At 65.6% G+C, this 54,477-nt stretch carries 62 protein-coding genes and 1 tRNA gene (1 of these 63 only partly in view); 6 read left to right on the forward strand and 57 right to left on the reverse strand.

Features of this window, described 5'->3' with window-relative positions:
* Positions 1–372, forward strand: a 372-nt coding sequence (locus AC3A6J_RS21950; protein WP_487862114.1) for an ATP-binding protein, incomplete at its 5' end; no start/stop codon positions are given.
* A 316-nt stretch (positions 373–688) separates the two neighbouring features.
* Here AC3A6J_RS21950 and AC3A6J_RS21955 read toward each other — a convergent pair.
* The 17 genes from AC3A6J_RS21955 to petA all read right to left on the reverse strand — a co-directional run bounded on the left by AC3A6J_RS21955 (position 689) and on the right by petA (position 15,002).
* Complete coding sequence (locus tag AC3A6J_RS21955; RefSeq protein WP_487862115.1) at positions 689–994, reverse strand: hypothetical protein; 306 nt, start codon at positions 992–994, stop codon at positions 689–691.
* A 13-nt stretch (positions 995–1,007) separates the two neighbouring features.
* Positions 1,008–1,241, reverse strand: a complete 234-nt coding sequence (locus tag AC3A6J_RS21960) for a hypothetical protein (RefSeq protein WP_487862116.1) — start codon at positions 1,239–1,241, stop codon at positions 1,008–1,010.
* An 18-nt stretch (positions 1,242–1,259) separates the two neighbouring features.
* Positions 1,260–1,511 (reverse strand): hypothetical protein, encoded by a 252-nt coding sequence (locus AC3A6J_RS21965; RefSeq protein ID WP_487862117.1) that lies wholly within the window; start codon positions 1,509–1,511, stop codon positions 1,260–1,262.
* Between the two features lie 20 nt (positions 1,512–1,531).
* Positions 1,532–1,783, reverse strand: a complete 252-nt coding sequence (locus AC3A6J_RS21970) for a hypothetical protein (RefSeq protein WP_487862118.1) — start codon at positions 1,781–1,783, stop codon at positions 1,532–1,534.
* A gap of 16 nt (positions 1,784–1,799) precedes the next feature.
* Positions 1,800–2,063, reverse strand: a complete 264-nt coding sequence (locus tag AC3A6J_RS21975; RefSeq protein ID WP_487862119.1) for a hypothetical protein — start codon at positions 2,061–2,063, stop codon at positions 1,800–1,802.
* Between the two features lie 987 nt (positions 2,064–3,050).
* Positions 3,051–5,393 (reverse strand): DotA/TraY family protein, encoded by a 2,343-nt coding sequence (locus AC3A6J_RS21980; RefSeq protein ID WP_487862120.1) that lies wholly within the window; start codon positions 5,391–5,393, stop codon positions 3,051–3,053.
* Entirely contained in the window at positions 5,390–6,397 is a 1,008-nt protein-coding gene (locus AC3A6J_RS21985) for a hypothetical protein (protein WP_487862121.1), read from the reverse strand. Before AC3A6J_RS21985 ends, AC3A6J_RS21980 begins: the two co-directional genes overlap by 4 nt.
* Before the next feature lie 92 nt (positions 6,398–6,489).
* Entirely contained in the window at positions 6,490–7,155 is a 666-nt protein-coding gene (locus tag AC3A6J_RS21990) for a hypothetical protein (protein ID WP_487862122.1), read from the reverse strand.
* A gap of 767 nt (positions 7,156–7,922) precedes the next feature.
* Positions 7,923–8,183 carry a hypothetical protein gene (locus tag AC3A6J_RS21995; protein WP_487862123.1) on the reverse strand — a complete coding sequence of 87 codons (261 nt, stop codon included), beginning with the start codon at positions 8,181–8,183 and terminating at the stop codon, positions 7,923–7,925.
* A gap of 981 nt (positions 8,184–9,164) precedes the next feature.
* Complete coding sequence (locus AC3A6J_RS22000; protein ID WP_487862124.1) at positions 9,165–9,491, reverse strand: hypothetical protein; 327 nt, start codon at positions 9,489–9,491, stop codon at positions 9,165–9,167.
* Positions 9,475–9,885, reverse strand: coding sequence for a hypothetical protein (locus AC3A6J_RS22005; protein WP_487862125.1), 411 nt, complete (start codon positions 9,883–9,885; stop codon positions 9,475–9,477). The genes AC3A6J_RS22000 and AC3A6J_RS22005 overlap by 17 nt, the downstream gene beginning before the upstream one ends.
* A 790-nt stretch (positions 9,886–10,675) precedes the next feature.
* Positions 10,676–10,751, reverse strand: a tRNA-Thr gene (locus AC3A6J_RS22010).
* A 72-nt stretch (positions 10,752–10,823) separates the two neighbouring features.
* Positions 10,824–11,390 carry a ClpXP protease specificity-enhancing factor gene (locus AC3A6J_RS22015; RefSeq protein WP_487862126.1) on the reverse strand — a complete coding sequence of 189 codons (567 nt, stop codon included), beginning with the start codon at positions 11,388–11,390 and terminating at the stop codon, positions 10,824–10,826.
* Positions 11,391–11,423: 33 nt separating this feature from the next.
* Positions 11,424–12,035 (reverse strand): glutathione S-transferase N-terminal domain-containing protein, encoded by a 612-nt coding sequence (locus AC3A6J_RS22020; protein WP_487862127.1) that lies wholly within the window; start codon positions 12,033–12,035, stop codon positions 11,424–11,426.
* Between the two features lie 95 nt (positions 12,036–12,130).
* On the reverse strand, positions 12,131–12,904 hold the full coding sequence (locus AC3A6J_RS22025) for a cytochrome c1 (protein ID WP_487862128.1): 774 nt from the start codon (positions 12,902–12,904) through the stop codon (positions 12,131–12,133).
* Between the two features lie 29 nt (positions 12,905–12,933).
* The gene (locus tag AC3A6J_RS22030; RefSeq protein ID WP_487862129.1) at positions 12,934–14,370 is read right to left on the reverse strand and encodes a cytochrome b; all 1,437 of its coding nucleotides are present in this window, start codon (positions 14,368–14,370) and stop codon (positions 12,934–12,936) included.
* A gap of 14 nt (positions 14,371–14,384) precedes the next feature.
* Positions 14,385–15,002 (reverse strand): ubiquinol-cytochrome c reductase iron-sulfur subunit, encoded by a 618-nt coding sequence (gene petA / locus AC3A6J_RS22035; protein WP_487862130.1) that lies wholly within the window; start codon positions 15,000–15,002, stop codon positions 14,385–14,387.
* A gap of 281 nt (positions 15,003–15,283) precedes the next feature.
* On the opposite strand from petA, the gene AC3A6J_RS22040 reads away from it, so the two are divergent.
* From AC3A6J_RS22040 to AC3A6J_RS22050, 3 genes are all read left to right on the forward strand, one after another.
* Positions 15,284–15,589: a hypothetical protein gene (locus tag AC3A6J_RS22040; protein ID WP_487862131.1), complete on the forward strand. Its 306-nt coding sequence runs from the start codon at positions 15,284–15,286 to the stop codon at positions 15,587–15,589.
* 134 nt (positions 15,590–15,723) lie between these two features.
* Positions 15,724–16,338 (forward strand): YjbF family lipoprotein, encoded by a 615-nt coding sequence (locus AC3A6J_RS22045; RefSeq protein WP_487862132.1) that lies wholly within the window; start codon positions 15,724–15,726, stop codon positions 16,336–16,338.
* Positions 16,335–19,379: a YjbH domain-containing protein gene (locus AC3A6J_RS22050; RefSeq protein ID WP_487862133.1), complete on the forward strand. Its 3,045-nt coding sequence runs from the start codon at positions 16,335–16,337 to the stop codon at positions 19,377–19,379. The genes AC3A6J_RS22045 and AC3A6J_RS22050 overlap by 4 nt, the downstream gene beginning before the upstream one ends.
* Before the next feature lies 1 nt (position 19,380).
* Here AC3A6J_RS22050 and AC3A6J_RS22055 read toward each other — a convergent pair whose 3' ends face one another.
* The 9 genes from AC3A6J_RS22055 to AC3A6J_RS22095 all read right to left on the reverse strand — a co-directional run bounded on the left by AC3A6J_RS22055 (position 19,381) and on the right by AC3A6J_RS22095 (position 30,154).
* Complete coding sequence (locus AC3A6J_RS22055; protein ID WP_487862134.1) at positions 19,381–20,604, reverse strand: lipopolysaccharide biosynthesis protein; 1,224 nt, start codon at positions 20,602–20,604, stop codon at positions 19,381–19,383.
* Complete coding sequence (locus AC3A6J_RS22060; protein ID WP_487862135.1) at positions 20,601–21,842, reverse strand: hypothetical protein; 1,242 nt, start codon at positions 21,840–21,842, stop codon at positions 20,601–20,603. The genes AC3A6J_RS22055 and AC3A6J_RS22060 overlap by 4 nt, the downstream gene beginning before the upstream one ends.
* The gene (locus AC3A6J_RS22065) at positions 21,839–22,906 is read right to left on the reverse strand and encodes a glycosyltransferase family 4 protein (protein WP_487862136.1); all 1,068 of its coding nucleotides are present in this window, start codon (positions 22,904–22,906) and stop codon (positions 21,839–21,841) included. The genes AC3A6J_RS22060 and AC3A6J_RS22065 overlap by 4 nt, the downstream gene beginning before the upstream one ends.
* A gap of 14 nt (positions 22,907–22,920) precedes the next feature.
* Positions 22,921–24,069, reverse strand: a complete 1,149-nt coding sequence (locus AC3A6J_RS22070; RefSeq protein ID WP_487862137.1) for a polysaccharide pyruvyl transferase family protein — start codon at positions 24,067–24,069, stop codon at positions 22,921–22,923.
* Between the two features lie 21 nt (positions 24,070–24,090).
* On the reverse strand, positions 24,091–24,804 hold the full coding sequence (locus AC3A6J_RS22075; RefSeq protein ID WP_487862138.1) for a sugar transferase: 714 nt from the start codon (positions 24,802–24,804) through the stop codon (positions 24,091–24,093).
* A 340-nt stretch (positions 24,805–25,144) separates the two neighbouring features.
* Positions 25,145–27,400, reverse strand: a complete 2,256-nt coding sequence (locus tag AC3A6J_RS22080; RefSeq protein ID WP_487862139.1) for a polysaccharide biosynthesis tyrosine autokinase — start codon at positions 27,398–27,400, stop codon at positions 25,145–25,147.
* The gene (locus AC3A6J_RS22085; protein ID WP_487862140.1) at positions 27,397–27,852 is read right to left on the reverse strand and encodes a low molecular weight protein-tyrosine-phosphatase; all 456 of its coding nucleotides are present in this window, start codon (positions 27,850–27,852) and stop codon (positions 27,397–27,399) included. Before AC3A6J_RS22085 ends, AC3A6J_RS22080 begins: the two co-directional genes overlap by 4 nt.
* On the reverse strand, positions 27,849–29,012 hold the full coding sequence (locus AC3A6J_RS22090) for a polysaccharide biosynthesis/export family protein (RefSeq protein ID WP_487862141.1): 1,164 nt from the start codon (positions 29,010–29,012) through the stop codon (positions 27,849–27,851). Before AC3A6J_RS22090 ends, AC3A6J_RS22085 begins: the two co-directional genes overlap by 4 nt.
* Positions 29,013–29,431: 419 nt before the next feature.
* Positions 29,432–30,154: a phosphatase PAP2 family protein gene (locus AC3A6J_RS22095; protein ID WP_487862142.1), complete on the reverse strand. Its 723-nt coding sequence runs from the start codon at positions 30,152–30,154 to the stop codon at positions 29,432–29,434.
* Positions 30,155–30,273: 119 nt separating this feature from the next.
* On the opposite strand from AC3A6J_RS22095, the gene mscL reads away from it, so the two are divergent.
* Positions 30,274–30,705 carry a large conductance mechanosensitive channel protein MscL gene (gene mscL / locus AC3A6J_RS22100; protein WP_487862143.1) on the forward strand — a complete coding sequence of 144 codons (432 nt, stop codon included), beginning with the start codon at positions 30,274–30,276 and terminating at the stop codon, positions 30,703–30,705.
* A gap of 9 nt (positions 30,706–30,714) precedes the next feature.
* Here the strand turns inward: mscL and pdxA are convergent, their stop codons facing one another.
* The 3 genes from pdxA to AC3A6J_RS22115 all read right to left on the reverse strand — a co-directional run bounded on the left by pdxA (position 30,715) and on the right by AC3A6J_RS22115 (position 33,114).
* Positions 30,715–31,776 (reverse strand): 4-hydroxythreonine-4-phosphate dehydrogenase PdxA, encoded by a 1,062-nt coding sequence (gene pdxA / locus AC3A6J_RS22105; protein ID WP_487862144.1) that lies wholly within the window; start codon positions 31,774–31,776, stop codon positions 30,715–30,717.
* Positions 31,773–32,546: a Nif3-like dinuclear metal center hexameric protein gene (locus AC3A6J_RS22110; RefSeq protein ID WP_487862145.1), complete on the reverse strand. Its 774-nt coding sequence runs from the start codon at positions 32,544–32,546 to the stop codon at positions 31,773–31,775. The genes pdxA and AC3A6J_RS22110 overlap by 4 nt, the downstream gene beginning before the upstream one ends.
* A 61-nt stretch (positions 32,547–32,607) precedes the next feature.
* Entirely contained in the window at positions 32,608–33,114 is a 507-nt protein-coding gene (locus tag AC3A6J_RS22115) for a hypothetical protein (RefSeq protein WP_487862146.1), read from the reverse strand.
* Positions 33,115–33,140: 26 nt separating this feature from the next.
* Between AC3A6J_RS22115 and AC3A6J_RS22120 the strand changes: the two genes are divergently transcribed.
* Entirely contained in the window at positions 33,141–34,301 is a 1,161-nt protein-coding gene (locus tag AC3A6J_RS22120; protein WP_487862147.1) for a S1C family serine protease, read from the forward strand.
* A gap of 32 nt (positions 34,302–34,333) precedes the next feature.
* Here AC3A6J_RS22120 and tatC read toward each other — a convergent pair whose 3' ends face one another.
* The 28 genes from tatC to AC3A6J_RS22260 all read right to left on the reverse strand — a co-directional run.
* Positions 34,334–35,137 carry a twin-arginine translocase subunit TatC gene (tatC, locus tag AC3A6J_RS22125; protein ID WP_487862148.1) on the reverse strand — a complete coding sequence of 268 codons (804 nt, stop codon included), beginning with the start codon at positions 35,135–35,137 and terminating at the stop codon, positions 34,334–34,336.
* Between the two features lie 72 nt (positions 35,138–35,209).
* Positions 35,210–35,671 carry a Sec-independent protein translocase protein TatB gene (gene tatB / locus AC3A6J_RS22130; RefSeq protein ID WP_487862149.1) on the reverse strand — a complete coding sequence of 154 codons (462 nt, stop codon included), beginning with the start codon at positions 35,669–35,671 and terminating at the stop codon, positions 35,210–35,212.
* 13 nt (positions 35,672–35,684) lie between these two features.
* Complete coding sequence (gene tatA, locus AC3A6J_RS22135) at positions 35,685–35,936, reverse strand: Sec-independent protein translocase subunit TatA (RefSeq protein WP_487862150.1); 252 nt, start codon at positions 35,934–35,936, stop codon at positions 35,685–35,687.
* Positions 35,937–35,998: 62 nt separating this feature from the next.
* The gene (locus tag AC3A6J_RS22140) at positions 35,999–36,358 is read right to left on the reverse strand and encodes a histidine triad nucleotide-binding protein (protein WP_487862151.1); all 360 of its coding nucleotides are present in this window, start codon (positions 36,356–36,358) and stop codon (positions 35,999–36,001) included.
* Complete coding sequence (locus tag AC3A6J_RS22145; RefSeq protein ID WP_487862152.1) at positions 36,348–36,737, reverse strand: DUF4870 family protein; 390 nt, start codon at positions 36,735–36,737, stop codon at positions 36,348–36,350. The genes AC3A6J_RS22140 and AC3A6J_RS22145 overlap by 11 nt, the downstream gene beginning before the upstream one ends.
* A 10-nt stretch (positions 36,738–36,747) precedes the next feature.
* Entirely contained in the window at positions 36,748–37,134 is a 387-nt protein-coding gene (locus AC3A6J_RS22150; protein WP_487862153.1) for a phosphoribosyl-ATP diphosphatase, read from the reverse strand.
* On the reverse strand, positions 37,131–37,529 hold the full coding sequence (hisI, locus tag AC3A6J_RS22155) for a phosphoribosyl-AMP cyclohydrolase (RefSeq protein WP_487862303.1): 399 nt from the start codon (positions 37,527–37,529) through the stop codon (positions 37,131–37,133). The genes AC3A6J_RS22150 and hisI overlap by 4 nt, the downstream gene beginning before the upstream one ends.
* A gap of 21 nt (positions 37,530–37,550) precedes the next feature.
* Positions 37,551–38,330, reverse strand: a complete 780-nt coding sequence (gene hisF, locus AC3A6J_RS22160) for an imidazole glycerol phosphate synthase subunit HisF (protein WP_487862154.1) — start codon at positions 38,328–38,330, stop codon at positions 37,551–37,553.
* 20 nt (positions 38,331–38,350) lie between these two features.
* Positions 38,351–39,187: a D-hexose-6-phosphate mutarotase gene (locus tag AC3A6J_RS22165; RefSeq protein WP_487862155.1), complete on the reverse strand. Its 837-nt coding sequence runs from the start codon at positions 39,185–39,187 to the stop codon at positions 38,351–38,353.
* Between the two features lie 30 nt (positions 39,188–39,217).
* A complete protein-coding gene (locus tag AC3A6J_RS22170; RefSeq protein WP_487862156.1) occupies positions 39,218–40,408 on the reverse strand; it encodes an AAA family ATPase in 1,191 nt (396 codons plus the stop codon).
* 51 nt (positions 40,409–40,459) lie between these two features.
* The gene (hisA, locus tag AC3A6J_RS22175) at positions 40,460–41,212 is read right to left on the reverse strand and encodes a 1-(5-phosphoribosyl)-5-[(5-phosphoribosylamino)methylideneamino]imidazole-4-carboxamide isomerase (protein WP_487862157.1); all 753 of its coding nucleotides are present in this window, start codon (positions 41,210–41,212) and stop codon (positions 40,460–40,462) included.
* 65 nt (positions 41,213–41,277) lie between these two features.
* Positions 41,278–41,937 (reverse strand): imidazole glycerol phosphate synthase subunit HisH, encoded by a 660-nt coding sequence (gene hisH / locus AC3A6J_RS22180; RefSeq protein ID WP_487862158.1) that lies wholly within the window; start codon positions 41,935–41,937, stop codon positions 41,278–41,280.
* A gap of 21 nt (positions 41,938–41,958) precedes the next feature.
* Positions 41,959–42,582 (reverse strand): imidazoleglycerol-phosphate dehydratase HisB, encoded by a 624-nt coding sequence (gene hisB / locus AC3A6J_RS22185; protein WP_487862159.1) that lies wholly within the window; start codon positions 42,580–42,582, stop codon positions 41,959–41,961.
* Positions 42,579–43,667 carry a histidinol-phosphate transaminase gene (gene hisC / locus AC3A6J_RS22190; protein WP_487862160.1) on the reverse strand — a complete coding sequence of 363 codons (1,089 nt, stop codon included), beginning with the start codon at positions 43,665–43,667 and terminating at the stop codon, positions 42,579–42,581. Before hisC ends, hisB begins: the two co-directional genes overlap by 4 nt.
* Positions 43,664–44,035 (reverse strand): hypothetical protein, encoded by a 372-nt coding sequence (locus AC3A6J_RS22195; protein WP_487862161.1) that lies wholly within the window; start codon positions 44,033–44,035, stop codon positions 43,664–43,666. Before AC3A6J_RS22195 ends, hisC begins: the two co-directional genes overlap by 4 nt.
* A 38-nt stretch (positions 44,036–44,073) precedes the next feature.
* The gene (gene hisD, locus AC3A6J_RS22200) at positions 44,074–45,396 is read right to left on the reverse strand and encodes a histidinol dehydrogenase (protein ID WP_487862162.1); all 1,323 of its coding nucleotides are present in this window, start codon (positions 45,394–45,396) and stop codon (positions 44,074–44,076) included.
* Between the two features lie 15 nt (positions 45,397–45,411).
* Positions 45,412–46,053: an ATP phosphoribosyltransferase gene (gene hisG, locus AC3A6J_RS22205; RefSeq protein ID WP_487862163.1), complete on the reverse strand. Its 642-nt coding sequence runs from the start codon at positions 46,051–46,053 to the stop codon at positions 45,412–45,414.
* A 28-nt stretch (positions 46,054–46,081) separates the two neighbouring features.
* Complete coding sequence (gene murA, locus AC3A6J_RS22210) at positions 46,082–47,374, reverse strand: UDP-N-acetylglucosamine 1-carboxyvinyltransferase (protein ID WP_487862164.1); 1,293 nt, start codon at positions 47,372–47,374, stop codon at positions 46,082–46,084.
* 47 nt (positions 47,375–47,421) lie between these two features.
* The gene (locus tag AC3A6J_RS22215) at positions 47,422–47,664 is read right to left on the reverse strand and encodes a BolA family protein (protein ID WP_487862165.1); all 243 of its coding nucleotides are present in this window, start codon (positions 47,662–47,664) and stop codon (positions 47,422–47,424) included.
* Positions 47,665–47,671: 7 nt separating this feature from the next.
* Entirely contained in the window at positions 47,672–48,436 is a 765-nt protein-coding gene (locus AC3A6J_RS22220; RefSeq protein ID WP_487862166.1) for an ABC transporter permease, read from the reverse strand.
* Positions 48,433–49,380, reverse strand: a complete 948-nt coding sequence (locus AC3A6J_RS22225) for an ABC transporter ATP-binding protein (protein WP_487862167.1) — start codon at positions 49,378–49,380, stop codon at positions 48,433–48,435. Before AC3A6J_RS22225 ends, AC3A6J_RS22220 begins: the two co-directional genes overlap by 4 nt.
* A 97-nt stretch (positions 49,381–49,477) precedes the next feature.
* Positions 49,478–49,750, reverse strand: coding sequence for an STAS domain-containing protein (locus AC3A6J_RS22230; protein WP_487862168.1), 273 nt, complete (start codon positions 49,748–49,750; stop codon positions 49,478–49,480).
* 4 nt (positions 49,751–49,754) lie between these two features.
* The gene (locus tag AC3A6J_RS22235) at positions 49,755–50,414 is read right to left on the reverse strand and encodes an MlaC/ttg2D family ABC transporter substrate-binding protein (protein WP_487862169.1); all 660 of its coding nucleotides are present in this window, start codon (positions 50,412–50,414) and stop codon (positions 49,755–49,757) included.
* A 190-nt stretch (positions 50,415–50,604) separates the two neighbouring features.
* Complete coding sequence (locus AC3A6J_RS22240) at positions 50,605–51,360, reverse strand: MlaA family lipoprotein (RefSeq protein ID WP_487862170.1); 756 nt, start codon at positions 51,358–51,360, stop codon at positions 50,605–50,607.
* A complete protein-coding gene (mlaD, locus tag AC3A6J_RS22245) occupies positions 51,357–51,848 on the reverse strand; it encodes an outer membrane lipid asymmetry maintenance protein MlaD (protein WP_487862171.1) in 492 nt (163 codons plus the stop codon). The genes AC3A6J_RS22240 and mlaD overlap by 4 nt, the downstream gene beginning before the upstream one ends.
* A 37-nt stretch (positions 51,849–51,885) precedes the next feature.
* Positions 51,886–52,668, reverse strand: a complete 783-nt coding sequence (gene mlaE, locus AC3A6J_RS22250; protein ID WP_487862172.1) for a lipid asymmetry maintenance ABC transporter permease subunit MlaE — start codon at positions 52,666–52,668, stop codon at positions 51,886–51,888.
* The gene (locus AC3A6J_RS22255; protein WP_487862173.1) at positions 52,665–53,525 is read right to left on the reverse strand and encodes an ABC transporter ATP-binding protein; all 861 of its coding nucleotides are present in this window, start codon (positions 53,523–53,525) and stop codon (positions 52,665–52,667) included. Before AC3A6J_RS22255 ends, mlaE begins: the two co-directional genes overlap by 4 nt.
* Positions 53,526–53,592: 67 nt before the next feature.
* Positions 53,593–54,477: the 3' portion of a glutamate synthase subunit beta gene (locus AC3A6J_RS22260; RefSeq protein WP_487862174.1), read on the reverse strand. Its footprint extends 594 nt past the window's final position; only the last 885 of its 1,479 coding nucleotides appear in the window; its start codon lies beyond the right edge, outside the window — the gene reads right to left on this strand; its stop codon occupies positions 53,593–53,595.

A 54,477-nucleotide genomic window follows, 5' to 3' on the forward strand; every position in this document is an offset into this window, starting at 1 on the left:
CTCGAGCAGGAGAAGGCCAGCGGCAACCCGGGGCACATCGCGCATCGGCTGATGTACGCCGACATGGTGATCCTCGACGAGCTCGGCTACCTGCCGTTCAGCGCATCAGGCGGGGCGCTGTTGTTCCATCTGCTCTCGAAGCTCTACGAACGCACGAGCGTGGTGATCACGACGAACCTGAGCTTCAGCGAGTGGGCCAGCGTGTTCGGCGATGCGAAGATGACGACGGCGCTGCTGGACCGGCTCACGCACCACTGCCACATCCTGGAGACCGGCAACGACAGCTTCCGGTTCAAGCACAGCTCGGCTCAACCCGCTCAGGCAGACCAACCTAGAAAGAAGGAGAAAACCAAGAACTTATCCACACCGTGAGCCGCCAGGCTCGCAAAGAGGGTGGGTCAATATTGGATGGAAATGCCGGGTCAGGATTGCATGGAACTCAACACCGAGCATTCCGCACGAACGTGACCGGTGATTCCGGGCCCAACGTGACCGATTTCCGGATGGTCCGGAATCACCGGTCACGATGGCGGAATCACCGGTTAACCCCACCGCCGCCGCCGCCGCACGCGGTAAGTGCAAGGGCTGCGACGGCAGATGCGATCGCGCCAGGAATCGTCTTTTTGTTTTTCATGAAAAGAGCTGTCCTAAAAATGTTGTGATCAGGGTTGGTTTGGGGTGAAGCGGCTCAGCGCTTCCCGGGAAGCTCTGGCAATCCCAAGCGCGGCCGCGATGACTGCGCCGCACTGAAGAGAGCGTTGGCCCCGCCGAAAAGCGCCACTGCAACGCTCTCCGCCAGGCGGGACTGCCGCAGCGCCCGCCTCTGCATCTCCGCCTCCTGCGCGCGCCGTCGGCGTGACGCCGACTGCACTTGGGCCTGTTGAAGCTTGAAATCGAGGGCAGCGCATCGGGCATCCATCGCAGCCAGTTCGGCTTCAAACTCAGCAACAGCGGCCAGGTGGGCCAGGTGGGCGGCATTCGGTAGAGGCTTCATGTCTGTGTTCCGTTCAGCGAACGATGGTTGGGCTGTACCCAAGACTCTTGAGGCGGTCAGCCAGGGCCTCCGCAGTGACTGCACCGAAAAGCAGCGTGCCGCCACCCGTGGTGATAAGGCGCATACCTTGAGCGTCCGCGCACAGGAATGCATGCACCGGCCCGCACTGAATGAAGGGGTAACGCGCCTCTGGAAAGATCTCGATTTCGGTCCCCATCGGCAATTGATGAAGGTCGATCTGGTTCATCTCTGTCCTCCAAGGCCTTCAAGTAAAGGCAAGGCCTGTCTGGTTGGCCACGTCTTGGCGGGCGGCCAACCAGCTGTAGATGAGTCCACGGGAGAATCCGTTGGGCGCTGTCCTAACGAGCTCCACCAGTTCGGGCCTCGTCGCCGCCCAGGGACAGGCCGATTGATATGCGCCATACCACTCAAGGTGGTTTTCTTCGAGCCAGGCCCACTCCTCGGTGGTGCCACAGAGTTCATCGATCCCAATCCAGCTCTCTCCGTTGTTGTTCATGTGTTCTCTCCTTCGTGAGTTCAGATATCGCCCGCGTCCCGCAACTCGCGACACACGGCCGGCATGAGCGCGCCCCAGGTGCTGCCGGCGCGTTCGATTGCCTCGGCCATCGAGTAGTCCATCTGGGCCAGCCAGTCGGCTTTGTTGAGGACCAGTGCCACCGCCACCTTCTCGCCTGTGCTCATACAGGCCCATGCACTGCATCCGCCTCGAGCTGCGTCCCTCGCCTTGCCAAGGAAGTGGCGAAATTCGACTTCGTGAGTCGTGTTCATGCCCTCTCCTTCGCAATCAGGCGCGCAGCACCCGCGCGACCCGACCAGTCGGGCCGGTGACGGCGAGGTCGCCGGGCTCAAGGCCGAAGGCCGCCTCGACCGCTGCCTGGTTCCCCCGATCTAGGGAAAAAACAAGCCACCTGAAAACCTCGATGCGTTGTTCACCGGCGAGCTCGAAGCGCTTGTTCGCAGCCCAGTTGGCCAGGCTCGGCTTGTTGGCCACCACCGCGTCCAGCGCGCGCTCGACGAGCGGGTCCAGCTGTTGTTTCGCCTTTGTCATGTCCATTCCTTTCGTGTGCCGCGAATGCGGCGTTGGTCTTCAAGAACACCGGAACCTTGAGCTGAGCCCCTCGTGAATCCGGTCCCGGCTGGGAAAACGATCCGTGCGGTCTCAATCACCGTCTACCTCTCGCCTTCGCCCGGAGTCCGTGGGACCGGCGCGATGGATGCCCGCAAGGGCCCGCCCGGAGGCCGCATGCGCAAGCGAGCGCAGCGAGTGCGAACGGGCGAGGACGGGAGCGAAGCGAACCCTTGCGGGCAGCCATCGAGCGCGCGAAGCGCGCGGCGCCGGTCACACTGACGAAGGAATGGCGAAGGCGTGAGGTAGACGGTGAAGGCCGCGGAGAACAATTCCCAGACGGGACGCCGCGCGGCGAGCGCCCCATGCCGCGCAGCGGCACTGGCTGGCCGGAGGCCTTCGAGCGCAGCGAGCTGCTGCGCAAGCAGCGTGCGTCAGCGATCGAAACCGAAGGCCAAGACGCGAGGCGGCTTGGGGGCGTAGCCCTGAAGAGCGCGGTCGGCCAAGGGCCGAGACGCCCAATGCCATCTCCGCGAATAGCCGTCAGTTGGTAGAAGTCTCGGCTAAAGCTAGCCGTATGCATGCTCCAGCCGCCCCACCGGACGCTGGCCCCGCATGAGATAGCCGACGATTGGTAGAAGTCTCGGCTATCTCTACGCCATCTTTCCCTTACCAAGAAAGTGCGGCGGCCGAAGGCCGCCGCACTGTCGGACTTGGTCGAGACTTCTACCAATCGTCGGCTATCTCCGGTCCATCTTTCCGACATCGAACGAGCAAGCCAATCGGAGGCTGGCGCTCTGCCGAACTTGGTAGAGACTTCTACCAATGGTCGGCTTTCTTTATCCCAACTGCTCGACACCAACCCAGCAAGTCCCGCGAGGGCAAACCCATCGCAGGACTTAGCCGACGGCTGGTAGAAGTCTCGGCTGAACTCAGCCGCCAATTCGACCAAGCGTGAACGTGCCGCCATCACTCCACCGGAGAGAGCGATCCGCCGGCAGTGCCGGCGGGCTTGCTACCGGCCTTCGGCTTCGGTGCGGCCGAAGCCACTGTGAGGCTGTCCTTGCCAAGCCGACCGAACGCCATGAACTGCCCTCGCGTTCCATGCTCTGCGTCACGGCCGAGCTGCGCCCCGATTGCTTTGCCGGCCCAGGCCAAGGCCTGATCGGGCAACAGCACCGAGAGGTTGCTCAGGCTGGTCACCAGCGTGTGCATCAGCATCCAAAAGATCAACAGGAACCCGATCACGGAGAAGATTCCCGTGATCGAGTTACCCTGCACGTTCGACATGACTGAGGGATAGAGCCAGAACAGAAAGCTCCCCATCACCATCATCAGCGCGGCAGCGGCGACGAACCCGAGCAGCATCAGAATCGGCCGAAACAGCATATTGATGATGAAGAGATAGCCCGTTTCTGTCCGCTGCCCCATCCCGTCGCCGTTTGCGTCCAAGTGGACGAACGCCCAGATCGGCCCAGCGGCAATGCCCTCAAAGAAGATCGTGAGGTACTGGACCAGCCCTCCCCACCAGTTCACGAAGGGCACCATCGGCAGCCAGAGGCTCATGACCGCGCCGACGATGAACAACCCGCCGATCAGCATCGGCAGCAACGGTGCGAGCGCCTTGAGCGGCGCCAGCAGCTTGCTCATCGAGCCGCCCGTGGCATTGTCAGCCACCCAGCCGGCACCTCCAGCCAGAGTGGTCGGGTTCTCGATCTCGTTCGCCGCTTCCCCGACATAGGAAGCCACGGTGAACAGCGATTCAGCCGTCAACATGAGGTAGTCGCCCATGTTCTTCATCGCGATGATCGGGTCGATCATGCGCAGCGCGCCGCCCGCAGTCGACGTCGCACCGCCTGCGCCGGCAGTCGACATATCGATCAGGGTCATCGCGAAGCTCTGCCCCAGGGAACAGTTTCCGGTCGGAGAGCTACCGCTCGGTGAAAGTGTCTTGGCGATCATCAGGCACAAGGCCTGCCACGAAGATGCCGATGCCGTCGAGTTCGCGTTCGCCGCGTCGGTGGGCGCCCTGGCCGTCGCGATTTCCAGCGACTGCATGAGCTCGCGAAGCTCCGAGTTCATGGAGCCCTCGGGGGCCTGAATCGGAATGGACGCAAAGCTGACCGACTGCGCCGCCTGGGCCACCGCCGCGTTGACTTCGGCGAGCGTGGCGTACCAAGCGCCCGCCCCGAACCATCCGTACTTCTTCATCGACTCGATGGCCGACGACGAGAGCGCTTGGGCCCCGGCCGTCGCAGCGCCCTCGGTCGGCTGTAGCGCCTGGTAGTAAGTGGTCGCGAGCCCTGCGAGTTTGAGCACAGGCACCGAGGGCCGCTGCCCACCTGTCGTCTGGTAGACCTTGTAGCTCAGAAACCAGTCGTCCGCGAGCTGCGCGAGGCCGTTGACGTACTGCGCGAAATTGCCGGTCGCGCGGGATTGCACGCCTTCCGCGATCGCCCTGTAGTTCACCGAGGCAACGCGATAGCCGCCGACCGAGCTGCTCTCCCGCCCGCCCTGCACTGCGTTCGCAGTGACCTTCAGGCCCCCGCAGTAGGCGGGCGCGTCCGGCTTGCCGTATTGCACACCAGTGATGCCCGTCGGCGAGGTCGCCGTGATCGTCTCCGCGGTCATGTCCACACCCAGGGCTTCCCGCTGCTGTCGTGCGTAGTTGTTCTGCGCGTTCATGCAGACACGCGCACGGAACAGCGTGAATGCGGCCTCCTCCAGTGACGCCGCGCCCTGCGCCTTGGGTGACACGAACGATGGCGCCACGAGCGTCGTCATGTTGTTCGTGCCGTTCACCATCGCGTCGAAGCCTAAATTGGCCACACCAATTCCCAGCGTCGTCGCGAACACCAGGACTGCTTGGGAGAGCGAGAACCCGCCGAACGCCGGGATCAAGCTGGCCACGCCAGTGACCATCCGAATCGGCAGCCAAACTTGCGAGAGCTTCTTGCCCATCAGTTGCCCTTCGTGGGCGGTTTGGACGATCGCCACTCCGATGCCGTACGTCGCCCAGATGGTGCCGGCCACCAGGATGAACGTGTTGAAGACCAGGAACATCGATCCCAGGAGCGTCGATGCTGACCCGAGCGCCGCGAACGGGTTCGTGAAGAATGTGCCCAGCAACGCCGTGAACGCCTGCGTGGACATATCTGTAGATTTCGTTGCGTCGAGGTACGGCTGGGTCAGCTGGGCCGTCCCGCCGGTCTGGGCCTCGGCAAGCCCGGCGCCCAGCAGCAACAACAGCCAAACGGCGACGCGCTGCGCAATGGCGATTGCCCAGAGCACAACTCCTGCGAGACCGGTCACCGCAGCTGCTCCAGCAGCCCGTCATCGTCCAGATCGAGATCTTGCTCCGGCCACATCTCACGTTCGATGGCTCGGCGCTCGTCAGCCCAAGACGCGAGCTGGTCCTCGCGATCGAGCCGCGCTTGTTTCAGAGCAGCCCGGTGTTCTTGGATCAGCTTGGCTCGAGCGTCCGGATCTGTCGGCTGTGGACCTTCGGGCTCGTCCGATGGGGGATGCCGAAGTTCATCGACGATTTGGGCATGTGCTGCGCGAATCTTGCGATCCAAAATCAGCCAGGTTTGACGCAATTCCTCGGCTCGCGCGGGATCCTTGATGTCAAGTTCGCTCGCTTCTCGCGCGGCCTCGGCGGCACTGGCTTCTTCGCTATCCAGCTGTGCCTGGTCAGCTGCGGCGCGATCGACACCGGCTGCGGCGTTGCTTACCTCCGCAATCGCCGCACTGGAACCCTGCTGTGCGGCGGCCATGGCAGCGAATTCGCGACGCTGCCGGGCGCGGTCGCGGGCTCTATCGAGCTCCAGCGCACGAACTCCGGCGTCGATTGCGCGGCCAGCTGCGTCGTCAGCTTGGTCGAGGCTCGTCAGATCAAATCCACGCGCCGCGGCCACAGCACGAAGCTTTGCAAGTTCTGCTCGCGTGGCAGCGAGCTCCGCGCGCAACTCGGCAATCATTTTGTCTCTCGGATCGACCTGCTCGAGGTCCGCGGGCGACGGCTGTGCGACAGAGACAACGTTGAAAATGCGCTTAATCAGATTGCGGAGCCACTCGATCACACGCCCGAAGAAGCCGTGATCGACGGCGGGCGCCGATGTTGTGCCAGCGGTCCGTTCTTGGTGGCGCTCTAGTTCAATGCCGGCGCTTTCACCTGCGGCGACGCCTGCCGCGGCTGCGGCCGTCGCGGTCTTTTTCGAGTGGAGCGCCGACAGCTCGCGCAACGACGGCCGCGTCAGGGGCGGTGAGGCGGTGAGCGGTGACAGAGGTGCCGAGTTGAAGGGCGTGATGGCCACGGTGTTTTCCTTCGGTAGTTGAGGGGGGGATGAGGCTTGGGCTTGCCTGGCGCGTCGAATCGCTTGGGCCAGGTATTCGTCAAGTTCGGTCGTCATCTGGCCGCGCTGTTGGGCGCCGCCGCGTCGCTGACGGGGCGACAAATCCTCCGCCCCGCTGCGCTCGCGCAGAACTCTGCTGTCAGCCGGCGCGTCTGGGCCGTCACCTGATCGCGTTCGGCGCGCGCCGCGGCGACTTCGCTGCTTGCCCACCACCATGTCGCCCCAGCTGCGGCAAAGGTCAGCAGCAGCAGCGCCAGGAACGGCAGCGCCAATGCGATCAGAAGCACGCGGCGAGCTGCCCGAAGATCGGCCGTCCAAGAGGCCTGGGCCGACGAGATCGCGATCCCCAAGCAGCGCTGGTGAGTCGCCATGTCGGTCGTCATTCGAATCGAGACCGCTTCGAGGTCCGCCAAGAGCTGGCGCGCCCGGTTGCGTGCGCTGTGCAGGTCTGCCTTCATGCGGTCCAGGTCGGCGTGAGACAGGTCGACGCCCTCGATCGCTGGCGCCATGGCCGTCGACTGCAATGACGGCAGCGGAGCCACCGTATCTCGCTCGGTTGTATGCCGCGCGTTTTTCAACGAGCTCCCTGAGCTCTTCAGCGCAACGCTCGGCTGCTGCGGGATCGCGTTTGCCGCCTCGCCAGCCGGGGCCGCGCTCGGCCAGTCCATTTGGTCCAGATAGTCGAGCGAGAATTCGCTCGGGAGCAAGTTCGCGCTCATACACGAGCCCTCTCAACCGCAAAGCGCGCTCTCGCTCGGGCAGCTTCACGGACACGTAGTCCGCGCCTTCTCGAGTCACCGTGCCCAATCCGGCCAACGATGTCACCACGTCGGCTCTGGTTTTGACTTGGCCAGCTTGGATCCCGCGCACCAACCAGTCGGTAATCTGAGTTTCGGGACGTCGGCCGAGTTGCAGGCCTGCGCGGATCAGGGCGGCATCTTCGAATACTGCTGGCCTTGTTGGACGTACCAGCCGTGCACGAGAGGGATCTGAAGGTGAGGCCCATCCTCTGGTCGCATTGGCGATATCCTGGGCAAGCGTATACGCTCGTTCTGCGGTCTTCGAGGGTGGTGAAATATTGAGGCTGCGACCGGATCGCAGCTCGACGCGAGGTGTGAGCACATGCAAATCCTGCCCCCGTGTGGACGATTCGTGGAGCACCGCAAAATACGTGTACTGGTCGCGTTCCAATCCGGAAAAGGCCACGTGCTCCCAGCGCTGAATTTCGGCTCTGATCTCGGAAATCGTTGGTGCCTCTTCGTCCGCCCAACTCATGACGAAGCTCTTGTACTTGTGCTTGTGAGGAGAATTGATCGCTATCGCGATGAACTCCTCCGCACTGCCTGCAAGGACCCGCACGCCATGCCGTAGTTGGCCATTGCGTTCCCGCTTGCTGAGCAGATAGGCGACGGCTTTCCGTGGATCTCCGGTCGAGTGTTTTAGAAATTTCCAAAGCACGGTTCATTCCGTTTACTTTCGCTCTCGTTCAATTGGGAAGCAGTTGATGAGCAGCGGCTTGAATCTGCCGCAGTTGCTCAAGCACTTGGACCAAGTGAATCGGCTCGCCCCGCGCCAAGGACGAATTGCAGGCACGAGCGAGTTGATTGAGATTCGAGGTGAGATTGCTGACCAACCACAAAAGCCGCATATCCGCGGCCTGTGCTGGCCGGCGGCGTGCGCCACGCCCGGTGCTGGCACCAGGAACGCCCGCCGCGCTGGCGACCGCTTCGCGGAGCCAGTCGCTCACGCCCAAGCCCGCGCTGGCTGCGGCTCCCCGCCACGCGTGTGCGTCGTCTGCGGGCAGCCGCACAGTGAGGCGTGCCTCGAAGGGACCGCCGGGCTTCGGGGGGCGGCCTCTCACAAGCGAGCTCCGAAACAGGACGTGAGTACCGGCGCCAGCGTGCACAGCGTACGGGAAGGGGGTTTCAGGGGGGTCCCCCTGACCAGCCCCGAGACAGGCGAAAAGACCCGCGCAGCGGGTTCTTTTTGTCTGACTCGGGTGGGCTGGCTGATTGCTTGAAACATGCTTTCATCGTGCCGATCGACCCGAAAACATGTGCCACAACTTCCAGCAGCTGCCACGCAAAACCGGCGCCAAAGCCTGGACGCCATCTGCTGGAAACAGCAGGTCGCGACCCGTAGAAAACAACTCTGCTGAAAACAGCGGGTCGCGCTCAGGTGATGTGCTGTTCACCTCCCCCCACGACCCGCAGGAAAGAACAGTGCTGATATTTGCAAGTCGCGCGCGCGTGGCGCGCCAGTCGATTTCTCCCAGCAAACTGCCGAGGCATCAGTTCACAACCCGCTGAAAACAACAGCGCTGAAAACAGCAGATCGCACGCGTGTTACGGTTTATTAAACCCGGGTATTAATGAAGGCAACTGCAGCGCCAGTATTCCGCCCGCCGGGGACATGCCGCTGGCCTCCAGCCAGCTTGGACAACCCCTTGGGTTGCCCACATGCCCCCCGCTCCCCGCACGCTTGCCTCCGGCCTGACGCGCTGCCCACCGGCCGCAGGCCCGTGGACAGCTTGCCCGGGGCGGTGGCCCGCCCCGCCCCTGCGGGCTGAAGCCCGGGGGCCCCACCCTCGGACCGAAAAAATAAAACACCAAACCCCGCCCTTTGCAAAGCGGTTTTTTGGTGTTTTCTTCCGGAGCGCCTTACGGCGCCTTCGTTTGGGGCATCTCAAAATCGAAATTGCTCCAAATGCAACGGTTCTTGCAAAAATTTAATTTTGCAATTTGTTCAATTTGAAATCAAGATAATGAATTCGCCTCCCTTCAACAAACTGAAATCCCGCATCCAAGAGATTAAGGTTTTGTAGCTCATCTTTGATGTTTTCCCACGTCTGCCTCTTTATTCCCACTTCGTCAAATATTTTCCCAACCGTGATTGACTCATGATGAGTTTGTGCGGCCCAAATCAACAATAACCTTGCGGGAATACTCAACTCTTCTCTAAAAACAAGCGCGACAATTTGATCCAGTCCGCCCGAGGGGAGTCGCACAGATGATTTATTTCGCGGGCGGGCTGCTGGTTCATGTGGCGCTTCCATGAGCACCATTCGATAGAGTAGACGCCGGCGCGCCGTCCAAAGCAGCCAGCTTGATAAGGACGTCCCGGGCTGGTATCCAGCCCGGGTTCCGTCTCTTTTTTTCCTTGAGCAAATGCTCACTCAGCAATGCTCGACCACGCGCGTCCAAGAAATTGTCGGCGGCCTTCACATCGACCCATAGCCCAGCGTTGATACCTCCGTCCTCGCTTGATCGCCGGCTCATGAACGAGGCGTAACGTGTGCGCCAATTTGCCGTGACCGTTCTGTCGCTGAACGGAAGCCACTCGTGGCAAGCTGAGTAAAGGACGAACGGTGGCAGATCTCCAAGATCCACCGGGTGAAAACGCAGAACTGCCGATGGAATGGTGATGGCAAGCGCGAGGCGGTCCGTCATGCCGCACCGCCTTCCTGCTCCCTTTTGGCTTCCTGGGCGGCAGCACGCTCTCGGCGCGCCTGCTCAACCTTCGTTGGCCTGCCCCGGCGCTTGGCAGAAGTCAGTGCGGTCCTTGTCATTGGCTCCTGGCGCGAATGCAGCCACTCGATGACACTGGACTCGAGCCAGAAAGCTCGCTTGCTGCCCAGGTGAAGGCGCGGCGGAAGCCTCCCCGGTGCCCGAGAGAGGTCGTTTCGAATGCTTGCCGGATGCTTTCTCAGGATGACCGCAAGATCATCGACGGTTAGGAGGCGGGGAATGCCGGCAGCGGCACCGTCCCCCCAGACTTGCGTTTGGGACATGTGAGTAATCTCAAAACAGGGAACCGTCATCGCCATGCGATGCGGCTCGATCCAGCTGTTTCTCGATCAGCTCGTACCCGACACGCCTTCTGTAGTCCCGTCCTTTGTCTAGACGGGTGGCCCATACGCGCATCTCACTCGATGCTGCGTGCGCCGTGTTCGGCGCTGCGTGTGTGACGTTGCCTCCAAGGATGCCGTATGCCTTGGGATGCTCACGAGACGGACCAGCTACGCCAGCCCAACTTGAAACTCTACATCACTCCAACGTCATCCGCTCAAACCGTCATCCACTTACTGTCCCAGCGTGTCTGCAAAAAGACACGCTCCTGCCCTCGGCAGAGTCTAATTCTGGGACATCCTTGGGACATCGAATGTCCCAGACTTGAGTTGACGGTACGTTATGCACAGGTGTGCAATGTGACGTAACGTGTTGATTTCATTAAAAATTTTGGTGCCGCTTGTCGGAATCGAACTGACGACCTTCCGCTTACAAGGCGGGTGCTCTACCAATTGAGCTAAAGCGGCATGATTGCTGAGTGGCTGAATTCTACCGAAGGCTTGCGGAGCGTTGCATTCGCCCCCGGCCTGGCTTCTTTTCTATTTGATTCGCTTGAGCGAAGGGCGGTTGCCGCCGCCGGTCGGAGGGCGCGGCGGCTCGTCGGGGGCGTTCTCGTCGACGCCCGATGCGTCACTCGAGTCTTCGCCGGACACCAAGTGGACGATATTGTTGGCATCGCCCTCGGTGCCCCGGGACGCATCTCGCAGCGGCATGCGCGCTGGCGCCGAGGCCGTTGGCAATACCGGCTCTGCGCCCGCTTGGCCGTCTTGCGTGCCGAGGGGCACGGCGGGCGGGAAAGCCATGCCCTGCCCGTTCTCGCGTGCATAGATGGCGATCACGCGGCCCACCGGCACGACGATCTCGCGTGCCGAGCCCGCGAAACGCGCCTTGAACTCGATGAACTCGTTGCCCAGCTTGAGAGAGCTGGTCGCGTCGAAGCTCACATTGAGCACGATCTCGCCGTTCTTCACGTACTCGCGCGGCACCTGCACGGTGTCATCCACCTGCACAGCGACATAGGGCGTGAACCCGTTGTCGGTGCACCATTCATAGAGCGCCCGAATCAGGTACGGGCGGGTGGAGGACGACTCGAGCGCGTTGATCATGAAATTTCTACTACCGTGCCCCGTGGGAGAACCTTACTTCCGCATGACCTTTTCGGACGGCGTGAGCGCCTCGATGTAGGCCGGACGCGAGAAGATCCGCTCGGCATACTTCAAGAGCGGCGCCGCATTCTTGCTCAGGTCGATGCCGTAGTAGTCGAGGCGCCAGAGCAGCGGCGCGATCGCGACGTCGAGCATCGAGAAGTTGTCGCCCAGCATGTACTTGTTCTTGAGGAACACGGGCGCGAGCTGCGTGAGGCGGTCGCGGATGTGCGCGCGCGCCTTCTCGAGGGCTTTCTCGTTGCCCTTGGCGGTGCGGTTCTCGAGCGCGGCCACATGCACGAACAGTTCCTTCTCGAAATTGAGCAGAAACAGCCGCACGCGGGCGCGGTCCACCGGGTCGCCGGGCATCAGCTGCGGATGCGGGAAGCGCTCGTCGATGTACTCGTTGATGATGTTCGACTCATACAGGATCAGGTCGCGCTCGACCAGGATCGGCACCTGGCCGTACGGGTTCATCACGCCGATGTCTTCGGGCTTGTTGTAGAGGTCGACGTCGCGGATCTCGAAGTCCATGCCCTTTTCGAACAACACGAACCGGCAGCGGTGGGAAAAGGGGCAGGTCGTTCCTGAATACAAGACCATCATGGCGAGAGACTCCTAAAAATCAAAAAGAGTGGGTCGCGTTCGCAACCCACTCTGTGGGACCGGACGCGCGCGGCGCCCGGTCGGCGTGGACGGAACTACTTGACGTCTTTCCAGTACGAGGCGTTCAGTCGCCACACGAAGACCAACGACATGACGAGGAACAGCAGGACCCACACGCCGATGCGGATGCGGGTGTTCTGCGCCGGCTCGGCCATCCATTGGAGGTAGCCCACGAGGTCGCCCACCGCATTGTCGAACTGCAGCGGGGTCATGGTGCCGGGCGTGACCTGCTCCCAGCCCTTGAAGACTTCGGTCTCGTGGCCGTGCGACACCACCTTGGTGTAGACCGGACGGCGCTCGCCCTGCAGTTCCCACAGCGGGTTGGGCATTGCGACGCTCGGGAACGCCAGGTTGTTCCAGCCCGTGGCCTTGGTGTCGTCGCGGTAGTAGGTGCGCAGGTAGGTGTACAGGTAGTCGGCGCCGGTGCCGCCATGGCCGGCCCGCGAGCGGGCCACGAGCGTCAGGTCGGGCGGCGTGGTGCCGAACCAATCCTTGGCCTGGCGCGGATCGAAGTTGGCCTTCATCGTCTCGCCGACCTTCTCGGTCGTGAACAGAAGGTTGTCCTTGATCTGCTGCTCGCTGATGCCGATGTCCTGCAGGCGGTTGTAGCGCATGAAGGCGGCCGAGTGGCAATTGAGGCAGTAGTTGACGAACAGCTTGGCGCCGTTCTGCAGCGAAGCGACGTCGGTGGTCTTGTTGGGCGCCTTGTCCCAGGCGATGCCGCCTTCGGCAGCCGACGCGGTCGCGGAAAAGGTCAGGCCCAATGCCAGACCCATAACCGCGATCCAGCCAGAAATGCATTTCTTCATCGTGTTTCTCTCGAGCTCTCTTGGGCTTCTCAATGGGCGGCGAAGGTCACGCGGTCGGGCACGGGCTTGAACTCGCCCTTGCTGCTCCACCAGGGCATGAGCAGGAAGAAACCGAAGTAGAACAGCGTGCCGATCTGCGAGATGGTCTGCGCGATATCGAGCGCGAACGAACCGATGACCAGGTTGCCCCAGACGCCTGGTGCCTGGATGCCCAGGTAGCCCAGGATCAGGAAGAAGAACACGAAGACGGCGTACACGTACTTGTGCCAGCTCGGACGGTAGCGGATCGACTTGACCTCGCTCTTGTCGAGCCAGGGCAGGAAGAACAGGATGATGACCGAGCCGCCCATCACGACCACGCCCCAGAACTTGGCGTCGAAGGCCTTGAGCAGGAAGATCACCACGGCTGCCACGACGGCAACCGCGATCTTCAGGGCCATGCCCGACCTGCCCTTGACGAAATTCAGGATCGCGGCCGCGCCGATGATCAGCGCGAACACGTTGACCATGTCGTCGGTGGTCGCACGCAGCATCGAATAGAACGGCGTGAAGTACCAGACCGGCGCGATGTGGTTCGGCGTCTTGAGCGAATCGGCCGGGATGAAGTTGTTGTACTCGAGGAAGTACCCACCGGCTTCCGGCGCGAAGAAAACCACGGCCGAGAAGATCGTGAGGAACACCACCACGCCGAAGATGTCGTGCACCGTGTAATACGGGTGCGACGGGATGCCGTCGAGCGGATGACCATCAGGTCCGCGCGTGGCCTTGATCTCGATGCCGTCGGGGTTGTTGGAACCCACTTCGTGCAGCGCGATCAGGTGGGCCACAACGAGGCCGAGCAGCACCAGCGGCACCGCGATCACGTGGAAGCTGAAGAAGCGGTTCAGCGTGGCATCGCTCACCACGTAGTCGCCGCGGATCAGGAGCGCCAGGTCAGGGCCGATGAACGGAATGGCCGCGAACAGGTTCACGATCACCTGGGCGCCCCAGTACGACATCTGGCCCCAGGGCAACAGGTAGCCCATGAAGGCTTCGGCCATGAGGCACAGGAAGATCGCACAGCCGAACACCCAGATCAGCTCGCGCGGCTTGCGGTAGCTGCCGTACATGAGGCCGCGGAACATGTGCAGGTACACCACGACGAAGAACGCCGAGGCGCCCGTGGAGTGGATGTAGCGGATCAGCCAGCCCCAGGGGACGTCGCGCATGATGTACTCGACCGAGGCGAAGGCGAGGTTCGCGTCGGGCTTGTAGTGCATCACGAGGAAGATGCCGGTCACGATCTGAATGACGAGCACCAGCATCGCGAGCGAGCCGAAGATGTACCAGAAGTTGAAGTTCTTCGGTGCGTAGTACTTGCCCCACTGGTCGTTCCAGAGCTTGGTCAGCGGGAACCGGTTGTCGACCCAGTTGAGGAGCTTCTCGCCCGCGGGCGCGTTGGGGGAGATTTCGCGGAATTCAGCCATGTTCTTCTTCTGCCTCAGGCCTTCTTGGAGTCTTCACCGATCAGGAGCTTGGTGTCCGACAGGTACATGTGCGGCGGCACAGGCAGGTTGTCGGGTGCGGGCTTGTTCTTGAAGACACGGCCGGCGAGATCGAAGGTCGAACCATGGCAGGGGCACAGGAAGCCACCCTCCCAATCGTTCGGCAGCGATGGCTGCGGACCGGCCTGAAGGCGGTCGACGGGCGAGCATCCGAGGTGGGTGCAGATGCCCACCACCACCAGCACATCGGGCTTGATCGAACGGTGTTCGTTCTGCGCGTAAGCCGGGGTGAACTCGTCGGGGTAGCGCTTGGACTGCGGGTCCGCCAGCTGGCCATCGAGCTTGGGCAGCTCGGCCAATTGCTCAGGCGAACGCTTGAGGATCCAGACGGGCTTGCCGCGCCACTCGACGGTGATCTTCTCGCCGACCTGGAGGCCGCCGATGTCGACCTCGATGGCGGCGCCCGCGGCCTTGGCCTTCTCGGAGGGCTGGAATGTGCTTACAAAGGGAATCGCGGTTGCCACGCCTCCCGCTACGCCGGCACAGCTGGATGCGATCAACCACGTCCGCTTGCTTGTGTCGATCCGGGGGGAGCCGGAGGTCATGTCACTCATGGGGATCCTCTAAGTCTTCTTCGCTGGAGCAGGGTCAACCCGCGATTGTAGCGGGCTGTGGAGCGCATATTCAACGGTCACGGGCGCGCAGGCCCCAACCCATGCATGCAGGTCATGCAGAAGGCTCAATTAAGAACAATGAATTAGCCATTTATTTCAAAGACATTTCGACACAGCCATTTGCACCCGCAAACGCCATAAAAGGTAAATTAGTTGCGGCACACTTCGCCAGCTGATAGTCTTCTCTCAACTGTTAATTGCTATAGAGAGGATATATCGCCATGAGAATTAAGCCATTGGTTTCCGCGGCCGCTGTCGCCGTTCTGGGCCTCTCCTCGGCGTTTGCCCAGACGCAGACCCCGCCGCCGGCACCCGCTTCGGTCGCGACGCCGGCACCTCAGCCGGGGGGCGGCTCGGGCGCCTCCAGCTCGGCCTTCGGCCAGCTCACAGCGGCCCAAGCCGGCGGCGTGGCCGCCAGCGTCGGCCTCGCAGCGGCCGTTGCCAGCGGCAATGGTGGCAACAGCGGTGGCGGCAGCGGTACGGGTGGTACCGGCGGCACCGGCACGGGCACGACCGGCACCAACTGAACGTGCCGGCCCTCCCTGCGGGAGGGCGCTCGCCAAAGGTCCCGTCCGCCGGCTTCGCCGTGCGGTCGGTCGAATGCTGTCTTCTGGCAGCATTTCTTTTGGGCATTGGCGGCTGCTCTTCCGGTTCCTCGGCCATGCTGGCCACGGCGCGGCATCTCTATGGCGGCCAGTCCGCTGCCGCTTCCGAACCCACCTTCAATCCGAATTACCGCTATCTGCGCGTGACGACCGGCGCGCAGACGGTCTTCATGGCGCTGGGCTATATCGACCAGCGCTCCGAAGGCGCGGTCGAGGTCTGGTACAGCGGCAGCGGCGAAGTGCTGCGGCTGCTCGACGGACGGCTGGTGGGTACGAGCGGGCTGTCGACCGACTGGCGCGAGGTGCGCTTCTCGAAGCTGCCCGCCTGGTCCGGCGACGCGGCCGCGAAAACCTACGTGCGTGAGCGCGACATGATGCCCGGCTACCGCTTCGGCATCCGCGACGAGGTGGCACTGGCGCCGATCGCCGCTCCCAGCCAGTCGGCGCTGGCCGGCAGGCCCGCCGCATCGCTGCGCTGGTACGAGGAGCGCAGCACGACGCGACCGGCAAGCGCATCGCTCCCGGCCGCCCGCTTCGGTGTCCTGCAAGCGGGAGGCGCGCCGCGCGTCGTCTATTCCGAGCAATGTATTTCCAATGACCTGTGTATGAGCTTCGAGCAGTGGACGCCTTCTTCTCCAGCACCCGTCGCAGCGGCGAGCGCTGGTTCATGAGCCGTCCGCTTCTGCTGCGTGGCCTTGCCAGGGATCCCCGGCCCCTTCGCGCTGCGATGGCCGCCTGTGCATTGGCGGCAAGCTGCGCCGCAAACGCCCAGGTGCCTGCCAATGCGCCGGCCGACAGTGCCTCCTCGCCCACGAGCGACGCAGACATCCGGCCCGGCGAGCGGCTGAGCGCCTGGCTGCTGCGGCAGCCGCCCGCCGCGGCATCGCCCGGACTCGCCTGGCGTGTTCCGCAAGAGCGGCTGGCCCAGCAATTTCTCAAGAACACGCTGCTGGTGCGGCTCGAAGCGTCGCGCCGCCGCGCACCGAAGGCCGAACAGGCGCAGCACCAGCAACTGATCGCGCGGCTGCAGGGCCTGCCGGTCACCGGCCGCGTGGCCCTCGGCATCGTCGACCCGCGCTGGCTCGAGGCGCATCCCGACCAGGACCCGGTGCTCGCGGCCGGCCAGCAGCTGGTGGCGCCGCCACCAGCGCTGCGGACCGTGACGGTGCTGCAGCCCGACGGCCGGCTGTGCCAGGTGGCGCACGAGGCTGGCCGCAAGGCGTGGGACTACGTTGCGGCCTGCGATGTCGAGGGCGACCACGACTGGGCCTGGGTTGCCCAGCCCGACGGCCGCACGGCGCGCGTGGGCGTGTCGCCATGGAACGCGCATCCGTCGGACGAGCCCGCGCCGGGCGCCTGGATCTGGTCCGCGCCACGCGGCATGGACGACCTGGAGCGCATCTCCGAGGGCATCATCAAGCTGCTGGCCACGCAGGGGCCGTCGCCGCAGGAAGAAGCCACTGCGCAGGCGCCCCTCACCGAGGCCGCAGCCTCCGCACCGGACTCTCCGGCCGCGCCGCCCTCGACGGTGATCTCCGTCCTCACCGAGCCGGCCCCCGAGTACCGAGCGCTTCAGACCAGCGGCAACGACTGGGGCGAAACCGGCCTGCTGCAGACGCCGACCGCACGCATGGGCCAGGCGGGCGACATGCGAACGTCGATCTCGCATGTGTCCCCGTACACCCGGCTCAACGTGATGTTCCAGCCGCTGGACTGGCTCGAGGCGGGCTTCCGCTACAGCTCGATCAGCAACCGGATCTACGGCATCGGCCTCAGCAACCAGGGCTACAAGGACAAGAGCATCGACCTGAAGGCGCGGCTCTGGAAGGAATCGGCCTACCTGCCCGAAGTGGCGCTCGGTTTTCGCGACATCGGCGGCACCGGCCTGTTCTCGTCCGAGTACCTGGTGGCGAACAAGCGCTATGGCGAGTTCGACTTCAGCCTCGGCATCGGTTGGGGCTACATGGGGAACGCCGGCACCATCAGCAACCCCTTCGGCCTGCTCGACAGCCGCTTCAAGACCCGAGTGAGCCAGACGACCTGGGGCGGCGCTAACTTCAGCCGGCTCTTCCGCGGACCTGCCGCGCTGTTCGGCGGCGTGCAGTGGCGCACGCCCTGGGAGCCGCTGACGCTGAAGCTCGAATACGAAGGCAATGACTATCAGAACGAGCCGCTCAACAACAACCAGCGGCAGCGCTCGCCGGTCAACATCGGGCTCGAGTACCGCTACGCGCCGGGCGTGACCTTCTCGGCCGGCTTCGAGCGCGGCGACAAGGTGATGGTCGGGCTCACGCTGCAGACCAACCTCGCGAAGATGCAGATGCCCAAGACGGCGGACCCGCCCGCGCCGAAGTTCTCGCCGACCGCGCCCACCGCCTTCCAGGGCTGGGCCGCCACGGCAGCGGACATCGAACGCCGCACCGACTGGACCATCCAGCGCATTGCGCCGCAGGGCGCGATGCTGCACGTCTGGATCACCGAGAGCGCCACCGTCTACCGCAGTGCGCGCGTCGAGCAGATCATCGCGGTGCTGCACCGCGACGCGCCCGGCTCGGTCCGGAATTTCGTGCTGCACTATTCGGAACGCGGACTGCCGATGCATGCGCAGGTGGTCGACCGCGACGAATGGGTGAATGCGCACTACCAGGCGCAGACCCCGGCCCAGCAACGCGCCGCGAGCCAGCGCGACTACGCGCCCGCGCCGCTCGGTGCCGATCCCGGCGTGATCGTGCCTGTGGTGACAAGCCGCACCGCCGCTGCCGCCGTAGACAACAACGGCGGCGACATCGACAGCAGCAAGCGCCTGCCCGCATGGGAGCGCGACACGCCCAAGTTCACGATCGGGCTCACGCCCAGCCTGGGCCAGATCCTGGGCGGACCGAACGCCTTCGTGCTCTACCAGATCGGTGTGCAGGCCGTGGCCGAGTACCGCTTCACGCCGAGCACCTGGGTCAACGGCGCGCTGAACCTGCGCCTGGTCGACAACTTCGACAAGTTCACCTACACCGCGCCCAGCAACCTGCCGCGCGTGCGGACCTTCCAGCGCGAATACGTGACCTCGCGGCGGCTGACCATGCCGGTGTTCCAGCTCACGCATGTGGGCCGGCTCACCGACAACCAGTACTACAGCGTGTACGGCGGCGCGCTCGAAACGATGTTCGCCGGCGTCGGCGGCGAGTGGCTCTACCGCCCCTGGCGCAGCAAGCTCGCATTCGGCGTCGACTTCAACCATGTGCGGCAACGCGACTTCGAGCAGGACTTCGGACTGCGCGACTACAAGGTCAACACTGGCCATGCGACGGTCTACTGGGACACAGGCTGGAACGGCGTGCTCGCGAAGGTCAGCGCGGGCCAATACCTCGCGGGCGACCGCGGCGTGACGATCGACATCAGCCGCCGCTTCGACAACGGCGTGGTGCTCGGCGCCTACGCGACGAAGACGAACGTCTCGGCGCGGCAGTTCGGCGAAGGCAGCTTCGACAAGGGCATCTACCTGTCGATCCCGTTCGACGCACTGCTGCCGCGCACGAACAAGTTCACCGCCAACTTCGCCTGGGCGCCGCTGGTGCGCGACGGCGGTGCGCGGCTGGGCCGTATCCATCCGCTCTACGAGATGACCTCCGCGCGCGACCCGAGCGCCTACAAGTTCCGCGCACCGGGCACGGGCGAGCCGCGCGCCGGCGACAACATCCTGAACTTCGAGCGGCGCTAGCTCAGCGCGCCGGCGATGCGGCGCCGGCGCGCATGATGAAGAACAGCCAGGCGATCATGGCCGCCGCCATGCAGGCGAAGCCGACGGTCATGGCATGGATGGTCTGGATGTAGGAGATCGGCGGCTTGGTTGCGAGCATGCAGGCCGCAAAGACCAGCGCACCGAAGATCGAGCACCACAGCAGCGCGCCGGGCCGTCCGGCGGCCCTGAATCCGGTGCGCAGGCACATCGTGAGGCCGAACACGGCCGGGGCATAGAAGAACGGCGAGAAATCCATGCCGGCGTAGTTCGGGCCGAAGGCCAGCACCACCAGGTGCGGCCCGAGCAGGCCGAGCACGACGCCGCCGACGGCCGCCACGAGAAAGCCGAACAGCACGAACTTGACGAAGAGGCGGTGCGCCTCCTTGCGCGCGTCCGTCTTCCAGCCGGCCGCGAGCCGCGGCAGGATGTAGTAACCCAGCGCCAGCAGCACGTACTGCATCGGCAGCAGGAAAGTGATGTAGATCTTCAGCAGCCCGCCCTGCGCGGCATCCGCCGAAGAGCCGAGCAGCAGGATCGCGCCGCCCGTCATGATCCAGCTCATCCACTGCGAAAGGCCGGCCTTCCAGCCATAGCTGGCGGCCTCGCCGATGGTCAAGGCCTGTGCATCGGCAGGCGCCGGCAGCGGCGCGATCACGCGCCCCAGGTTGCCGGCGATCAGCAGGGCGAACGGCAACTGGACGATGGCGATCCACAGCAGCGCCTCGGCCCATGTAGCGGGCTTCAGCCCGATCAGCACCACCACGTAGCCGACGCACACCAGGAGGCCCGACGCGCAGAGCGCGAGGAAGCGCCGCCCCACGAGCAGCATGCTGCGCGCGGTCCAGAACAGCTCGTAGCCCACGATCAGCGCGATGCCGGCCCAGGCCAGCGGACCGGGAAAACTCGCGAACTGCCACGCGAGGAAGCCCGCCACCGAGACGCCCAGCACGAGCGCCCAGCTCCACCATGCCGCCGACCGGCTCGCGTAGTAGCGCTTGATCAGGATCGGCTCGTGCACCACGGCCGTGTGCAGGATGTACTGGAAGCTGACGATCGCGAGAAAGGCCGAGGCGATGCCGAAGTCGGCGGGCGACAGGGCGCGCGCGAGCGCGAAGCTCAGCAGCAGCTGGCTCGCGCTGTAGATGCACTGATCGGCAATCGCGTAGACCGGGCCCAGGCGCTTTCGAATTCCCGCGATGTTCATTCCGAGAACGACAGCAGGACCGGCTGGGCGCTCGCCCTGGCTGCGAAGCCGCCCTCGTCCGGCGCACCGCAGCCGCCGCGGCGCACCTGCGGGAAGAACTCGACGCGCGTGCATTTCCTGCCCTTCTCGGCCGGCACGACCACGTTCTGTTCGCCGCGCTCGGTCCACACCACGTGCAGCAGCGCGCTTCCACGGCTCAGCACCAGCTTGTGCACGCCTCCGGCCTCCTCGTAGGAGACCTTCCTCGCGTCGCGCACGATCCGCAGGAACTCGGTGAGGCTCCCGAACGCCTCCTTCTTCTCGCCGCTCTTCGACTTGAGCCCGAAGTTGTCTTCCCGCGCGACGACCGAGGTGCCGCGGTCCTTCCAGGCATAGAGGTTCAGCAGCTTGATGCCGGCCGCCACGTTGGTGAGGTATTCGCGGAAGATCAGCGAGGCCTGGCCGTTGCGGTCGCGCACCGGCAGGTACGAGGCATAGCCCCATTCCGAGGCCACGATGCCCACCTTGTTCAACTGCCGCTGGTCGATCTCGGCGCGCAGCCTGGCGTAGTCGGCGATGGCCGTTTCGGGCACCGAGCGGTACGGATGGATCGAGATGTCCGTCAGGCAGTTCGACTTGGCGGCCGAGACGAAGGCATTCTCGATCGGCGCCGGCACCTGGCCAGCGTGGAACGGCAGCTTGGCGAAGCCGAAGCCCATGACGATCTTCGGTGGCGTCTTCAGCTGCAAGATGCTGCTGCAGAAGGCCGCGGTCGCGACGCCGAAGTCCGCATGCAGCGACGGATTGAGAAAAGTCTTGTGGTCGGGCTCGTTCCACAGTTCCCACACGGCCACGTCGGCCGCATGCGCCTCCATGAAGCCACGCGCGAACTCCGCGAACAGCTTCTCGCGCTGGCCGCCGCGCAGGTCCGCCGGCCGCTGGCCCCAGATTTCGCGCCCGCCGAACAGCGTGACGATCGCTTCGAGCCGTGCGTTCTTCACGCGGCGGATCAGGCTCGAATAGTCGATCGACGCCGGGTTCACGCTCTTGAGCGGCGGCCGCGCGCCGAAGCGCACGAACTCGAAGCCCGAAGCCTTGATCTCCCGCAGGTCGTCGTCCGAGATGTCCGCGGGATCGATCTGCACGCTCAGCGCCACGGGGTATGCCGATGCCAGTTCGGCGATGCCGCGCGCCTGGGCCCCGCTGCCGAGGCCGGCCAGTGCCGCCGTTGCCAGCAGGAAAGCAAGTATCTTCTTCAAAGCACCGACTCCTTGTAGAGGTCGACGATTGCGGCATTCATGCGGTCGGCGGTGTATTTCTGCTCGAACAGCGCGCGGCCGGCACGGCCCATGCGCGCCAGATCGTCCGAGGCAAGGCGGTCGATCTCGCGCAGCATGTCGTCGATGCGCTCGAGCGCGAACAGCCGTCCGCTTCGATGGTCCTCGACGATGTCGACCAGCCCGCCCACGGCCGAAGCAAACACCGGCTTGCCGCGCGCCATCGCCTCGACGGCCACCAGGCCGAAGCCCTCCCAGCGCGAGGGAACGATGATCGCCTCGCACGAACGGTAGGCCTCGTCGAGCGCTTCCTTTTCGAGCCAGCCCTTGAACTCGACCTCGTTGGGCTTGGCAAGCGGAAGGTCGTTGCGGACCGCTTCGCCGACCACGACCAGCTTGAAGTTCGGCCGCACGCGGACGTAGGCATCGAGCAGCGCGTCGACGCCCTTCTGCTGGTCGAGCCGCCCGACGAACAGGATCTTCCTTTCGGACGGAACCTGGCGGGGCGCGGCCTCGATGGCAGCCGGTGCCGGCGAGGCGGCGATGCCGTTCGGAATGCAGGTGCAGCGCTTGATGCCGAATTTTTCGGCCAGCCGCAGTTCATGGTCGCTGATGCAGATGATCGCGTCGCTCCAGTGCGAGAGCAGCCATTCGATCCAGCGGTAGATCGCCTTCTTGTACGACGGCCCGATCTGGTCGAAGGCCCAGCCATGCGAGCAGTAGACGATGCGGGTCTCGGCCGGCACCTGGCCGACGAGCGCCATGGCGCGCACGATGCCCCCTGCGATCGAGCTGTGGAGATGCAGCACCGTCGGGCGTTCCGTGCGGATGATCCTGCGGATCTCGGCCGCATAGCCGGCAAGCACCAGCGGACTGCGCGCCGCCGGCACGACGTGCGTATCTTTCGGGCTCAGCCAGTCGACCGGCGCTGGCAGCACGAACTTGGCCTGGGAGATCGCGGGCGAATTCTGCTGGAAGCCCGACACCATCCGCAGGTAGGTTTCGAGGCCGCCCTTGAGCGTCTCCGCGACGTGCAATATCTTCATGTCGGCCCATCCATTCAGATCAGTGCATGGATGCCGGCCACGACCTGGCTTCGGAGCGCATCGAGGCGTTGCCGGGCCGGGTTCCGCTCACCCAGCAGGTCCCGCACCGAGGACCCGAGCTTTTCCACCTCGGGCGACAGGTCGAAGAGGTGACGCTCGCGTCCCGTCAGTTCGAAGAACGACGCGACCTTCTTGTCCCAGTTCATTCCGACCGAAGGAATGTGCAGGCCATAGGCCACGATGTTGGCGTGCAGCCGATGGGCCACGATGCAGGCGCACGCGCTGATCAGCGACACCAGTTCGTCGGGATGGCGAGGCACCACGAAGGCTGGTTTCGCCTCGCCGGCTGCCAAGACGATTTCGTCCAGCACCCGGTTGTCCTCGGCCGCGCCGTTGGTGAAATAGAGCACCCGCAGCCCCTGCGCGCGCAATGTGTCGGCCAGGCTCGAGAAGAACCGAGCCGACGGCGTCGAATTGGCGCTGCCGTATTCCGAATTCATCACCAGCGCATCGAGGCTGCTGACGCAGATGCCGACGTCCCAGGTCTTCTCGGGCGACAGCTCGTCGGGGAACGCGTCGGCACAGATCAATGCCGGATCGGGCACGACCCGGATCTGCGGCCGCGGCACCTTGAAATACGTGTGCAGGTTGTCGGCCGACTCCTGGTCGCGCGTGGCGTAGAACACCGGCCTTGCGTTGTCGAGGAAGCGCTTGACCAGGAATTGCCCCCAGAACGTCCATCTGGCGGTCACGCCCACGCTCGCGACCACCACCCTCTTCCCGCGCAGCAGCCGGCTCAGGAAAAACAGCTTGGCCGGAAAGTTGAGCGCCACGTCGCAGAAAAGCTGGCCGCCGCCAATCACCACGAGGTCGGCATCGTCGACGGCCGCCTCCCAATTCCTGCGCCATGAGGAAACGTAGCCCTTGAGGCAATACAGGAACACGATCAGCGACCGCAGCAGCAACGGCAATTTCGCGAACACGCGAAAGGCGCCGCCGCCACGCAGGTTCTCTTCCGCAAATCCCTGCCGACCGGCAATGTCCAGGAATTCCACCCGCGCCTGTGGGTATTTGAGGCCGACGATGTGCGCGAGCGAGGCCGCGATCACGCCGTCGCCGAGGTTGTCGCTGAAGGGCACAGCGCAGATCAGTATCTTCTTCATATCATCAATCAGGCGAAGCGCTCAGCGCGAGCCATGTCCCACGGCGACGACCCAGATGGTCCGGATGAAGATGCCGATGTCCCGGCTGACCGACAGCGTCTCGACGTAGGCAACGTCGAGCGCGACGCGCGCCTTGTAGCTCAGCTGGTTGCGGCCGCTGACCTGCCAGAGTCCGGTGATGCCCGGGCGAACGGCGCAATAGAACGACCAGTCCGAGCCGTACAGGCTCTTTTGGTCGAGCATGCAGGGGCGCGGGCCGACAAGGCTCATGTCGCCCACCAGCACGTTCCAGAACTGCGGCAATTCGTCCAGGCTGGTCTTGCGGATGAATTTGCCGAACGGGGTGATGCGCGGGTCGTTCTCCAGCTTCTGGTATTCGGCCCATTGCTGGCGCGCCACCGGGTCGTTCTTCAGATGCTCTTCCAGGATCTGCGCGGAGTTCGGCAGCATCGAGCGGAATTTGTAGAACTTGAAGATCCGCCCGCCGCGTCCGTAGCGGGGTTGCGAATAAAGTACCGGCGCGCCCGATGTGATCAGCACGCCGACCGCCAAAATGGCAAATAGCCAGCCGAAGGCGCAGAAGAAGAACAGTGCCGCGGAAATGTCCACTGTCCGTTTGCCTGCGCGCAGCATGGGCGAATGACGCACCCTCGTCCATCCCGCATCGCCCGCAATGCCCCCGAAGGCCTCGTCGCCGGGGGGCACCATCGATTCCTCCGAACGGAAATTGGTCATCGGAATGCTCCTATTTCACATTCAAGGATCGAACGAATTTCCAGCTGAAGAAGTCTCATTGCAGAGCACCTTTCGTCTTACAAGCGCGTGCTTGCCCCTTGCGGGTCCTGTGGCATATGAAGGCCCGGCGCCCGAGCCTTTTCGACCCGGACCGCGGAAGCCCTGAAGGTTGCGGCGCAAAAATCCGTGCGCGGGCAAGCGATCTGGACGAGTAATACCAAATGAATACGCTATTCGCCCGAGTGCTTTTTAATTAGCAAATAACCCATCGCACCTATTTAGTGCGTCCAGTGATAAATCTCACATTCTTGGCAAATTTTCCCAGAAACGGAGCTTAAGACTAGGTGATATCCCTGTTGTTTTTGTATTTATAGTGTGTGTATCGGTAACCGCCGTACTTATAGCTGCTGCTACCGGCATGCCGTCGAGATAAGTCCATAGCATTCAATATGACGCCATTGGCGGCGCAGCCGGCATGGGCCAGCCTGCGGATGCTTTCGTTCAATTCGCCCAATTGGGTCTTTTCAGCACGCGCCACGAGCAGCAGCGAGCCGGCGAGCGGCGCCACCGACGCGGTGTCCGCAGCCACCAGCACGGGCGCCGTGTCGACGATCACCAGGTCGTAATCAGGGGAGAGCTTTTGCAGAATCTGCGAAAAAGATTCGCTCAGTAGCAATTCCGCCGGGTTGGGCGGCAGCACACCGGTCGTGATCACGTCGAGGTTCGGCTGGACCGATGAGCGAAGCGCCTTGTCCTGCGTGATGGTGCCGGCGATCAATTCGGACAGGCCCGGTGACCGCGGCATCGAGAAGAACTGGTTCACCCGGCCCTTGCGCAGGTCGGCATCGATGAGCAGCACCTTCTTGCCCGAGGCCGCGGTGATGGCCGCGAAGTTGACCGACACGAAGGTCTTCCCGACGCCCGGGGTCGCACCGGAAATGAGCAGTCGGTTGTTGGCAGCTTCGAGCATGGTGAACTGCAGCGCGGTGCGCAGGCTGCGCAGGCTTTCGATCGCGGGGTCTTCCGGTTGCTGCAGCGCCAGCACGTGCAGGCCGGGCGCCCTGTTCTCGATGCTCTTGTCGATCAGCCGCTGGGCGCCGCTCAGCGGAATGCTGCTGTAGACGCTGAGCCCGGTTTGCAACTCGATCTCGCTTGGGTTGCGGATGCCGCCGAACAGCGCGTTGCGCCCAATGGCCGCGGCTACGCCGGCGCCGAGCCCCAACAGCAGGGCCACGGCGAAGATCAGCGAGCGCTTGGGCCAGACGGGCTCCTCGGGAACGATGGCTTCGTCCAGAAGCCGCACATTGCCGACCTTGCCTTCCTTGGCGAGGCGCATCTGCAGCGAACTGTTGAGCAGCGACACGTAGAGATCGGTGTTGACCTTGATGTCGCGCTGCATCTGCACGGTGTTTTGCTGCAGCAGCGGCATCTTGCGGATACGGACGTCGACACCTGCGATCTCGCCCTTCCACGCGGCGATCTGGTTGTCCAGCGTCTGCAGCGTCGGGTGCTTGTCGGTGAAGCGCGCCGAGAGTTCGCGCCGCTTCTGCTGCGCCTCGAGCAGCTTGGCCTGCAGCTCGACGGTCTGCGACAACGCGTTCTTCGCCTCGTCGTCGAGGCTCACGGTGCCATTCTCGTTGCGGTAGCGGTTGTAGAGATCTTCGGATTGCTCGAGCTGCTTCTTGAACTGGGGCAACGCGGTGTCGAGGAAACCCAGCGTCTTCTCGGCCTCGGCCGCCTTGCGCTCGATGTTCTGGCGAACGTAGAGCCGGCCGACCTCGTTGAGAACCTGCGTGAGCCGCTCGGGATCGGGGTTCTTCCAGCTGACGTCGAGCACGCCCGACTGCTTGCCCTTCTCGGCCACCTTGAGGCTGTCCTGCAGCGCCAGCAGCGTCTTCTGCTTCGAGAACCGCACCAGCTCGAACTGCGCACCCGGCTTCGCGTTCACAGTGCTCACCAGCAGCCGGAGCCGTGCGCCCCCGAGTTCGGCCAGAAGCGGCGTGCCGATCGCACCCGCAAGCGGCGCGGCCATGTCGGGATGGCTCAGTTCGTACTGGTTGTTCGCCTTCACGGTCAGCCGGAAGGGCTTCTCCTCCAGGCTCGCCGGCACGTCGAACTGCGGAACCACGATCTGCTCGGTGCCGCTCACGTAGCCCGAAAGTCCCATGAAGCCCGGGTCCGAGAGCTCGCTTGCGCGCCGCGAAAGCCAGCTGCCCACGACCGGCGCATAGCGCGGCCGGGCGCTGATGTAGAGCTTGGTGTTCTCCACCGCCTGGCCGAGGATCGCGCGCGAACGGATGATCTCGATCTCGCCGGCGGCCGGGGTCTTGACGCTCAGCAGCGACGAGGCGGCATCGCCGAGGAAACTACCGGCGGAATTGCCCGAGTCTTCCACCTGCACGGCGAGGTTGGCCTCGTACACAGGCTTGCCGAAGAGCGCATAGGCGGCACCGAGGCACAGCGCGACCGCAACGACGCCGGCAATGAGCCAGCGGTTGTCGATCAGGATGTCCAGGTACTCGACCAGGTTGATGCCTTCGCTCTCCTCTTCCAGCGGTGGCATCGGCAGGGCGGCTTGCTGCGGTGCTGCATTCATGTCGGTTGCTGCTCGGGTTTTGTAATTTTCAGAATGCGGTCGATCCAGGTCCTGGCCCCCACGTCGATGAGCGAGAGCGCGTGCGCGAACGCCGCCTCGTCCTGCCGGTAGGGGTCGGGGACGTCCTGCTTGGCGGCCTCGGCGATGCGGAACACCTTGCCGCGCACGAACGGGTAGGTCGTCTCGAGGTGGCGGCGCTGGCCCATGTCCATCACGAGGATCAGGTCGGCCTGCCGGCACAGCAGCTGGTTCGCCTGCTGCGCCACGTGGCCCGAGATGTCGATGCCGCGCGCCTGCATGAGCTGCTGCGCCATCGGATCGGCGGCGCGCCCGACGAGCGCGCCGGTGCCCGCGGACATGACACGCAGGTGCGGCAGTCCTGCCGCCAGCAGGCCTTCGGCCATGGGGCTGCGGCAGATGTTGCCGATGCAGACCGTCAGTACGGATTTCATCGGTGGCGGCTCCAGACTTCGTCGCCCGCGTTGATGACCTGCGCGGCCGGCAAGATCAGGCTTGCAAGGCGGTTCCAGGTCACGAGCGGCACGGAATCGATGTAGACCACGTCCTTGGGCTGCAGCGGGAAGCGCTCGGCGAGCGCCAACGCCGCAGGGTTGCGTGCATTCAGATGGAAGATCGCCGGCAGGCCGCGCGCGTTGTTGCGGATGACGTAGATCTGGCCCGTGTTGGCGGACGCCAGGTTCGGACCGCCGGCTTCGCCGAGCGCTTCGTTGAGGCTGAGCCGCCCGTTGTACATGCGCAGCGCCGAGGGCCGCGCGATCTCGCCCATCACGAACACCTTGCTCTCGTCGCGGTTGCGCACCTGCACCACGTCACCGTTGCGCAGCGGGATCCTGCTGGCATCGGCACCGCGCGCCTGCAGGCGCTCCAGGTCGATCTGCGTGGTCCTGTCGCCGCGCGTGAGCGTCACGAACGACCGGTCGCCATTCGCGGTGACGCCGCCGGCCCGGCTCAGGGCTTCGGCCAGCGTCATCGGCACGTCGGTGAAGATCTGCAGCCCGGGGTTGCGCACCTCGCCTTCCACGAATGCGCGGCGGCTTCGGAACGACTGGATCCGCACCGTCACCTGCGGCGACTTGATGTACTCGGAGATCCGGCTAGCGATGAGGTCGGAGGCTTCGATCTCGGTGAGCCCCTCGAGCTTTACGCGGCCGATGTACGGAAAGCTGATCTGGCCCGTGGCGCCAACGATGAAGCCGGGGGCCACGCTGATGCCCGTGGGGTCGGCCTGCTGCGTGATCACTGCACCCGCGTTCGGCAGCAGTTCCGGGTGGTCGTAGACGATCACCCCGACCACGTCGCCGGGTCCGATGGTGTACGCCGGAGCTTCCCCGAACAGTGCCTTCACGTCCGGCGCAACGGAAGTCGGCTCCGCCTCGGCCATCGTGCGGATGAGCGCAGGCGAAATGGACGTGATCACCCCGTCCGGCGCACCGTCGGCCGGCAGGTACTGGAATTCGGGAGGCAGGCTCTGGTCGGCCTCGTAAGCGCCCAACGACCCGAACCCCGGTGCACAGCCCTGCAGCAATAACGCGCCCATTAGGGCAAAACCCCACCCCTTCGGGTACACGAAGCGTGTCAAATTGATCCCCATTGCACTAATTGGTTTTAACAACCGCGATGCCCATGCAAGGCCCGAGCCAAACCGGCAATTACGCCTTGTCTTTATGTCCGCGGTTCGTCAAAGCAAGCCTGCGCCGCATCGGCAGGCAGGCCGCGTCGAATTGTCGCTGTCCGCTCAACAGTGGTTTTCCGTTGAATAGATGAAAAACTTGTTTCCATCTGCGGAATACCCTGATCCGGCCTGTGGTTATCTAGCACCTCAATAAAAGAGGCCCCTCCTCCATTGGGAGAAAGGGCTGGAATCCCCTGCCCGACGAGCCGACCGCTCGCCCCCAAATGTGAACTATCAATTACCGGCTTGACATTGCCCTTTGTGGCATCCGTGCCACGAACCAGAGGCCCCGGCAATGCGTTGAAAAGGTTTGCTCTTTTGTAAGCAGAGGTTTTTTGCTACGCCCGCTTGCGCGGAGGCTCGCGCAGCTGCCGCAGATCGAGGCGCGTGTACGGGCGTTCGATGCCCGCCATCCACTTGGCCAGCGCTTCCAGTGCGCCCTGTGTCGGTGCAGGGCGCCCCACGAGAAAGAACACGAGCGGCACGGCCAGGCCGGCGGCCAGCCAGCGCGGCGCCGGCGGCGGAATCCGCCGCGCACCATGCAACCAGAGAAAGCCGATGCTCGCCATCAGACCGAGGAACGTTCCGGTTACGACTTCCGTCGTGGAATGCGCCTCGAGGGCCAACCGCGAGGTGCCCACCACGACCGCCCAGCCGCACCCGGCTGCCACGGCAGCGAAGCGCACGGCAGGCGAAGCGCGCTGGGCCGCGAGCCAGAAGATGACCGGCCAGAGCCCCGTTGCCAACGCGGTGTGCCCGCTGAATCCGGTGAAATCGAAACGGGCACTGCCAATTCCCCAGCCCAGGAAAGCCAGTTTCGAGATCATCACCAGCAATCCGCAGCCGCCGAATAGGAATACCCAATGCACCGCTGCACGTCGCGTCTCCGGATTGCTCGCGAGCCAGATTGCAATCCAGAATGCCGCGGGCAGCAGAAAACCACTGTCACCGAATGCCGTGACAACTAACCAGAAATTATTCATCGAATTGAGGAAGATATTCTTCTTATTATTGATGCCCGCGACGCCGCGTGTGGCAAAACAACCGGACGCCATTGGCATGCAACGCTTTCGAACTACACTCGGGCGCTGCCCGGAAGCCTCAGGTTGGCGAATCCCGAACGCGTGACGGCATACTGGCGGCCCATTCCACACCAAAGAACGCAGAGGGTAACGACATCATGAGCATCGTCAGTGAGTTCAAGGAATTTGCCGTCAAGGGCAACGTAGTGGATCTCGCCGTGGGCGTAATCATCGGCGCGGCGTTCGGGAAGATCGTCGACTCGCTGGTGAACGACATCATCATGCCGCTCGTCGGGCTGGTGTTCGGCAAGCTCGATTTCTCGAACCTCTTCGTGGTGCTGGGCACGGCGCCGGCCGGCGTGGCAAACAACCTCGCGGACCTCAAGAAGGCAGGCGTTCCGGTGCTGGCCTATGGCAACTTCATCACCATCGCGGTCAACTTCCTGATCCTCGCATTCATCATCTTCATGATGGTCAAGCAGATCAACAAGCTGCGCAAAACCCAGGCCGAGACGCCAGCGGCACCGGTCGCCCCGCCCGAAGACATCGCGCTGCTGCGCGAGATTCGCGACAGCCTCAAGCGGCCCTGAGCGGCGCAATCAACGCGCTGCGGCCAGCCGGCGCGCCATGCGCAGGGCCTCGACGAGGCTCGACGCATCGGCCCGCCCCGTGCCGGCAATGTCGAAGGCGGTGCCGTGGTCGGGGCTGGTGCGCACCAGCGGCAGGCCGAGCGTCACGTTCACGCCTTTCTCCACGCCGAGGTACTTGACCGGGATCAACCCCTGGTCGTGGTACATCGCCACCACCACGTCGAACTCGCCGCTGTCGGGCACGCTGCCCTTGGCGCGCGCGCGCATGAAGACGGTATCGGGCGCGTGCGGGCCGTCGGCATCGATGCCTTCGGCGCGCGCGGCGGCAATGGCGGGCGCGATCACATCGCGCTCTTCGGAACCGAACAGCCCGCCCTCTCCCGCATGCGGATTGAGACCGGCCACGCCGATGCGCGGCGCCCGCCCGAGGATGCGCTGCAGCGCGCGGTGCGTGATGCGCAGCGTCTCGAGGACGCCGCCGAAGCTCACGGCCGTGATGGCATCGCGCAGCGACACGTGGATGCTCACCAGCACGGTGCGCAGTTCGTCGTTGGCGAGCATCATGCGCACCGGCATGCCCTCGACCGCGAGCCCCGCATGCGCCGCCGCCTCGGCCTGCAGCAGTTCGGTGTGGCCCGGGTACGGAAGGCCGGCCGCCGCCAGGGCTTCCTTGTGGAGCGGCGCCGTGACGATTGCGGCGACCTCCGCGCGCAGCGCCGCGCGCGCGGCCCAGACGACGCACTCGCCCGCAATGCGGCCGGCCTCGGCACTGATGCGGCCGAGCACGATCGGCTGCGCAGGCGGCGCCACCACCTGCAGCACCGGGATGCAGCCGGGCGGCACGGCGGCAGCCTCGGCGATGCGCTCGATCTGCGCCACCGGCCACGCCGGCAGGCCTGGCCGCGCAAACGCCTGGGCGGCGCTGCGCACGGTGGCGACGTCGCCGGCCACGAACGCGCCGCGCGTGGTCTCGGGCGCAGCCTGAAACGCCTTGACGATGATCTCGGGCCCGATGCCCGCCGGATCGCCGAGCGTGATCGCGATCGGTGCGTGCGTGGCCAGATCGCTCATGCGGGGTTGTCGATGTCGATGAACTCGTGCTTGAGCCCGAGCTGCGCCGCCACGTGCCCCGCCACCGCGGGCGCACCGAAGCGCTCGGTCGCATGGTGGCCGCAGGCCAGGAAGGCTACCCCCATCTCGCGTGCATAGTGGGCCTGCGGCTCGGAGATTTCCCCCGTGATGAACGCGTCCGCGCCGGCAGCGATGGCGGCCTCGAAATATCCCTGGGCGCCACCCGTGCACCAGGCGACGTTCCGGATCGGGCGCTGGGCCGTGTCCACCAGCGTGACGGGCCGCCCCAGCACCTTCTCGGCATGTGCCGCGAGCGCCTTGCCGCTCGCGAAGGGCTCCCCGTTCTCGGGCGCGCCGAGGAAGCCGAGCTCCTGCTCGCCGAAGCGCCCTGCCGAGCCGGGATGGGCCAGCAGCCCGAGCTGCAGGCCGAGCTGCGCGTTGTTGCCGAGCTCCGGATGCGCATCGAGCGGCAGGTGGTAGGCGAACAGGTTGACGTCGTCGCCCAGCAGCAGGCTCAGGCGCTGCTTCATCCAGCCGGTCACGCGGCCGTCCTGGCCGCGCCAGAACAGACCGTGGTGCACGAAGATGGCGTCGGCCTCGGCCCGAATGGCGGCTTCGATGAGCGCGCGGCTCGCGGTCACGCCCGAGACGATCTTGCGCACCACGGTGCGGCCCTCGACCTGCAGGCCGTTGGGTCCGTAGTCCTTGAAGCGCGAGGGCGCGAGCAGCAGATCGAAGGCGTGCAGCAGCTCGTTGCGTGTGGTGCTCATCGCGACATTGTCGCGCCCTCGCCGCGCCTGCGCATCGCCCGGCGATCGGAGGCCGAGCGAACTACCTGCCGCTCGCGGACCCGCGGCAGAACGCCTCGAACGCCTGCATGGTGTTGGGCAGGCCGTTCTTTCTCGCCAGTTCCCACGGTCGTTCGCACCGGTTCGTGCTGGCGCACCAGGCGTAACCGGCGGAGGGGATGCAACCTTGGGCGTCGCGGCCTGCGCCCGGATTCGCCGACGCGGCTGCCGGCTGGGCCGGCGCGTTGGAGGACGAGGGCGTGTTGCAGGCGGCGAGGCCGAGCAGGGCGAGGGAAGCGGCCGCGAGAAGCAAATGGCGTTTCATGTAAATAGGTGGCTTAACCAGCAGTTTGGAAACAATGTTGCGTTTTGACGCGATTTTCACTTCGCTGAGGATTCGCCTTGGGGAGCATACGCCGTGCAATTCCGCAGGGATCAAGACCCACGCGGCAAAAGTCGCATTCCGGCCGGCATTGCGCAGTTTTCTAGCTGGGTTGACGTTGAGGGAGAATCGACCCTTGCGCCGCCAGTGGGTGGCGCGCGCATTCACCGTCTGTCTTTCTCTTCCAAGTTTTCATGAAACGCACCTGGCTGCTCTTTGCCCAAGCCGTGACCGTCCTGCTCGCGGCCTACTTCGTCGTCGCGACGCTCAAGCCCGAGTGGATCAACCGGCGCACGACGTCACTGGGCGGCGTGGTGTCGATCGTCGAGGCGCCGGGCGGCGCCCCGTCCGCGCCGGCGCCGGGCAGCCTCAGCGCGGCGGCCAAGAAGGCCTCGCCGGCCGTGGTGAGCATCAACACCAGCAAGGCCGCGCCGCGCCATCCCCGCAGCAACGATCCCTGGTTCCGTTTCTTCTTCGGCGACCAGGCGGACCAGCCCCAGGTCGGCCTGGGCAGCGGCGTGATCGTGAGCTCCGACGGCTACATCCTGACCAACAACCATGTGGTCGAAGGCGCCGACGAGATCGAGATCACGCTCAACGACAGCCGCCACACGCGCGGCAAGGTCATCGGCACCGACCCGGACACCGACCTCGCGGTACTCAAGATCGAACTCGACAAGCTGCCCGCGATCGTGCTGGGCAACTCCGACGAACTCCAGGTAGGCGACCAGGTGCTCGCCATCGGCAACCCGTTCGGTGTGGGCCAGACCGTCACCAGCGGCATCGTCTCGGCGCTCGGGCGCAACCAGCTCGGCATCAACAACTTCGAGAACTTCATCCAGACCGATGCGGCCATCAACCCCGGCAATTCGGGCGGTGCGCTGATCGACGTGAACGGCAACCTCCAGGGCGTCAACACGGCCATCTATTCGCGATCGGGCGGCAGCATGGGCATCGGCTTCGCGATTCCGGTGTCGATGGCGAAGATCGTCCTCGAAGGCATCGTGAAGGACGGCCAGGTGCGCCGCGGATGGATCGGCGTCGAGCCCAACGAACTCTCGCCCGAACTGGCTGAAACCTTCGGCGTCAAGGCCGACTCGGGCGTGATCATCACCGGCGTGCTGCAGAACGGCCCCGCAGCGAAGGCCGGCATCCGCCCGGGCGACGTGATCACCTCGGTGGGCGAAAAGCGCACCGACAGCGTGCAGTCCCTGCTGACCGCAGTGGCCGGGCTCAAGCCCGGCACTTCGGCACGCTTCGCGCTGCAACGCGGTAGCGACAAGATGGAACTCGACGTGACGCCAGGCCTGCGCCCGAGAACGCCGATCCGGCAGATGCCGAACCAGCCAGAGTGACGCACTGAAAAGACCGGCCCGCAGGGCGCCGGTCAAACCGAGGAGTCGACGCTTTCCTCGTCGGGCTTCTTGGTGCCCTGTGCGAAATAGCGCGCACCGATGATGCCCACCTCGTACAGCAGGCACATCGGCACCGCCAGCGCGAGCTGCGAGATCACGTCGGGCGGCGTGAGCACCGCGGCAATCACGAAAGCCATGACGATGAAGTAGCCACGGAACGAGCGCAGCTTCTCGATCGTGACCATGTTGAAGCGCACCAGCAGCATCACCACGATCGGCACCTGGAAGGCCACGCCGAAGGCGATGTAGAGCGAGAGGATGGCCTCCACGTACGAAGAGATGTCGGGCGTGGCCGCCACCGCGTCGGGGGTGAAGTTCTGGATGAAGCCGAACATCTTGTCAAGCACGAAGAACTGCACGAACGCGATGCCTCCATAGGCCAGCAGGCTGCCGAAGAAGATCAGCGGCAGCGCGAAGCGCTTTTCGTGGCTATAGAGCCCCGGCGCGATGAACATCCAGGCCTGGTACATGAGCCAGGGCAGCGTGAGCAGCACCGCCGTCATCATCAGCACCTTGAGCGGCACGAAGAAGGGCGAGAACACGCCGATCGCGATGAGCTTGGCATCCGGCGGCATGTGCGCGCGGATGGGCATGGCGATCAGGTCGATCAGCCCGCCTGGGCCCGGCCAGATGGCGAGCAGCGCGCCCGCGATCGCCAGGCCGTAGACGCAGTAAAGCAGCCGGTCGCGCAGCTCGACCAGGTGCTGCACGAACGGCTGTTCGGTGCCCGCCAGCTCGTCTTCTGCGTCTTTGTTCTTGTTGTCGGAATCGGCCATGGGGGAGGAAGAAAGAGCGGGGAAAACGTGGCTCCGGCCGGCGTTCGGCGCACGAGGAACGCTGCGGATTCGCTAGTTGATCTTGCGGGGACGGTAGCGCGCCACGCGCGCCGCCCCGGACAGCGCCTTGGTGCGCATGCCATTGCGGGCCTTATACCACTGCGGCGTGGCGCCCTGCTTCAGCCGCCAGTTCTTGCGCGGGTGCCTGTATTCGGGCACCGACAGCTCGGGCTCGGCCAGCGCCGAGAGCGTTTCGCCCGAAGAGCCCGACAGCTGTTTCTCGAGATCGCTCGCGCCCGTGTGGATGCTGTGCTCCACGTCGCGCGCCGCGTCCTCGACCGTGGTTTTCATCTTGCGGAGCTCGTCGAGCTCCATCGACCGATTGACCTCGGCCTTGACGTCGTTCACGTAGCGCTGCGCCTTGCCGAGCAGCATGCCGACGGTGCGGGCCACCCGCGGCAGCTTTTCGGGTCCGATGACGATCAGCGCCACGACGCCGACCAGCGCCAGCTTCTCAATGCCGAGGTCGAGCACTTGCGGACGGCGCTCAGGACTTCTGACGTGCTTCGACGTCGATGGCCGACTTGTCGCTGTTGGCCGGGGGCTGGCCGGTCACTTGCGCGGTCGGGGCGGGTGCGGCCGCGGAGGCGTCGGTCGAGCCGCCGTCCTTCATGCCGTCCTTGAAGCCCTTGACGGCACCGCCAAGGTCCGAACCCATGTTCCGCAGCTTCTTGGTGCCGAAGATCATGACCACGACGAGCAGCACGATCAGCCAGTGCCAGATGGAAAAAGAACCCATGGAAGACTCCTAAGAATGTGTCCGATTTTAGTCGGGGTAAGTGTGACAGTTTGGCTTATCGCTCAGCCGCGAAGCCAGGGCCGGGGACCGCCCATGACATGGACATGGAGATGCTGCACTTCCTGCCCGCCCTCGGCCCCGGTGTTGACGACCACGCGGAAGCCGCCTTCGGGATACGGCCTGCAGCCCTGCTCGAGCGCCAGCTTGGGTGCCAGGGTCATGATCCGGCCCATCAGCGCGGCGTCGTCCTCGGTGAGCTGCGCCATGGACGCGATGTGGCGCTTGGGCACCACCATGAAATGCACCGGCGCCCAGGGCGCGATGTCGTGGAAGGCGAACAGCTCTTCGTCCTCGTAGACCTTGCGCGACGGGATCTTGCCTTCGACGATCTTGCAGAAGATGCAGTTCGGATCAGATGACATCTTTGGGTTCCATGGCGCGGTTGTCGTTCATGCGGATCATGCCCTTGACGATCCGGTACAGGAACCACAGAGAGATCAGGCTCCAGGCGATCCAGCCCGGCACGAGCAGCAGCAGCCAGAGCCACGAGGTCACGATGTACAGCAGGCCGGCCCAGAGCACCGAGCGGATGCGCCAGCTGAAGTGCGAGGCCTGCCAGGTGCCGGCTGCGTTGTCGCGCTTGATGAAATCGATCAAAAGCGCCACCAGCAGCAGCGCCACCGAAGCCTGCATGCCCGGCAGCACGGCGCCGACGGCCACGACCAGGTGCAGGATGTAGCTGATCCAGCCCCAGGTCTTGAGCGACTCCTCGGGTTCCACGTTCACGATCTCGTTGGCCATGCCTGTCCTTTCAATCGTTGGATGCTTCACGCGCCTGCGCCTTGCGCAGGGCCTTTTCCTCGATACCGCTGGTGCCTTCGCGGCGCTCGAGCTCCGCGATGACCTCGGCCGGCGATGCGCCGTAGTGCGCCAACGCCACCATGGTGTGGAACCACAGGTCGGCCACTTCGTTCACTATTTTTGCGCGGTCGCCGCCATGGTCGGCGTCCTTCGCGGCCATCACGACCTCGGTGGCCTCTTCGCCGATCTTCTTGAGGAAGGCATCGGGGCCGCGGTGCAGCAGGCGCGCGACGTAGCTCTTCTCGGGGTCGCCGCCGCGCGCGGGCAGGCGGCTCTCGATGACCGCGGCCAGGCGTGCAAGGGCGTCCGAGGTGTTGTTGTTCACTGTGGCGGTCATTTGTAGATCGACTCCGGGTCTTTCAAGACCGGCTCCGTGACCGTCCAGCGGCCGTTCTCGTACTTGCTGAAGAAGCAGCTGTGGCGGCCGGTGTGGCAGGCGATGCCGGGCTCGTGGCCGCGCTGCGTCACCTTGAGCAGCACCACGTCGTTGTCGCAGTCGATGCGGATCTCGTGCACGGTCTGCACATGGCCCGATTCCTCGCCCTTGAACCAGAGCTTGCCGCGCGAGCGGCTGAAATACACGGCGCGGCCGAGTTCGGCGGTCTTCTCGAGCGCCTCGCGGTTCATCCACGCGAACATCAGCACGTCGTTGCTGCCCTGTTCCTGCGCGATCACGGGCACCAGGCCGTTCGCGTCCCACTTCACTTCGTCGAGCCAGTTCATGGCGCGTATTGTCCCACCCCGGGCAACGCCTCAGGTGCGCACCGGAATGCCCCGGGCGGCCATGCGGGCCTTGGCCTCGCCGACCGTGTGCTGGCCGTAGTGGAAGATGCTCGCGGCGAGCACCGCATCGGCGCCGCCGGTCTGGATGCCGTCGGCGAGGTCGTCCAGGCTGCCGACGCCGCCCGAGGCGATGACGGGCACGTCGACCGCGTCGCTCACGGCGCGCGTGAGCGCGAGGTCGAAGCCGCTCTTGGTGCCGTCGCGGTCCATGCTGGTCAGGAGGATCTCGCCCGCGCCGCGGCGCGCCATCTCGGTGGCCCAGGCCACGGCGTCGAGCCCGGTGTTCTTGCGCCCGCCGTGGCTGTACACGTCCCAGCCTGGTCCGCGGGTGGCGGCCTCCTCGGCGCTGCGGCGCTTGGCGTCGATGGCCACCACGATGCACTGGGCGCCGTATTTCTGCGAGGCCTCTTCGATCACCTGCGGATTGGCGATGGCGGCCGAATTGAAGCTGGTCTTGTCGGCGCCGGCATTGAGCAGCCGCCGCACGTCCTCGACCGTGCGCACGCCGCCGCCCACGGTGAGCGGAATGAACACCTGCGAGGCCACGGCCTCGATCATCGGCAGGATCAGGTCACGGCCGTCGCTGGTGGCGGTGATGTCGAGGAAGGTGAGCTCGTCGGCGCCCTGCGCGTTGTAGCGCGCGGCAATCTCCACCGGATCGCCCGCATCGCGCAGTTCGAGGAAGTTGACGCCCTTCACGACGCGGCCGCCGGTGACGTCGAGACAGGGAATGATGCGTTTGGCGAGCATGGTCGGTGAGAGGGAAAATTTCAAAGAACGCGCAGTTGCTGCCAGCCCTGCCATTCGGCACCGGGCATCAGCAGCACCTGCTCGTCGATGCGGGCAGCTTCGACGCAGAGCATGTGGCGAAAGCCGTCGTCGGGCATGTCGGCGAGTTTCGCACTGAGCGCGGCGCCCGGGTTCCAGACCACGGTTTCGCTGCAGCTCGCGCTCTGGGAGATCTCGAGCGTGCCGCCGGGCTGCACGAGCTGGAGCGGTTGCGCGGGCGCGGCGTAGACGCTGTCGAACTCGGCATCGAAGCGCAGCGCCGGCGCCGTCTCCACGTGGCGATCGTCGCGCACCGAATCCCAGCGGTTCGCACCCTGCAGACCCTCCAGGCGCACTTCGGCGATGTCGTCGACGCACAGATAGGTGTGCAGCGCCGCGGCAAAGCTCAGCGGCGCAGAGCCCGTGTTGAGCAGCACGAGCGCGATGCGCAGCCGCCCCGGCGCCATGGCCAGATGAAGGCGCGCCTCGAAAGGATGGGGCCAGAGGCTGCGGGTGGCGTCGCTGTCGCGGAGGCGCAGCACCCAGTCGCCCGACGTTGCGTCGATGCCGCGGTCTTCCCAGGGCAGGTTCCGCATGAAGCCGTGCTTGGGCAGCGTGCCGCGCTGGTTGAACTGCGGGCAGCAGATGGGCACGCCGCCGCGGATGGCAGACTTTCCGTCGAACACCGCGCGCGGGCTCAGGTAGAGGCGCTCCACCCCATCGGCCGTGACCCACGAGAGCGCCTGCGCCCCGTGCAGCGACACCGTCAGCAGGCTGCCGTCGGCACCCGCGGCGCGAAGGGCCGGCTGGCCGCGAAACTCGATCGAGCTGATATCCATCGGGGAATTGTAGGCAGCGGCCCGCCCCGGTCAGCGCGCCGGCCACGCCCAGCGCGGGATCTCGCTCATGTCGAGGTTGGCAATGCGGGTCTCGCCCAGCCGCTTCTCGAGCACCACCGGCTGTACGGGGGTGCCGTCCTGCGCCGCATCCTCGAGCGCGGCGATGAGGCGCGCGGCGTGCGACACCACGATGACCTGCGACGCGCGCGCGGCGTGCGCGACCAGCCGGCCGAGTGCAGGCAGCAGGTCGGGATGCAGGCTGGTCTCGGGCTCGTTGAGCACCAGCAGCGCCGGCGGGCGGGGCGTGAGCAGCGCGGCGATCCACAGCAGGTAGCGCAGCGTGCCGTCGGAGAGCTCGGCGGCCGTCAGCGGGCGCAGCAGGCCGTGCTGGTGCATCAACGTCTCAAAGCGGTCCTCGACGGTGCGCACCTCGAGGCGCGCGCCCGGAAAGGCATCGTCCACCGCGCGGTCGAGCGCCTCGCCGTCCCCGATCTCGCGGATGGTCTGCAGCGCGGCGGCCAGGTCGGCGCCATCGTCGGCAAGCACGGGCGTGTAGGTGCCGAGCTGGGGCTGGCGCGCGGGCGCGCCGGCATCGGAGCGGAAATGGTCGTAGAAGCGCCAGGAGCGCATCTGCTCACGCAGCGTCAGCATCTCAGGCGCGGCCTGCGGATCGGCGAACTCCGTCATCATGCTCGCGAAGTGCGCGACCGGCCGACCCACGGGCGTCCAGCCGCCGCCGCGCTCGGCGCGCAGCCTCAGCGAGGCGCCCTTGCGGTCGACGAGCTGCGTCGACGCACGCAGCAGCGGGCCGCTCCAGATCGCCTCGTGCTTGATCTGCGGGTCGCGGTTGAAGCGGCTGCCGTCGCGCGGAATCGGCAGGCCGATGTCGATCGCGTAGCCGAAATCGTCACTGGCCGCGCCCGCGAAGCCCAGGCGCAGATTGACCGGCTCGCTGCGCACGGTGCCCTGCACCGGATGCTCCCCGCGCAGCATGGCGGCCGAGAAGCGCTCGGGCCCGGCCCACAGCGTGGAAGAGAGCCCGCCCTCGCGCACCAGCGAGCGGATCACGCCGCCGCTGGCGATCTCGGCCAGCAGGCGCATCGCGCGGTAGACGCTCGACTTGCCGCTGCCGTTCGGCCCCGTGACCACGGTGAGCTGCGCGAGCGGCACCGTGAGCGCGCGCAGCGACCGGTAGTTGGCGATGGCAAGCGCAGAGAGCACGTTGGAAGGACTCCGCTGGCGCGCCCGGAAAGCGGCCGGGAAGTCCGCTGTCTACGGCTGTCCGGCGCCCGCGAGCTCGTCGGCCCGCGCCTGCGCGGCCGCGAAGTCGAGGTCGCCCGAATAGATCGCACGCCCGCAGATCACGCCTTCGACACCCTCGGGCTCGACCGCGCAGAGCTTGTCGATGTCGGCCATGTTCGAGAGGCCGCCCGAGGCGATCACCGGGATCGTCAGCGCCTGCGCGAGCCGCACGGTGGCTTCGATGTTGATGCCCGAGAGCATGCCGTCGCGGCCGATGTCGGTGTAGATGATCGACTCCACGCCGTAGTCCTCGAACTTCTTGCCGAGGTCGGCCACCTCGTGGCCCGTGAGCTTGCTCCAGCCATCAGTGGCGACCTTGCCTTCCTTGGCGTCGAGCCCCACGATGATGTGGCCGCCGAAGGCCACGCAGGCGTCCTTCAGGAAGCCGGGGTTCTTGACCGCGGCGGTCCCGATGATCACGTAGCGCAGGCCGTCGTCGATGTAGCGCTCGATGGTGTCGAGGTCGCGGATGCCGCCGCCGAGCTGCACCGGGATGTCGTCGCCGACTTCCTTCAGGATCGCCTTGATGGCCGCGTGATTCTGCGGCTTGCCGGCGAAGGCGCCATTCAGGTCGACCAGGTGCAGCCGCCGCGCGCCGGCGTCGACCCATTTGCGGGCCATGGCGGCGGGGTCTTCGCTGAAGATGGTGGACTGGTCCATATCGCCTTGCTTGAGGCGTACGCAGTGGCCGTCTTTGAGGTCGATCGCTGGGATGAGGAGCATGAAAGTGGCGCGAGTGGGCGAAGAAAGGGCTGTCGGATGGCGAAGCCCAGGCGAGGGAATGGTGGTCAGGGATTCCAGTGAAGGAAATTTCGGTAGAGCTGCAACCCATGGTCCGCACTCTTCTCGGGATGGAACTGGGTGGCAAAAATATTATCGCGTGCGATGGCAGCGGTAAAGCATGCCCCGTAATCCGACTCGCCCACGCTGTGCCGCGCGTCCGCCGGCCGGGCATAGAAGCTGTGGACGAAATAGAAGTAGCTCAGGTCCGGCACGCTGGCCCACATGGCATGCGCATGCGCCTGGCGCACCTGGTTCCAGCCCATCTGCGGCACCTTGAAGCGGCTGCCGTCGGGCTGCAGGCGCCCGGCGAGATCGAACTTGACGACCTCGCCCGGAATGAGGTCGAGCCCCTCGGTCGGGCCTTCGTCGCTGCGCGACAACAGCATCTGCATGCCGACGCAGACGCCGAAGAGCGGCTTGGCCGCCGCCGCCTCGAGCACGCTTTCCATCAGCCCCGACTCGCGCAGTTCGCGCATGCAGTCGGGCATGGCGCCCTGCCCCGGCAGCACCACGCGTGTGGCCTGGCGCACCACCTCGGGATCGGACGTCACGAACACTTCCACGCCCGCCAGGTCGGCCGCATGGCGCACGGCCTGCGACACCGAGTGCAGGTTGCCCATGCCGTAGTCGACCACGGCGACGGTGTTTGCTGCTACAGATTTCATAGCTTCATAGCGCCGCTTGGCTCAGAGCGAGCCCTTGGTCGACGGGATCACGCCCGCCGAGCGCGGGTCGAGTTCGAGCGCGCTGCGCAGCGCGCGTGCGAAGGCCTTGAACACGGTCTCGCACTGGTGGTGCGCATTGATGCCCTTGAGGTTGTCGATGTGCAGCGTGACGAAGGCATGGTTCACGAAGCCCTGGAAGAATTCGTAGGTGAGCTGGCTGTCGAAGGTGCCGATCATGCCGCTCGTGAACGGCACGTGCATCTCCAGGCCCGGGCGGCCCGAGAAATCGATCACCACGCGGCTCAGCGCTTCGTCGAGCGGCACATAGGCATGGCCGTAGCGGCGGATGCCCTTCTTGTCGCCCACGGCCTTGGCCACGGCCTGGCCGAGCGTGATGCCGACATCCTCGACGGTGTGATGGCCATCGATGTGAAGGTCGCCCTGGCAGTCGATCTCGAGGTCGATCAGCCCGTGGCGGGCGATCTGGTCGAGCATGTGGTCGAAGAAGCCGATGCCCGTCGAGAGCTTGGCCTTTCCGGTGCCGTCGAGATTGACGCTCGCGGTGATCTTGGTCTCGGCGGTGTTGCGCGTGACGGAGGCGGTGCGCGCGGCGGTGCCGGTGTCGGCAGGCTGTGGGGTGGTCATAGTGAATCTTCGAGGGCCGCGAGCATGCGCGCATTCTCGTCGGCGGTGCCGACAGTCAGGCGCAGGCAGTTTGCGAGCAGTTCGTGCATTTTAGAAACGTTCTTGACCAGGATCCCGCGGCTCTTCATGCCCTCGAAGGTCTTCGCAGCGTCGGGCACGCGCACCAGGATCATGTTGGCGTCGCTGGGCCAGGTCTTGACGCCCGGCAGCCGTCCCAGGCCCATCATGAGCCGATGGCGCTCGTCGCGGATCTGCCGTGCCTGCGCCTCGAACACCTCTGCATGCTCGAGCGCGAACAGCGCGCACTCGCAGTTGAGGACGCTGATGTTGTAGGGCGGGCGCACCTTGTCGATCTCGGCGACCAGCGCGGCCGGCCCCATGAGGTAGCCGAGCCGGATGCCGGCGAGACCGAACTTGCTGAGCGTGCGCATCAGGAGCACATGGCCGTGGCGCGCGATGCGGTCGATGTAGCTGCGGGCGGCGAAGGGCTGGTAGGCCTCGTCGATGACCACCAGCCCACCCTCGGCGCCCTGGGCTTCGACGATCCTCTCGATCGCCGCGTCGTCCCAGAGGTTGGCGGTGGGATTGTTCGGATAGGCGAGGTAGACGATGGCGGGCTTTTCGCGTGCGATGGCGGCGAGCATCGCGGCCTCGTCGAGCTCGAAGTCCGCCGTGAGCGGCACACCCACGAAGCGCAGGCCCTGCAGCTGGGCGCTCATGGCGTACATCACGAAGCCGGGCACGGGCGCAAGCACTGCGGCGCCGGGCTTGTCGCAGGCGATGGCCAGCAGCGAGATCAGCTCGTCCGAGCCGTTGCCGAGCATCAGGGCGAAGCCTTCGGGCATCTGCGCATGCGCCGCCAGCGCGCGCTGCAGGTCGGTGCCGCGCTCGCCCGGATAGCGGTTGAGCGCCAGCGCGCCGAGCCGCGCGCCGAGTTCGGCCTGCAGCGACGTCGGCAGGCCGAAGGGGTTCTCCATGGCGTCGAGCTTGACGAGCCCGCGTGCATCCTGCACTGCATAGGCGTGCATGGACTGCACGTCGGAGCGGATGCGGTCGATCGGACGGACAGGCGGGGAAGTGGTCATTTTGTGCAGCGGTAGCTGTTGCGGAGGGCGCCGGCCATGACCAGCTGGACTGGCATGTCGGCTTCATAGGTGTCGGCGTTGCGGCTCAGTTCGGTCTGGTAGAGGGAGCGCGCCATCGCGGGTTCGAGCCGGCGGTCTTCGACGCAGAAGAGCGGTTTCTGGCCGTTGCGCTGCGAGGACTCCACGCCTTCGCGCAGGCCTTCGAGCAGGCCGACGAGGTAGTAGCTCGCATAGGCCTTGCCGTCCTTCTCGCCGGCTTCGAGCGTGCGCAGTTCGCGGATGCTCATGGCCTGCGCCATGCCCGCGGCTGCAAGCAGCGCCAGCAGCACGGCCGCCGTGCGCGGACGATGAAAACGGCGTCTGGCCATCGTGCGTGCCTCTCCTGGCGCAATGAAATGGGCCGGACTCAGGCCTTGCGAAGCCGCAGCCGCGCCGCTTCGGCATGGGCCTGCAGGCCTTCGCCCTCGGCCAGCGTCACGGCGATCGGGCCGAGCACCTGCGCTCCGGCCTCGCTGACCTCGATCAGGCTCGAGCGCTTCTGGAAGTCGTAGACACCGAGCGGGCTCGAGAAGCGCGCCGTGCCGCTGGTGGGCAGCACGTGGTTCGGGCCCGCGCAGTAGTCGCCGAGGCTCTCGCTCGTGAAAGCGCCGAGGAAGATCGCGCCCGCATGGCGCAAGAGCGGCTCCCAGTGCTGCGGCTCTCTGCTGCTGACCTCGAGGTGCTCGGGGGCGATGCGGTTGCTGATCTCGCAGGCCTCTTCCATGCTCCGGGTGTGGATCAGCGCGCCTCGGCCATTGAGCGAGGCGGCGATGATTTCGGCGCGCGGCATCGTCGGCAGCAGGCGGTCGATCTCGGCCTGCACGCGGTCGATGTAGGCCGCGTCGGGACACAGCAGGATGCTCTGCGCGAGCTCGTCGTGCTCGGCCTGGCTGAACAGGTCCATCGCCACCCAGTCGGGCGACGTGCTGCCGTCGGCCAGCACCAGGATCTCGCTCGGGCCCGCGATCATGTCGATGCCCACGGTGCCGAACACGCGGCGCTTGGCGGCCGCCACATAGGCGTTGCCGGGGCCGGTGATCTTGTCGACCGCGGGGATGGTGGCGGTGCCGTAGGCCAGCGCGGCCACGGCCTGGGCGCCGCCGATGGTGAAGGCGCGCGTCACGCCGGCCACGTAGGCGGCGGCGAGCACGAGCGGGTTCTTCTCGCCCCCGGGCGTCGGCACGACCATGATGATCTCGCCCACGCCCGCGACATGTGCGGGAATGGCATTCATCAGCACGCTCGACGGGTAGGCGGCCTTGCCTCCCGGCACGTAGATGCCGACGCGGTCGAGCGGCGTGACCTTCTGGCCCAGCAGCGTGCCGTCGGCGTCTCGGTAGCTCCAGCTTTCGCCCGAGGCTTTCTTCTGCGCCTCGTGGTAGCTGCGAACGCGCTGCGCCGCGGCTTCGAGCGCCTCACGCTGCGCGGCGGGAAGCGACTCGAAGGCCGCCTTGAGTTCGGCCTGCGTGAGCTCCAGCTGCGACAGCGTCGTCGCCTCGAGCCGGTCGAAGCGCCGCGTGTATTCAAGCACCGCCTCGTCGCCGCGCCGCTGCACGTCGGCCAGGATGTCGGCCACGACCTTCTCGATGGCCGCATCGGCATCCGCGGACCAATGCAGCCGCGCCTTGAATTCGGCGTCGAAGCCGGCCGAGGCGGTGGACAGTCGGGCGGGGGCTGCTTTCGGGGTCATGGCTTCGAAAAGAGATCAGGCAGAGGGAATGGCCGACGCGAAGGCGTCGATGATGCGGCGGATCGGCTCGCGCTTGAGCTTGAGCGCGGCCTGGTTGACCACGAGACGCGCGCTGATGTCCATGATGCGCTCGACCTCGACCAGCTGATTGGCCTTGAGCGTGTTGCCGGTCGAGACCAGGTCGACGATGGCATCGGCCAGCCCGGTGAGCGGCGCCAGTTCCATGCTGCCGTAGAGCTTGATCAGGTCGACGTGCACGCCCTTGCTCGCGAAGAACTCGCGCGCAAGGCCCACGTACTTGGTCGCCACCTTGAGGCGCGAGCCCTGGCGCACGGCCGAGGCGTAGTCGTAGTCGGCGCGCACCGCCACGCTGAGGCGGCAGGCCGCGATGCGCAGGTCGAGCGGCTGGTACAGGCCCTGGTTGCCGTGCTCGAGCAGCACGTCGAGGCCGGTCACGCCGAGGTCGGCGCCGCCGTACTGCACGTAGGTGGGCACGTCGGAGGCGCGCACCAGCACCACGCGCACGTCGGGCCGGGTGGTGCCGAGGATCAGCTTGCGCGATTTCTCGGGGTCTTCGGTGACCTCGATGCCGGCCGCGGCCAGCAGGGGCAGCGTCTCTTCGAAGATGCGGCCCTTGGACAGAGCAAGCGTGATCACGATTGCGACTCCTGTGATGCGAGGGTGATCATGCGGCGGCGGCTCCGGTCAGTCGTTCGATGTCGGCGCCGAGGCCGCGCAGCTTGGCTTCCATGCGGTCGTAGCCCCGGTCAAGGTGGTAGATGCGGTCGACCAGCGTCTCGCCGTCGGCCACGAGCCCGGCAATGACAAGGCTCGCTGACGCGCGCAGGTCGGTGGCCATCACGGTGGCGCCCGAGAGCTGCTCCACGCCCTCGACCATCGCCACCTTGCCTTCGACATGGATGCGGGCGCCCAGGCGCATCATTTCGTTCACATGCATGAAGCGGTTCTCGAAGATCGTTTCGGTGACCATCGACGCGCCGCGCGCGATGACGTTGAGCGCCATGAACTGGGCCTGCATGTCGGTCGGAAAGCCCGGGTATTCGGTGGTGCTGAAGCTTTGCGCCTTGAGGTGCCCGCTGGCCGGCGCGCTGGAGCTGATGCGCACGCCGCCCTCTTCCGCAGCGACCGTGCACCCGGCATCGCGCAGCTTGTCGATCACGGCCTCCATGTGGTCGGCGCGCGCATGGCGCAGGAGCACATCGCCGCCCGTCGCGGCCACGGCGCAGAGGAAGGTGCCGGCCTCGATGCGGTCGGCCACCACCGCATGCTCGCAGCCGTGCAGCTTATCGACGCCCTGAATGCGGATGTGGCTGGTGCCATGGCCTTCGATCTTCGCGCCCATGCGGATCAGCATCTCGGCCAGGTCGACGATCTCGGGCTCCTGTGCGGCGTTCTCGAGCAGGGTCTCGCCTTCGGCCAGCGCTGCGGCCATGAGGAAGTTCTCGGTGCCGGTCACGGTGACCATGTCGGTCAGGATGCGGGCGCCCTTCAACCGCGTGCGGCCGGCCGGCAGCCGCGCGAGCATGTAGCCGTGCTCGACCGCGATCTCGGCGCCCATGGCCTGCAGTCCCTTGATGTGCTGGTCGACCGGCCGCGAGCCGATGGCACAGCCGCCCGGCAGCGAGACCTTCGCATGGCCGAAGCGCGCGAGCAGCGGGCCCAGCGCCAGCACCGAGGCGCGCATGGTCTTGACCAGTTCGTAGGGCGCCTCGGGGTTGACGAGATCGCCGGCGTCGAGCCGCACCGTGCCGTTGTCGTCGCGTTCGGCCGTGACGCCCATGTTGCGCACCAGCTTGAGCATGGTCGACACGTCCTGCAGCCGCGGCACGTTGTGCAGCACCACGGGCTGGTCGGTCAGGAGCGCTGCGCACAGCTCGGGCAGTGCGGCGTTCTTGGCGCCGGAAATGAGTACCTCGCCGCGAAGCTGGCGCCCGCCGCGAATCAGAAGCTTGTCCATCAGGAATCCAGCGAATAGGGGCCGCTCGGCGGCCGTTGCTTGCTTACTTATTTGTCGATCGCCGCCCATTCGGCCGGCGTGTAGGTCTTCATCGAGAGTGCATGCACCTCGTCGGTGTGCATTTTCGCACCCAGGGTGGCGTAGACCCGCTGATGGCGCTGGATCGGGCGCTTGCCCTCGAATTCGGCCGAGACGATGGTGGCATACCAGTGCCGGCCATCGCCCTCGAGCGCGATGTGCTCGCAAGGCAGATGGGACTGGATGATGGCTTGAAGTTCTTCAGCGGTCATGGGGGTTTTAGCCTCTGATTTTGTAGCCGATGCGCAGCAGATGGACCGCGATCGCGCTGATCACGAGCCACGCCGCGCCGACGATGCCCAGGCTGAGCCAGGGCGAGGCGTCGCTCACGCCGAAGAAGCCGTAGCGGAAGCCGTCGATCATGTAGAAGAACGGGTTCAGGTGGCTCACTTTCTGCCAGAACGGCGGCAGCGACCCGATCGAATAGAACACGCCCGAGAGAAAGGTCATGGGCATGATCAGGAAGTTCTGGAACACGGCCATCTGGTCGAACTTCTCGGCCCAGAGCCCTGCGATGAGCCCCAGCGTGCCGAGCATGGCCGAGCCAAGCAGCGCGAACACCACGATCCAGAGCGGCGCCACGAAATTCGGCATCGCGAAGAACATGGTGACCACGAAGACGCCGAGTCCCACGGCCAGCCCGCGGATCACCGACGAGCCCACGTAGGCGAAGAACCAGCCCCAGTGCGACAGCGGCGTGAGCAGCACGAAGACCAGGTTGCCCATGATCTTGCTCTGGATGATCGACGAGGAACTGTTGGCGAAGGCGTTCTGCAGCACGCTCATCATCACGAGCCCGGGCACCAGAAAGGCGGTGTAGCTGACCGAGCCGTAGACCTTCACATGGTCTTCGAGCACATGGCCGAACACCATCAGGTAGAGCAGCGCGGTGAGCACCGGTGCACCGACGGTCTGAAAGCCGACCTTCCAGAAGCGCAGCGTCTCCTTGTAGAGCAGCGCGCGCCATCCCGTAACGGCCATCATCGGGACACCTCCAGCGGCGTCTGCTCGCCCGCCATCAGGTCGATGAACACGTCTTCCAGGTCGGCCTTGCGCATTTCCACGTCTTCCACCACGACGCCGGCCTCGCGGATCGCGGCCAGCAGTTGTTCGACTTCATGCGCGTTCTGCGCCGGCAGTTGCACGATGCGGCCGGTGATGCGCGCATGCTGGGCGATGGACCACGGAAGCATGGCGTCGGTCTTGAAGCGCAGCACATTGCTCGCGGCGGACTTGAGCAGCTCGCTGGTGCGGTCCAGCGCGATCACGCGGCCGAGCTTGAGCATCGCGATGCGGCTGCACAGCGCTTCGGCCTCTTCGAGGTAATGGGTGGTGAGCAGCACGGTGCTGCCCTGCTTGTTGAGCCTGGCGACGAACTGCCACAGCGTCTGGCGCAGTTCGACGTCGACGCCGGCCGTGGGCTCGTCGAGCACGATGACCGGCGGCTTGTGCACCAGCGCCTGCGCCACCAGCACGCGGCGCTTCATGCCGCCCGAGAGCTGGCGCATGTTGGCGGTGGCCTTGTCGGCCAAGCCCAGGCTTTGCAGCAGCTCGTCGATCCAGGCCTCGTTGTTCTTGATGCCGAAATAGCCCGACTGGATGCGCAGCGACTCCCGCACGTTGAAGAACGGGTCGAACACCAGCTCCTGCGGCACGATGCCGAGCTGGCGCCGCGCTTCGGCGTAGTCGCGCTGCACATCGAAGCCGTGCACGCTGATCGCGCCGGCCGTGGGCCGCGACAGGCCCGCGAGCATGCTGATCAGGGTGGTCTTGCCGGCGCCGTTGGGACCGAGCAGGCCGAAGAATTCGCCCTCCTCGATCTGGAAGCTGACGTCGTCGACGGCGCGCAAACCCTGCTGGCCTTGGGCCCGCTGTTGTCTGGAGGGGGGATAGGTCTTGGAGACCGACTGGAATGAGATCGCGGGCATGGGAGCCGGCGATTTTACGGGCGCGCCAGTTTGCACGCTGGACGCAGGCCCGATGCCCTGCGCTGGCGCCGGCCGATGCGGCGATCCGGAAGGCGGCTCAGGGCGCCGCCGGCAGCAGGCTCGCGACGCCGTACAGCGCCGCCAGCTCGCGCAGTCGGGGCGGCAGTCCCTTGACCGCGAAGCCGCGGCCGATCGCGCTCGATTCGCGCCGGCATTCGAGCAGCACCGCAAGCGCCGAGGAGTCGAACTGCGCGAGCGCGCTGGCGTCGACCACTGTCGACGTATCGGTCTGCCCCGCGAGCCCCTGCTGCAGCATGCGCATGCAGGCCGGGGCGTCGTCGTGCGTGAGCTTCGAGGGCAGCACCAGCATGGCGTCAGCTCCGGCCGCTGTTGCCCTTGTTGCGCGCGGCGAGCGCTGCAATCAGGCCATCGATGCCGCGGGCGTTGATTTCCTGCGCGAACTGCGTGCGGTAGGTGTCGACCAGCCAGACGCCCAGCACATTGAGGTTGTAGACCTTCCAGCCACCGCCCTGCCCCGGCGTCTTCTCGAGCCGGTAGTCGAGCTGGACCGGATCGCCGCGGCCCTTGACCTCGGTGCGGACCAGCACTTCGTTGTCTTCGGTCGAACCGCGGAACGGACGCACCGTGACGCTCTGGTCGCTGACCTGGTCGAGCGCGCCCGCGTAGGTGCGCACCAGCAGCGTCTTGAACTCTTCCTGCAGGCGCTTCTGCTGCTCCGGCGTGGCCTGGCGCCAGGCCGGGCCCACCGCGGACGCCGTCATGCGCTGGAAGTTGACGTTGGGCATGATCTTGCTGTCGACCAGCAGCATGATCTTGTTGATGTCGCCGGCCTTGATCGAGGTGTCCGCCTTGATGGTCTCGAGCACGTCGGTCGACAGCCGCTTGACGAGCGCGTCGGGCGCCTCGTCGGCCGCATGCGCGGGACGCACGAAGGCGGTGGCGGCGCCCACGAGCAGTGCGCTGGCCAGTACGAGCCGGCCGAAGCCGCGGCGTTGCAAGATCTTGTTGTTCATGAAAACCCCTTCAAGTTGAAACTCCTGCAGGGCCGCGCGATCGATTCGATTGTTCGCGCGCCTGCTGGAAAGAACGTGTTCGACAGGCCGCCGGCCGACCCGGTTCCCTGAAGCACAGGTGAAGCCTTGAAACGGGATGCAAGCAGAAACGCTCGCATCCGGCGGCGATCAGCCCTGCTTCCGCCCCGATCTACTTTCCGCCTTCATCGTCGTCGTCCGGTGGATTGCCGTCGTAGACGTCGCTGCGGCGATGCTGCAGGTAGGCGTCGCGCGTGAAGGTGTACTTGTCGAGCGCGGCGTCGTTCAGCAGCCGCCCCGCGCGCAGGTACCGCGCGCGCGTGTCGACGGCTTCGAGCAGCGCCAGCGAGTTGCGCCATGCCACGTCGTGCATGTTGCCGATCACGCTGCCGGCGCGGTCGACCGGCAGGGCGGCGGTGTCGCGCACCGTCGACGGGCCGAACACCGGCAGCACCACGTACGGTCCGGGCCCGACGCCCCAGCGGCCGAGTGTCTGGCCAAAGTCTTCCTCGTGGCGGTCGATGCCGGCCTCGGTGGCAATGTCCAGCAGACCGCCAAGCCCGAAGAAGGTGTTCACGTTGAGACGCATGAAGGTCTCGGCGCTGTTGCGCAGCTTGAGCTGTGCGACGCTGTTGGCGAAGCTCCAGATGTCGCCGACATTGCTGAAGAAGTTGCCCACGCCCGTTCGCACCATCGAAGGCAGCACGCGTTCGTAGGCGGTGGCCGCGGGCACGAGCACTGCGTCGTCCACCACGTCGTTGAAGCGCGTGACGCCGCGGTTGAAAGGCTCGAAAGGATCGCCCGGATGGGCCTGGGGGCCGCTGGCGCATCCCGCAGCCAGGGCCAGGGCGACGGCAGCGGCCGCCCAATGTGCGCCGCGCGCTACCTTATTGATAGCGAGCGGCCTCAGAGTGCTCGTTGATTTCATTTCTTGTTGGCTGTTCCCGGCGTCGAAGTGCTTCCTTCGGCCGCCTTGCTGTAGAGGAATTGGCTGATCAGGTTTTCGAGCACCACGGCCGACTGGGTCGCAGTGATCGTGTCGCCGGCCTGGAGGTTCTTCTCCTCGGCGCCCGCCTCGATGCCGATGTACTGCTCGCCGAGCAGGCCACTGGTCAGGATCTTGAGCGAGCTGTCCTTGGGAAAACTGTAGCGTTTTTGCAAAGCCAGCGTCACGTTGGCCTGAAATGTCTTGTCGTCGAAGGTGATCGATTCGACACGGCCGACGACCACGCCGGAACTCTTGACCGCCGTCTGCGGCTTGAGCCCGCCGATGTTCTGGAAGCGGGCGACCACGTTGTAGGTCTGCTGGAAATTCAGGCTCAGCAGGTTGGCGGACTGCAGCGCGAGGAAAAGCAGCGCCGCGCCGCCGATCAGGACGAACAGGCCGACCCAGAGGTCGTTGTTGGAACGTTGCATGGTTGGCACTCTCTAGAACGATGGAGCCGGGGCTCCTTCAAATACTGAACATCATGGCGGTGAGCAGGAAGTCGAGCCCCAGCACCGACAGCGACGCCATCACCACGGTGCGCGTGGTGGCGCGCGACACGCCTTCGGGCGTGGGCTGCGCCTCGTAGCCCTGCAGCAGCGCGATGAAAGTGACGGTGAAGCCGAAGACGATGCTCTTGATCACGCCGTTGCCGACGTCGCGCCACACGTCGACGCCGCCCTGCATCTGCCCCCAGAACGCACCGGGGTCGACGCCGAGCATCAGCACGCCGACCACGTAGCCGCCCATGATGCCGACGGCGCTGAACACCGCCGCCAGCAGCGGCATCGTGATGACGCCGGCCCAGAAGCGCGGCGCCAGGATGCGCCGCACCGGATCGACGGCCATCATCTCCATCGCGCTGAGCTGCTCGCCGGCCTTCATGAGGCCGATCTCGGCGGTCAGCGAGGTGCCGGCCCGACCGGTGAAGAGCAGCGCCGCCACCACCGGCCCGAGCTCGCGCACCAGGCTCAGCGCCACCAGCAGGCCGAGCGCTTCGGAGGAACCGTAGCGCTGCAGCGCGTAGTACATCTGCAGCCCGAGCACGAAGCCGACGAACAGGCCCGACACCGCGATGATCGCGAGCGAGTAGTTGCCGAGGAAATGGATCTGGTCGCGCACCAGGCTGAAGCGTCGCAGGCTCTGCGCGCCCTGCAGCACCAAGCGCACGAACAGCTTGGCGCCGTAGCCCAGGCCGGCGAGCTTGCTGCGCACCGTGAAGCCGACGTCGGCCGGATTCCACCAGCTCATGAGCGGCCTCCCTGCGGATCGAAGTCTTCCTCGATGCCGACGCCCGGGTGATGAAAGTGCACCGGTCCGTCGGGCAGCGCATTGACGAACTGGTGGACCAGCGGGTCGTCGCTCTGGCGCACGTCGTCGGGTGCGCCCTGCGCGGCGATGCGGCCGTTGGCCAGGATCACCACATGGTCGGCGATGCGGAAGGTTTCCTCGAGGTCGTGCGAAACCACGATGCTCGTGAGCCCGAGCGTGTCGTTGAGCCGCCGGATCAGCCGCGCCGCCGTGCCCAGCGAGATCGGGTCGAGGCCGGCGAAGGGCTCGTCGTACATGACCAGGTCGGGGTCGAGCGCGATCGCGCGGGCCAGCGCCACGCGCCGGGCCATGCCGCCCGAGACCTCGCTCGGCATCAGGTCGCGCGCACCGCGCAGGCCGACCGCGTCGAGCTTCATGAGCACGATGTCGCGCACCAGCGGCTCGGGCAATTGCGTGTGCTCGCGCAGCGGGAAGGCGACGTTGTCGAACACGCTCATGTCGGTGAAGAGCGCACCGAACTGGAACAGCATGCCCATGCGGCGCCGCGCCGCGTACAGCGCCGCCGCATCGAAGCCGCCCACATCGTGGCCGTCGAACAGCACCTCGCCGCGCTGCGCCCGCTGCTGGCCGCCGACGAGCCGCAGCACGGTCGTCTTGCCGCCGCCCGAAGCGCCCATCAGTGCCGTGACCTTGCCGCGCGGCACGGAAAACGACACGCCGCCGAGGATCGCGCGTGCGCCGTAGCCGAACGTGACGTCGCGGAACTCTACGAAGGGTTGGGGCTGGGGTACGGCTGCGTCCATCTCAATGAAAAAGCCGGGCACCCTTTCGGGCATCCCGGCGTGCGGTTTCCGCGAATGATAGCGGGAGCGCGGCAGGCCCCGCCAAACTGAAACAAAAATCTCAGCGCGGAAGGTCGCTGAATCCCATCAGGAATTCGTCCACCGAGCGCGCGGCCTGCCGGCCCTCGCGAATCGCCCAGACGACGAGCGACTGGCCCCGGCGGATATCACCGGCCGCGAACACCTTGGGCACGTTGGTGACATAGCCGCCGACGAAATCGACGCTAGCGCGGGCGTTGCCGCGCGCGTCTTTCTCGACGCCGAAGGCATCGAGCACCGCCGCCACGGGGCTCACGAAGCCCATGGCGAGCAGCACGAGGTCGGCCTTGAGGATCTGCTCGCTGCCTGCGACTTCCTGCATCCTGCCGTCCTTCCATTCGACACGGACGGTCTTGAGGCCGGTGACCTTGCCCTTTTCGCCGATGAACTCCTTGGTAGAGATCGCGAACTCGCGCTCGCAGCCTTCCTCGTGGCTGGAGCTGGTGCGCAGCTTGATCGGCCAATAGGGCCAGGTCAGCGGGCGGTTCTCTTCCTCAGGCGGCTGGGGCATCAGCTCGAACTGCGTGACGCTCGCTGCGCCGTGGCGGTTGCTGGTGCCCACGCAGTCGGAGCCGGTGTCGCCGCCGCCGATCACGATCACGTGCTTGCCTTCGGCGCGCAGCTGGCCCTTGAGCTTGTCGCCGGCATTGACGCGGTTCTGCTGCGGCAGGAACTCCATCGCGAAATGGATGCCGTCGAGGTCGCGCCCGGGCACGGGCAGGTCGCGCGACTGCTCGGCGCCGCCGGTGAGCAGCACGGCGTCGAACTCTTTCTGCAGCTGCTCGGGCGTGACCGTTTCCTTGGCCAGGTTGGTCACCTTGGAGCCTTTGCCGAGCGGGTCCTTCGCGGCACCGACGACCACGCCGGTGCGAAAGGCCACGCCCTCGGCCTTCATCTGCTCGACGCG

The sequence above is a fragment of the Variovorax sp. Soil_C_39 genome (assembly GCF_057656815.1).

Bases quoted from the DNA above. Each gene is read 5' to 3' on its own strand.
- AC3A6J_RS21965 (WP_487862117.1), bottom strand. From the start codon at position 1,511: ATGAACAACAACGGAGAGAGCTGGATTGGGATCGATGAACTCTGTGGC.
- AC3A6J_RS22000 (WP_487862124.1), bottom strand. From the start codon at position 9,491: ATGGAAGCGCCACATGAACCAGCAGCCCGCCCGCGAAATAAATCATCT.
- hisD (WP_487862162.1), bottom strand. From the start codon at position 45,396: ATGACCCCGAAAGCAGCCCCCGCCCGACTGTCCACCGCCTCGGCCGGC.
- AC3A6J_RS22040 (WP_487862131.1), top strand. From the start codon at position 15,284: ATGAGAATTAAGCCATTGGTTTCCGCGGCCGCTGTCGCCGTTCTGGGC.
- AC3A6J_RS22145 (WP_487862152.1), bottom strand. From the start codon at position 36,737: ATGGCCAACGAGATCGTGAACGTGGAACCCGAGGAGTCGCTCAAGACC.
- hisC (WP_487862160.1), bottom strand. From the start codon at position 43,667: ATGACCACTTCCCCGCCTGTCCGTCCGATCGACCGCATCCGCTCCGAC.
- AC3A6J_RS22165 (WP_487862155.1), bottom strand. From the start codon at position 39,187: ATGGATATCAGCTCGATCGAGTTTCGCGGCCAGCCGGCCCTTCGCGCC.
- AC3A6J_RS22255 (WP_487862173.1), bottom strand. From the start codon at position 53,525: ATGCCCGAAAGGGTGCCCGGCTTTTTCATTGAGATGGACGCAGCCGTA.
- AC3A6J_RS22150 (WP_487862153.1), bottom strand. From the start codon at position 37,134: ATGACCGCCACAGTGAACAACAACACCTCGGACGCCCTTGCACGCCTG.
- tatA (WP_487862150.1), bottom strand. From the start codon at position 35,936: ATGGGTTCTTTTTCCATCTGGCACTGGCTGATCGTGCTGCTCGTCGTG.
- AC3A6J_RS22120 (WP_487862147.1), top strand. From the start codon at position 33,141: ATGAAACGCACCTGGCTGCTCTTTGCCCAAGCCGTGACCGTCCTGCTC.
- AC3A6J_RS22005 (WP_487862125.1), bottom strand. From the start codon at position 9,885: ATGACGGACCGCCTCGCGCTTGCCATCACCATTCCATCGGCAGTTCTG.
- AC3A6J_RS22045 (WP_487862132.1), top strand. From the start codon at position 15,724: ATGCTGGCCACGGCGCGGCATCTCTATGGCGGCCAGTCCGCTGCCGCT.
- AC3A6J_RS22070 (WP_487862137.1), bottom strand. From the start codon at position 24,069: ATGAAGAAGATACTGATCTGCGCTGTGCCCTTCAGCGACAACCTCGGC.
- AC3A6J_RS22220 (WP_487862166.1), bottom strand. From the start codon at position 48,436: ATGATGGCCGTTACGGGATGGCGCGCGCTGCTCTACAAGGAGACGCTG.
- AC3A6J_RS22020 (WP_487862127.1), bottom strand. From the start codon at position 12,035: ATGATGGTCTTGTATTCAGGAACGACCTGCCCCTTTTCCCACCGCTGC.
- AC3A6J_RS22015 (WP_487862126.1), bottom strand. From the start codon at position 11,390: ATGATCAACGCGCTCGAGTCGTCCTCCACCCGCCCGTACCTGATTCGG.
- AC3A6J_RS22235 (WP_487862169.1), bottom strand. From the start codon at position 50,414: ATGAACAACAAGATCTTGCAACGCCGCGGCTTCGGCCGGCTCGTACTG.
- AC3A6J_RS21975 (WP_487862119.1), bottom strand. From the start codon at position 2,063: ATGACAAAGGCGAAACAACAGCTGGACCCGCTCGTCGAGCGCGCGCTG.
- hisH (WP_487862158.1), bottom strand. From the start codon at position 41,937: ATGAAATCTGTAGCAGCAAACACCGTCGCCGTGGTCGACTACGGCATG.
- mscL (WP_487862143.1), top strand. From the start codon at position 30,274: ATGAGCATCGTCAGTGAGTTCAAGGAATTTGCCGTCAAGGGCAACGTA.
- murA (WP_487862164.1), bottom strand. From the start codon at position 47,374: ATGGACAAGCTTCTGATTCGCGGCGGGCGCCAGCTTCGCGGCGAGGTA.
- AC3A6J_RS22240 (WP_487862170.1), bottom strand. From the start codon at position 51,360: ATGAAATCAACGAGCACTCTGAGGCCGCTCGCTATCAATAAGGTAGCG.
- AC3A6J_RS22225 (WP_487862167.1), bottom strand. From the start codon at position 49,380: ATGCCCGCGATCTCATTCCAGTCGGTCTCCAAGACCTATCCCCCCTCC.
- AC3A6J_RS22110 (WP_487862145.1), bottom strand. From the start codon at position 32,546: ATGAGCACCACACGCAACGAGCTGCTGCACGCCTTCGATCTGCTGCTC.
- mlaD (WP_487862171.1), bottom strand. From the start codon at position 51,848: ATGCAACGTTCCAACAACGACCTCTGGGTCGGCCTGTTCGTCCTGATC.
- hisB (WP_487862159.1), bottom strand. From the start codon at position 42,582: ATGACCACCCCACAGCCTGCCGACACCGGCACCGCCGCGCGCACCGCC.
- AC3A6J_RS22065 (WP_487862136.1), bottom strand. From the start codon at position 22,906: ATGAAGATATTGCACGTCGCGGAGACGCTCAAGGGCGGCCTCGAAACC.
- mlaE (WP_487862172.1), bottom strand. From the start codon at position 52,668: ATGAGCTGGTGGAATCCGGCCGACGTCGGCTTCACGGTGCGCAGCAAG.
- AC3A6J_RS22030 (WP_487862129.1), bottom strand. From the start codon at position 14,370: ATGGCTGAATTCCGCGAAATCTCCCCCAACGCGCCCGCGGGCGAGAAG.
- AC3A6J_RS22090 (WP_487862141.1), bottom strand. From the start codon at position 29,012: ATGGGGATCAATTTGACACGCTTCGTGTACCCGAAGGGGTGGGGTTTT.
- AC3A6J_RS22055 (WP_487862134.1), bottom strand. From the start codon at position 20,604: ATGAACATCGCGGGAATTCGAAAGCGCCTGGGCCCGGTCTACGCGATT.
- AC3A6J_RS21990 (WP_487862122.1), bottom strand. From the start codon at position 7,155: ATGAGCGCGAACTTGCTCCCGAGCGAATTCTCGCTCGACTATCTGGAC.
- AC3A6J_RS22080 (WP_487862139.1), bottom strand. From the start codon at position 27,400: ATGAATGCAGCACCGCAGCAAGCCGCCCTGCCGATGCCACCGCTGGAA.
- AC3A6J_RS21955 (WP_487862115.1), bottom strand. From the start codon at position 994: ATGAAGCCTCTACCGAATGCCGCCCACCTGGCCCACCTGGCCGCTGTT.
- AC3A6J_RS22195 (WP_487862161.1), bottom strand. From the start codon at position 44,035: ATGGCCAGACGCCGTTTTCATCGTCCGCGCACGGCGGCCGTGCTGCTG.
- pdxA (WP_487862144.1), bottom strand. From the start codon at position 31,776: ATGAGCGATCTGGCCACGCACGCACCGATCGCGATCACGCTCGGCGAT.
- AC3A6J_RS22140 (WP_487862151.1), bottom strand. From the start codon at position 36,358: ATGTCATCTGATCCGAACTGCATCTTCTGCAAGATCGTCGAAGGCAAG.
- AC3A6J_RS22075 (WP_487862138.1), bottom strand. From the start codon at position 24,804: ATGACCAATTTCCGTTCGGAGGAATCGATGGTGCCCCCCGGCGACGAG.
- AC3A6J_RS22050 (WP_487862133.1), top strand. From the start codon at position 16,335: ATGAGCCGTCCGCTTCTGCTGCGTGGCCTTGCCAGGGATCCCCGGCCC.
- hisF (WP_487862154.1), bottom strand. From the start codon at position 38,330: ATGCTCGCCAAACGCATCATTCCCTGTCTCGACGTCACCGGCGGCCGC.
- AC3A6J_RS22085 (WP_487862140.1), bottom strand. From the start codon at position 27,852: ATGAAATCCGTACTGACGGTCTGCATCGGCAACATCTGCCGCAGCCCC.
- AC3A6J_RS21970 (WP_487862118.1), bottom strand. From the start codon at position 1,783: ATGAACACGACTCACGAAGTCGAATTTCGCCACTTCCTTGGCAAGGCG.
- hisA (WP_487862157.1), bottom strand. From the start codon at position 41,212: ATGCTCCTCATCCCAGCGATCGACCTCAAAGACGGCCACTGCGTACGC.
- petA (WP_487862130.1), bottom strand. From the start codon at position 15,002: ATGAGTGACATGACCTCCGGCTCCCCCCGGATCGACACAAGCAAGCGG.
- AC3A6J_RS22215 (WP_487862165.1), bottom strand. From the start codon at position 47,664: ATGACCGCTGAAGAACTTCAAGCCATCATCCAGTCCCATCTGCCTTGC.
- tatC (WP_487862148.1), bottom strand. From the start codon at position 35,137: ATGGCCGATTCCGACAACAAGAACAAAGACGCAGAAGACGAGCTGGCG.
- AC3A6J_RS22095 (WP_487862142.1), bottom strand. From the start codon at position 30,154: ATGCCAATGGCGTCCGGTTGTTTTGCCACACGCGGCGTCGCGGGCATC.
- AC3A6J_RS22025 (WP_487862128.1), bottom strand. From the start codon at position 12,904: ATGAAGAAATGCATTTCTGGCTGGATCGCGGTTATGGGTCTGGCATTG.
- AC3A6J_RS21960 (WP_487862116.1), bottom strand. From the start codon at position 1,241: ATGAACCAGATCGACCTTCATCAATTGCCGATGGGGACCGAAATCGAG.
- AC3A6J_RS22230 (WP_487862168.1), bottom strand. From the start codon at position 49,750: ATGCTGGTGCTGCCCTCGAAGCTCACGCACGACGACGCCCCGGCCTGC.